A 56181-nucleotide genomic window follows, 5' to 3' on the forward strand; every position below is an offset into this window, starting at 1 on the left:
GAGGTCTCGTACCGCGGCAACAGCGGCAAGTTGTTCAAGCGCGATTTTGCCGGTGAAATGCTCGATCGCTATGACGACCTGCAACTGGTCGACTACGGTTTTGCCTACCACCGCGATCCACAATTCCCGGTGGACGACATCACCTGGTTTGTCCTGGAAAAACGCCGTTGAACAACGTCGCCATCATCCCGGCCCGCGGTGGCAGCAAACGCATACCGCGCAAGAACCTCAAGCCGTTCGCCGGTGTGCCGATGATTGCCCGCTCGATTCGTGTGGCCCTGGAGTCCGGGTTGTTTTCCCGGGTGGTGGTCAGCACCGACGACGAGGAAATCGCCGGGCTGGCGCGCGACTGTGGCGCCCAGGTGCCCTTCATGCGCCCGGCGGAACTGGCCGACGATTTCACGGGCACCGCCGCGGTGATTGCCCATGCGTTGCAAGTATTGAGCGAACAGGGTGACGAGTTCGATCACGCCTGTTGCATCTACGCGACTGCGCCGTTGTTGCAGGCGCGATTTCTCGACCAGGGGCTGAACCTGCTCAAGCAGCATCCCCACAAGGCGTTCGCCTTTTCGGTGTGCGACTTCGGTTTTCCGGTTCAGCGGGCCCTGACCCTTGATGCTCACGGCGCACTGACGGCGCTCTACCCGCAGTACCGCGATACCCGTTCCCAGGACCTGTCAGTCGCCTATCAGGATGCCGGGCAGTTCTACTGGGGCCGCAGCGATGCGTGGCGGCGTGGCGAGGTGCTGTATTCGCCGTCCAGCCTGCCGGTCATCCTGCCGCGGCATCTGGTGCAGGACATCGACACACCGCAGGACTGGAAGCGCGCAGAGTACCTGTATGCCGCGCTCAAGGCCGGGGGTGAGCTGCAATGAGGGTGCTGATTCGCTCTGACGCTTCGCCGACCATCGGCAGCGGCCACATCGCGCGCTGCCTGTGCCTGGCCCGCGTGTTGCGCAGGCAGGGCAGTCACGTGGCTTTCGCCTGTCGCCTGCTGCCGGGGCATCGGCTGGAAGCATTGCGCGCCGAAGGTTTCGAAACCTTTGAACTGCCCGAGCGCTACAACGACGAAGACCCCCGGCAGGCCATCGAATCCATGCTGCCATGGCAGGCGGACATCGCCGCGCTGGAGCCGTTGCTGGACCCGCAGCCGGCGTTTGACTGGATCATTGTCGACCACTACGGCCTCGATCATCACTGGCAGACGGCCGCCCGGCGCTTTGCGCCACGGATCGCCGTGGTGGACGACCTCGCCACGCGCACCTACAGCGCCGATTTGCTGCTCAACCAGAATCTCTCGGGTACGCCAGAGGCTTATACATCGCTGCTGGCGCCGGGCTGCCGGACGTTGTTCGGTCCGCGGTTCGCCATGTTGCGCGACGAATTCTGTTGCCCGGCCATTGAAATCAAGCCCCGGGCCCAGCGTGTGCTGGTGAATTTCGGCGGTTTCGACGCGGCCATGCAGACTCATCACGCCATGCTGGCGATGGCCGACTTTACCGACCTGGAAGTCGATTTTGTCGCCGGTGCCGGCAACCCCGCCTGGGCGCAGATGCAGGCGTTGGCCGCCAGTCGCCCGCATTGGCGCCTGCACAGTTTTGTCAGCGACTTTTATCGAATGATGACCGAAGCCGACCTGTTTGTCGGCGCCGGTGGCGGTACCAGTTGGGAGCGCGCAGCCATGGGGCTGCCGACGATTTGCATTGCCGTGTCGAACAACCAGCAGGCCAACGGCGAGGTCATGGCGACCTCGGGCGCCCATGTGTACATGGGGGCCCGCGAGCACGTCAGTGTCGAGCAACTGCGCCAGGCCATCGGCTTTGTCGCGGGTAACCAGGGTTTGCGCCAGTGCCTGGCCCGGCAGTCGCGCCAGCTTGTCGATGGCCGGGGTGCGCTGCGGGTGGCGGCTGCGCTGGCCGGTGCGGTGCTGAAGCTGCGTCCGGCGACCCCGGGCGATGCGCAGCTGTTGTTCGAGGGGCGCAATGCCCAGGCCGTGCGGCGCTGGTCGCTGGAGACCGGCGTGATCGAATGGCCCGCGCACCAGAACTGGCTGACCGCGAGCCTGAGCAATCCAAGGCGGCTGCTGTTGATCGCCGAGGCCGATGACGGTCCTGTCGGTGTGTTGCGTTATGACCTGCGCGGCTTTACCGCCGAGGTGTCGATTTACCTCTTCGAAGGCCGGTTCGGCCTGGGCTGGGGCAGGGCGCTGCTGGCCCGTGGAGAAGCCTTTGTGAGGGCCCGTTGGCCGCAACTGGAATCGCTCACCGCCCAGGTAATGCCGGCTAACCGGCCATCGCTGAAAGTCTTTGGTGAAGCCGGTTTTACCCAGAGTGACTGCGCGTTCACGCGCGTATTGAAGGATCCCGCAGATGAATAGCTTCAAGATTGGCGAGCGCCTGATCGGGGCCGATGCGCCGCCATTCATCATTGCCGAGATGAGCGGCAACCATAACCAGTCCCTGGAGGTGGCACTGCAAATCGTCGAGGCCGCCGCCAGGTCCGGTGCCCATGCGTTGAAGCTGCAGACCTACACGGCTGACACCATGACCCTGGACCTGGCCGAGGGCGAGTTTTTCATCAAGGATCCGAACAGCCTGTGGGCCGGTACTTCGTTGTACGCGCTGTACGAAAAGGCCCACACACCCTGGGAATGGCATGCGCCGATCTTCGCTCGCGCCAGGGAGCTGGGCTTGCTGGCGTTCTCCACGCCATTCGATGAGAGCGCCGTGGACTTCCTCGAAAGCCTCGACGTGCCGGCCTACAAGATCGCCAGTTTCGAAAACACCGACCTGCCGCTGATACGCCGGGTGGCCGCGACGGGCAAGCCGCTGATCATTTCCACCGGCATGGCCAGCATCGCCGAAATCGATGAAACCGTGCGCGCCGCCCGCGAGGCCGGCTGCAAGGACCTGGTGCTGCTCAAATGCACCAGCACTTATCCGGCGTCACCGGCGAACAGCAACCTGCGCACGATCCCTCATTTACGCGAGTTGTTCGATTGCCAGGTGGGGCTGTCCGATCACTCCATGGGCGTTGGTGTGTCCGTGGCGGCGGTGGCGCTGGGCGCAACGGTGGTGGAAAAGCATTTCACCCTCGACCGTGCGGCCGGAGGCGTCGATGCCGCTTTCTCGCTGGAACCCGCTGAGCTGGCCAGCCTGGTGATCGAGACCGAGCGCGCCTGGCAAGCCATGGGCCAGGTGCATTACGGCGTCACCGAGGCCGAACGGCCATCGCTGGTGTACCGTCGATCGTTGTATGTCACCCGGGACATGGCGGCCGGCGAGCCCTTCGACGGGACCAACACCAGAGCCATCCGTCCGGGGCTCGGGCTGGCGCCCAAGCATGCCCCAAACCTCCTGGGACGCCGTGCCAGGCAGGCCATCAAGCGTGGCACAGCGCTGGACTGGTCGTTGGTCGAGTGACCCATTGTCGGGCTGATTCGGCAAAATAGCGTGACCTGCGAGTCATAACGCGCATCTTCACTGTATTGTATTGGCCGGGAAGATGGCGCCTGACCCTTTATCGGGTTCAGTGATAGCCCTTTGCGCTTTCCGGTCGTCGCCCTGGCGCGACGCAAATCCAGGTTTGTCGGCGCCCCTCGATTCCTGCGAGTGGTGGTATTGGGCTGTTTATTATTGGGAAGCCGTAATGATTGGCATAAAAAGCATTGCGAGCTACGTTCCTGTAGCCGGCGTGGACAATTACGCACAAGGTGCAAAATTCGAGAAGGATGAAGAATTCATCCTGGGCAAGATCGGTTCGGCTTTCCTGCCGCGCAAGGGCGTTGATCAGGAAACTTCCGATCTGTGCGTAGAGGCGGCCAATGCGCTGTTTGCCAGTAACCCTGGTCTGAAACGTGAATCCATCGATGCGTTGATCGTCGTCACCCAGAACGGTGACGAAGAAGGCCTGCCGCACACCGCGGCCATCGTGCAGGACAAGCTCGGCCTGTCGACCAACGTCGCTGCGTTCGATATCTCACTGGGCTGTTCCGGTTACGTCTACGGCATCTATGCGATCAAGGGCTTCATGGAAGCCGCCGGCCTGAAGAACGGCCTGCTGATCACTGCCGACCCGTATTCGAAGATCGTCGACCCGGAAGATCGCAACACCACCATGCTGTTCGGCGATGCCGCTACCGCGACCTGGATGGGCGAAGACCCGACCTGGGCACTGGGCAAGGCCAAGTTCGGCACCGACGGTTCCGGGGCTCCGCACTTGAAAGTCACCGACGGCGTGTTTTTCATGAACGGCCGCCAGGTGTTCAACTTTGCACTGCTCAAGGTACCGGCGCATTTGCATGAGTTGCTCGGCGAATCGCAACTGAGCGCAGACGACATCGATGCGTTCTGCATTCACCAGGGCAGCGCGGCGATTGTCGATGCGGTCGCACGGCGCTTCGAGGAATGCCCGCAGAAGTTCATCAAGGATATGGTCGAGACCGGTAACACGGTGTCGTCGAGCATTCCATTGCTGCTGGAAAAGCATATTCTCGATTCCGAATGGAAGCGCGTTGCGCTCAGCGGTTTCGGAGTGGGGCTGTCATGGGGTTCGGCGATCATCTATCGTCCTTGAGTGAAAGTCTTTTAATAAAAAGGCCGGTACAAAAAAGCGCCCAAGGGTTAACCTTGAGCGCTTTTTTGCTTGTAAGGAATGCGAGGTAGCATGAGCGAATTTTTTGCAGACAATGCTCAGGTTATCCAGCGGCGCTGGCCGTCGCTGTATGCGCGATTGATAACGGAAGATCGTCTGGGTATCGAGGTCAACCTGATCGAAGGTCGGGACTCGACGTTGAGCGTGGGCGGCATCCAGCTCACCAGTCGTCATGATCGCCTGCACGAGGCGCACCTGCAGGCCGCCAGCCTCCCGCTCGATAAACCACAGCTGCACGTCTACGGTACCGGTTTCGGCGATTTGCCTTCGGTTCTGCTCGAGCGCGCGGGGCTTGAAAAGCTCTACGTCCATATTCTCAACGGCGCCCTGTTCGCGCTGGTGTTGCAACTGATCGACCAGCGCGAATGGCTGGGCGATCCGCGCGTGCAACTGCTGTATGCCGGCGATATGTCGGACATCTGCACGCCGTTTTTTGCGTTGCCGGCCGAAATGCTGCTGGCCGATGACTTCAGTGCGAAGATTCGTGATCGCCTGGTCAGCGAAGTGCACCTGAGTTTCAACAATCGTGATTTCGACCCGCAGTCGCCGGTCATTGTGCAGCGCTTGCACGATACCCTCGACGTGCTGCTGGCCGATGCTGATGTGGCGCAGCTGTTTGGCACCTGTCCCGAGCGTGAGATCTATGTGATCGGCACAGGGCCAAGCCTTGAAGGGAATTTCGAGCGCCTGGCCGCCGTGCGCAATCAAGCGTCGCGACCGCTGTTCATCAGTGTCGATACGGCCTACAGACCCCTTCGCGAGTACGGGATAAAACCTGACCTGGTCGTGAGCATCGATCAGCGCATCAGTGCGTTGCACTTGCCGGGCGAGGGCTCCGAAGGCATTCCGCTGGTGTACTTGCCGTTGAGCGATCCAGCCATGCTCAAGGCCTGGAAAGGCAAGCGTTACGGTGGTTACTCCGCCAGCCCGGTCTACGCCGCGTTGCGTGAGCAGCACCCGCGCGGACAACTCTACGTCAGCGGCAGCGTGATCCATCCTGCGGTCGATCTGGCAGTGAAGATGGGCGCGCAACGCATCACGCTGTTCGGTGCCGATTTCTCCTTCCCCATGAACAGGACCCATACCGGCTGGAGCGATGGTGACCTGGGGCCGCCAGTGAACCAGGCCAGGCACTGGGTGCACGATGGTCATGGGCAGAAGGTCAAGACGCAGCTCAATTTCCGCAGCTACCTGTGCGAGCTCGAGCGTTACATTGCCAGGCATCCCGAGGTGCTTTTTTTCAATAGCAGCCGGGCAGGGGCAATGATTGCCGGTACGCAATTCAACCAGGATTTCGTGCAATGAAGTTTCAAGCGAAGGGCATCGACGGCAGCCGGCAGTGCGCGGGATTGTTTCGCCTGGGGCGTGATGTCGAAGCGGCGTTGATCATGGTTGATCTGTTCGATGAGACGCAGCGCCTGTTTGCGCGGGCGCCCCAGGATGTCCAGCAGGCCTGGGCCTTGATGCTCAGGCAAATGCTCGAGTGCCAGGAGCGCCAGGACTGGCTGGGGCTCGCTGACTTCATGGAGTATGAGTTGGTCGATTTGCTGGAAAGCCTGCCCGCCTGAATGGGCGGCAACAGCTTTGGCCCGGGCCTTTGTGAGCCGGACAGTTTCATGGCGTCATTTTTTTACGGTTGAGGGGGCGCTAAGCCCTTGTTTTCTCGGGGGTGGCAGGGTGATGGCAATTTTTTTTAAAAAGCCCTCAAGCAACCTGCCAATCCGACGATAACTATTACGAAGGTTCTCTAGGCCATACCCGGCGGTTGCCAGGGCCGGAAGCCGCAGTACCCAACCAACGAGGAATTCGTCATGGCTTTAACCGTAAACACCAACACCACGTCGCTGGGCGTTCAGAAAAACCTGAACCGTGCTACCGACGCACTTTCGACCTCGATGCAGCGTCTGTCTTCCGGCCTGAAAATCAACAGCGCCAAGGATGACGCCGCCGGCCTGCAGATCGCAACCCGCATGGCTGCACAGATCCGTGGTGGTACCCAGGCAATCCAGAACGCCAACGACGGTATCTCCGTTGCCCAGACCGCTGAAGGCGCTCTGCAGGCTTCGACCGACATTCTGCAGCGTATGCGTGAACTGGCTGTTAAAGCACGTAACGGTACCAACAGCACTGCTGACCAGACCGCTACCAACTCCGAATTCGCTCAGATGTCTGACGAGATCACTCGTATCTCTGCTTCGACCAACCTGAACGGCAAAAACCTGCTGGACGGTACGGCTGGCACCATGCAGCTGCAAGTTGGCGCCAACACTGGTTCGGCCAACCGCATCGACCTGGTACTGAGCTCCAAGTTCGACGCCGTTTCCCTGTCCGTAGGCAGCGGTACCGTTGTTCTGACCGGTGCAACTTCCGCCACCCTGTCGGCCAACATCGACAACGCGATCACCGCGATCGACGCTGCTCTGGCATCGATCAACGCCACCCGCGCAAACCTGGGTGCTTCGCAGAACCGTCTGACCAGCACCATCTCCAACCTGCAGAACATCGTGGAAAACACCACTGCTGCACAAGGCCGTGTTCAAGACACCGACTTCGCCCAGGAAACCGCGAACCTGACCAAGCAGCAAACCCTGCAACAGGCTTCTACCTCGGTTCTGGCTCAAGCCAACCAACTGCCTTCCGCTGTACTGAAGCTGCTTCAGTAATTTCGGAATGAGTTTGAGCGGGGGAGTGTGCTTGCACGCTCTCTCGCTTTTTTACGTTAAGAGGTGATGGGCATGGAGATGAGCGTAAAGCTTGGCGTGTCTTATCCGGCTCCCCAGCCAGCGAGCACCGTCACGGACAAGGCGCCGGAAAAGCCCAAGGCCGTCAGCGTGGCAGCGGAGGCGGAAAAGAAGCCGGACAAGGATGACACCCATCTGAAGCAGGCGGTGCAGCAGATCGAAAAGTTTGTACAGTCGATCAAGCGCAACCTGGAGTTCTCGATCGACGAGCAATCCGGAAAGGTCGTCGTCAAAGTGATCGCAAGCGAAACGGGCGAAGTCGTACGACAGATCCCCTCCGCAGAGGCCCTCAAGCTGGCAGAAAGCCTGAGCAATGCGAGCCACGTCTTGTTCGACGCCAAAGTCTGATAGCTGGCATGAATAGTGTTTGTACGTTCTTTGGACGCAGGTAAAGGTCAAAAGAGTGGCAGCAACCTGAAGGGAGACTAAAAATGGCAAGTCCAATTTTACCGGGTACGGGCTTAGGCTCTGGCCTGGATATCGGTGCGATCGTTACTGCGCTGGTCAACGCCGACAAATCGGCGAAACAGACGCAGATCGATACTCAGACCAAAACCAACACGCTGAGGATTTCCGGTGTCGGTTCCCTGAAAAGCGCACTGACGGCCTTTCAGACGGCGCTGACCAATCTCGGCAGCAAGACCAATCCTGCGTTTTCGGGCTTTAGCGCAACGTCGGGTACCCCGTCGATCCTCGGGGTGACTTCCGACAACACCGCCGTTGCCGGCTCCTACAGCATTGTTGTGAATAACCTGGCCACCAGCTCGAAAGTAGCCAGTGCTTCTTTTGCCGGCGGTGCTGCCAGTGCCATTCCGAGTGGTACTCTGAAAATCAGTCAGAATGGCACTGATTACGATGTCACGATTCCGGCCAATGCGACCTTGCAGAGCACCCGCGATGCCATCAACACCGCGCAGGCGAGCAATGGTATTTCCGCCAACATCGTGACCGACAGCACCGGTGCGTCGCGACTGGTGATCAGCTCCAGCAAGACCGGCGCGGGTTCCGACCTCAAGGTCAGCGGTATCACCGGCCTTGAAATCGACGGTACCGTGCCGATGGGCAGCAACCCTTCGGCTTCCAGTTCAGGGGCTGTCAACGGGATTGCGATGGATGCAGCGCTGACGATCGATGGCCTGGCGGTGACCAGCAAGAGCAATACCGTCACTGGCGCAGTCAGTGGCCTGACCCTGAACCTGACCTCCGCCAGCACCGGTACGCCGCCGGCTGCCGCGACCGTCACGGTTGCGACCAATACCACCGGTTTGCAGACATCGATCCAGTCGTTCGTTGACTCCTACAACACCCTGATGAACACCATCAATTCCCTGTCCAAGGCGACGGCGGATGCCGATGGCAAGCTGACGGTCCAGGCGGCGTTTACCGGTGACTCGATGCCTCGCGCACTGATTTCCGAGATTCGCGGCGTACTGACGGCTCCGGGGGCGGGCGGTCCATTGGCCGTGCTGTCGCAGCTCGGTGTGATGACGGACGAAAAAACCGGCAACCTGGCGTTCAACTCGACGACGTTCAACAAGGCGATGACCACTGGCGGCATGAGTGGCCAGGTGCAGCAGCTGTTCAACGGTACCACTGATACCAACGGCCTTCTGGCGCGCATGGGCGCTGCCATCAAGCCTTACGTATCGACGGGCGGGTTGCTGGATCAGCGCAATACCAACCTGCAGAGCCTCACCAAGAACCTGACGAACCAGCAGTTGGCGCTGGACTTGCGTGTCGCCAACATGACCAAGACGTTGACCGCCAAATACAACGCCATGGACCTTCTGGTCGGGCAAATGAAGGCGACGGCGACCAGCATCACCTCGTTCTTCACGACCTTGAACGCTCAGAAGTCCAGCAGCTAGTCATGAGCTGACGACAAAAACCCGGCTGCGCATTTTCGCGTGTGCCGGGTTTTTGTCTTTTGATCTAAAGTTTTTTGATGCGCAGACGATACACTGGTCATACGAGTCATTGTGGTAATGAGGTAGAACATGAATCCAATGTTAGCCCTTCGGCAGTATCAGAAAGTGGGCGCGCACGCCCAGACTTCCGAAGCGAGTCCGCATCGTTTGGTGCAAATGCTCATGGAAGGTGGCCTTGACCGCATCGCGCAGGCCAAGGGCGCCCTGGAGCGCAAGGACATTCCCGGCAAGTGTGTATCGATCAGCAAGGCGATCGGCATCATCGGTGGCTTGCGTGAAGGCCTGGATCTTGAAAATTGCGCCGAGACCGTGGGCGAACTCAACAGTCTCTACATCTACATGATGAAGCGTTTGGCCGAGGCAAACATCAGCAGTGACCCGAAGATTCTCGATGAGGTCGCGGGGTTGCTGCGCACGGTCAAGGAAGGCTGGGACGGCATTGCTCAGCCAGGGCCGCAGTTCTAGGGAGGTCGCCATGAGTCTTGTATTGCAGCGAATAGAACAAACTCGAGAAGCGCTGGTCGGTGCTTTGGCCGAGCGTGACTGGGAGGCTATCGGTCAATTGGACCTCGATTGCCGTTCCTGCATGGAAGACGTCTTGAGCGAGGCTTCGCTGGACGAGGAAGTGTTGCGTAGCAATCTTGAGGAGTTGCTGTATGTCTACAAGCAGCTGCTCGAGGTCGCGATGGGTGAGAGGCAGGCGATAGTCGATGAAATGTCTCAGATCCAGCAAGCGCGAAACGCGGCAAAGGTTTACCATCTGTTTGGTTAATTAATCCCCGGTTAATCCAGACATGTGCGCCATAAATTTGACTGTGCACGGTTTTTTGACTTAACTAGTGGCTGGTTCCAGATTTCAGTCGTCTTCAGGCATATCAGGCCTGCAAGCGTTTAGCTTGCCCCAGCATTTTGGGCATTGAGTTGACTAGGGAAGTTGCTATTGCATGTGGCGTGAAACCAAAATTCTGCTGATTGATGACGATAGCGTCCGCCGCCGCGACCTGGCGGTGATTTTAAATTTTCTCGGCGAAGAAAATTTACCCTGCGGTAGCCATGACTGGCAGCAGGCTGTCGGCTCTTTGTCGTCAAGTCGTGAAGTGATCTGTGTCCTCATCGGGACGGTCAATGCTCCTGGCGCACTTCTGGGCTTGCTAAAGACACTCTCGACCTGGGATGAGTTCCTTCCGGTTTTGTTAATGGGCGATAATTCTTCCATTGACCTGCCGGAAGACCAGCGTCGGCGAGTGCTTTCGACCCTCGAAATGCCGCCCAGCTACAGCAAGCTGCTCGATTCGCTGCACCGTGCCCAGGTCTATCGCGAGATGTACGACCAGGCTCGCGAGCGCGGTCGTCATCGCGAACCCAACCTGTTCCGCAGCCTTGTCGGCACCAGCCGGGCGATTCAACACGTCCGCCAGATGATGCAGCAAGTCGCCGATACCGATGCCAGCGTGTTGATCCTAGGTGAGTCCGGCACCGGCAAGGAAGTGGTTGCGCGCAACCTGCATTACCATTCCAAGCGCCGCGAAGCGCCGTTCGTACCGGTCAACTGCGGAGCGATCCCGGCCGAGTTGCTGGAAAGCGAATTGTTCGGCCACGAGAAGGGCGCCTTCACCGGGGCGATCACCAGTCGCGCCGGTCGATTCGAACTGGCCAACGGCGGCACCCTGTTCCTCGATGAAATCGGCGACATGCCGCTGCCGATGCAGGTCAAGCTGCTGCGCGTGTTGCAGGAGCGTACCTTCGAGCGCGTGGGCAGCAACAAGACCCAGAGCGTCGACGTGCGCATCATTGCCGCGACCCACAAGAATCTCGAAAGCATGATCGAGGTCGGCACCTTCCGCGAAGACCTGTACTACCGCCTGAATGTGTTCCCGATCGAGATGGCGCCGCTGCGCGAGCGCGTCGAGGACATTCCGCTGTTGATGAACGAACTGATCTCGCGCATGGAGCACGAGAAGCGTGGTTCGATCCGCTTCAACTCGGCGGCGATCATGTCGCTGTGCCGACACGGCTGGCCGGGCAACGTCCGCGAACTGGCCAACCTGGTCGAGCGCATGGCGATCATGCACCCGTACGGCGTGATCGGCGTGGTCGAGCTGCCGAAGAAATTCCGCTACGTCGACGATGAAGACGAGCAGATGGTCGACAGCCTGCGCACCGATCTGGAAGAGCGCGTGGCCATCAACGGTCATACCCAGGACTTCACTGCCAACGCCATGTTGCCGCCGGAAGGCCTGGACCTGAAGGACTACCTTGGTGGCCTGGAGCAAGGCCTGATTCAGCAGGCGCTCGATGATGCCAATGGCATCGTGGCGCGCGCGGCCGAGCGGCTGCGCATTCGTCGCACCACCCTGGTGGAAAAGATGCGCAAGTACGGCATGAGCCGTCGTGATGGCGACGAACAGGCGGATGATTGACGCCTGTTTTTCAATCCATTCATTTATAAGCAGTTTTTTTTAGGCACGGGTATTGCTACGTCCCTCGCAACGTTCCGTTTCACTGACGGTCAGCCAAGCGAGAGAGCACAATGCCCCAAGCCGCCCAGATGTCTCCTGTCCCTGATGCGAACGGACCGTCGTCCGTAGAGCAGGCGAGCCGGCTGGGTCTTGAGCAGGCATTCGCGCTGTTCAATCAGATGTCCAGCCAATTGACCGATTCCTACAGCATGCTCGAAGCCCGGGTAACCGAGCTCAAGGGTGAGTTGGCGGTGGTCAGTGCCCAGCGCATGCAGGAGCTGGCGGAAAAAGAACGCCTGGCCAACCGCCTGCAAAACCTTCTTGATCTGTTGCCAGGCGGTGTCATCGTCATTGACGCCCAAGGCATCGTGCGCGAAGCCAATCCGGCGGCGTGCGAGTTGCTGGGGCTGCCGCTGGAAGGTGAGTTGTGGCGTCACGTCATTGCCCGCAGTTTTGCCCCGCGCGAAGACGATGGTCATGAAGTTTCGCTCAAGGACGGTCGGCGCCTGTCCATCGCCACGCGCTCGCTGGATGCCGAGCCGGGGCAGTTGGTGTTGCTCAACGACCTGACTGAAACCCGCCATCTGCAGGACCAGTTGGCCCGTCATGAACGTCTGTCGTCGCTGGGGCGCATGGTCGCTTCACTGGCTCATCAGATCCGTACGCCGTTGTCCGCCGCGCTGCTGTACGCCAGCCATTTGACCGAGCAAGCGTTGCCGGTCGCTACCCAGCAGCGCTTTGCCGGACGCCTCAAGGAGCGTCTGCACGAGCTGGAGCACCAGGTGCGCGACATGCTGGTCTTCGCCCGTGGCGAGTTGCCGTTGACCGACCGCATGACGCCTGGCCAACTGATGCAGTCGTTGCAAGCGGCGGCGCTGACCCATGTGCAGGATCTGCCGATCCGCTGGCAGTGCGATAGTCATTCGGGGGAGTTGCTGTGCAATCGCGACACCCTGGTCGGTGCAATCCTCAACCTGATCGAGAACGCCATTCAGGCCAGTGCCGGACAGTTGCGCCTGAAGATTCACCTCTACACCCGCGGCAACAACCTGCGCCTGTGTGTCAGTGACAGTGGCTCGGGTATCGATGCCGCCGTTCTGGCGCGCTTGGGCGAACCCTTCTTTACCACCAAGACCACCGGCACAGGCCTTGGCCTGACCGTGGTCAAGGCCGTGGCGCGTGCTCATCAGGGAGAATTGCAGTTGCGTTCGCGGCTCGGTCGCGGCACCTGCGCGCAGGTGATCCTGCCGTTGTTCAGCAGCGCTCAGGGAGCGGAGTGAGACAAATGGATATCAAGGTTCTGTTGGTCGAGGATGACCGCGCGTTGCGCGAGGCGCTGGCGGACACGCTGTTGCTCGCGGGGCACGATTACAAGGCGGTGGCTTCGGCGGAAGAGGCCCTGGCTGCTGTCGAGGGCGAGGCCTTCAGTCTGGTGGTCAGCGACGTCAACATGCCGGGCATGGACGGCCATCAGTTGCTGGGCCTGTTGCGAGCGCGCCAGCCCCAATTGCCGGTGTTGCTGATGACGGCCCACGGTGCGGTCGAGCGGGCGGTCGATGCGATGCGCCAAGGGGCGGCGGATTACCTGGTCAAGCCATTCGAGCCCAAGGCGTTGCTCGATCTGGTCGGGCGTCATGCCTCAGGCAATATCGGCCTGGCCGAAGGCGAAGGGCCGATAGCCTTCGAGCCGGCGAGTGCGCAGTTGCTCGAACTGGCGGCGCGGGTCGCTCGCAGCGATTCCACCGTGCTGATTTCGGGTGAGTCGGGCACGGGCAAGGAAGTGCTGGCGCGCTACATCCATCAGCACTCTCATCGCGCCAGTCAGCCATTCATTGCGATCAACTGCGCAGCGATCCCGGACAACATGCTCGAAGCGACCTTGTTCGGTCACGAAAAGGGCTCCTTCACCGGCGCCATTGCCGCGCAGGCCGGCAAGTTCGAGCAGGCCGACGGCGGCACCATTTTGCTCGATGAAATTTCCGAGATGCCCCTGGGGCTCCAGGCCAAATTGCTGCGCGTGCTGCAAGAGCGTGAGGTCGAAAGGGTCGGGGCACGTAAGCCGATCACCCTGGATATTCGTGTGGTCGCGACCACCAACCGTGATCTGGCGGGTGAAGTGGCGGCAGGGCGCTTCCGTGAAGATCTGTACTATCGCCTGTCGGTGTTTCCCCTGGCCTGGCGTCCGCTGCGCGAGCGCACCGCCGACATCCTGCCGCTGGCCGAGCGTCTGCTGGCCAGGCACGTCAATAAAATGAAGCATTCGCCTGCCAGATTGTCCCCCGAAGCCCAGGCGTGCCTGATCGGTTATCCGTGGCCGGGCAACGTGCGCGAGCTGGACAACGCGATTCAGCGTGCGCTGATCCTGCAGCAGGGCGGCTTGATCCAGCCGCAGGATTTCTGCCTGGCCGGGCCGGTGGCTTGCGCACCGCTGCCTGCGTTGGCTGCAGCGCCGGCGCTTGTTCCGCCGGTCGAGTCCGAGTCGGCCGGTGCGCTGGGTGACGACCTGCGGCGCCGTGAGTTCCAGATGATCATCGATACCTTGCGTGCCGAACGCGGTCGTCGCAAAGAGGCCGCCGAGCGCCTGGGCATCAGCCCGCGAACCCTGCGCTACAAGCTGGCGCAGATGCGCGATGCGGGCATGGATGTGGAAGCCTTTTTATTCGCCACCTGATGCCTTCCCCCCTGTAGGAGCGAGCCTGCTCGCGATGAACCCGAGAACACCGCGGGGTGTCAGGTTCCCAGCGTTATCGTTGGCGAACATCGCGAGCAGGCTCGCTCCTACAGATGAGACACCGGGAAAGCTGGCACCCTTGTTGCTAACACCTCATTACCCGCCGAGTGAGCGTCAAAAAATTGCGGGCCGCCAACGAGAGTAGAACATGAGCCAAGGTATTGAATTCAATCGGTTGATGCTGGATATGCGCGCCATGCAAATGGATGCCATGTCTGCGCCGAAATCGACGGCCGTCCCTGAAGTGGCGGGCAGCAGTTTTTCCGACATGCTCGGCCAGGCCGTCAATAAAGTGAACGACACCCAACAGGCTTCCACTCAGTTGGCCAGCGCCTTCGAAATCGGCAAAAGCGGCGTCGACCTCACCGACGTGATGATTTCCTCGCAGAAGGCCAGCGTTTCATTCCAGGCATTGACCCAGGTGCGCAACAAGCTGGTTCAAGCCTACCAAGACATCATGCAGATGCCGGTTTAAGGACGAGATTGAGTCATGGCAGAAGCAGTCGCCGATAATGTTCCGGCCAAGGCCACCCCGGTAGACGGTAAACCGCCGTTGTTCGGGTTGTCCTTCCTGGAAAACCTCTCCGAGATGACCATGTTGCGTCAGGTGGGCCTGTTGGTCGGTCTGGCGGCGAGCGTGGCGATTGGTTTTGCCGTGGTGTTGTGGTCCCAGCAACCGGACTACCGGCCTCTGTACGGCAGCCTTGCCGGCATGGACGCCAAGCAGGTCATGGACACCCTGGCCGCCGCCGATATCGCTTACACCGTTGAGCCGAACTCCGGTGCCTTGCTGGTCAAGGCTGAAGATTTGTCCCGCGCGCGGCTCAAGCTCGCGGGCGCCGGCGTCACGCCCAGCGACGGCAACATCGGCTTTGAAATCCTCGACAAGGAACAGGGCCTGGGTACCAGCCAGTTCATGGAAGCCACCCGTTATCGTCGTGGCCTCGAAGGCGAACTGGCCCGGACCATTTCCAGCCTGAACAACGTCAAGGGCGCCCGCGTGCACCTGGCGATCCCGAAAAGTTCGGTGTTCGTGCGCGACGAGCGCAAGCCGAGCGCCTCGGTATTGGTTGAGCTCTATTCCGGTCGCTCCCTCGAGCCAGGCCAGGTCGTAGCCATCATCAATCTGGTGGCGACCAGCGTTCCCGAACTGAGCAAGTCGCAGATCACCGTCGTCGACCAGAAGGGCAACCTGCTCTCGGATCAGGCGGAAAACTCCGAACTGACCATGGCCGGCAAGCAGTTCGACTACAGCCGCCGCATGGAAAGCATGCTCACCCAGCGCGTGCACAACATTCTGCAGCCAGTGCTGGGCAACGACCGCTACAAAGCCGAAGTGTCCGCCGATGTGGACTTCAGTGCGGTCGAGTCGACTTCCGAGCAATTCAACCCGGATCAACCGGCGTTGCGCAGCGAGCAGTCGGTCAACGAACAACGTACCGCCAGCAACGGCCCGCAAGGTGTGCCGGGTGCCTTGAGCAACCAGCCGCCGTCGCCAGCCTCCGCGCCGCAAACCACCGGTGGCGCCACAGCCGCAGCCGGCATGGTGCAGCCAGGCCAGCCGCTGATCGATGCCAACGGCCAGCAAATCATGGACCCGGCCACCGGCCAGCCAATGCTCGCGCCGTATCCGGCGGACAAGCGTCAACAGTCCACCAAGAACTTCGAGCTCGACCGTTCCATCAGCCACACCAAGCAGCAGCAGGGCCGATTGAATCGCCTGTCGGTGTCGGTGGTGGTCGACGATCAGGTCAAGATCAACGCGGCCAACGGCGAAACCACCCGTGCGCCGTGGAGTGCCGATGAACTGGCGCGCTTCACTCGCCTGGTGCAGGACGCGGTCGGCTTCGACGCCAGCCGGGGTGACAGCGTCAGCGTGATCAACATGCCGTTCTCCGCCGAGCGCGGTGAAGTGATTGCCGATATTCCGTTCTACTCCCAGCCCTGGTTCTGGGACATCGTCAAGCAAGTGCTGGGTGTGTTGTTCATTCTGGTGCTGGTGTTCGGTGTGCTGCGTCCGGTGCTCAACAACATCACCGGTGGCGGCAAGGGCAAGCAGCTGGCCGGTATCGGCAGCGATGTCGAGCTGGGTGGCATGGGCGGTCTGGATGGCGAACTGGCCAACGACCGCGTCAGCCTCGGCGGCCCGCAAAGCATTCTGCTGCCGAGCCCGAGCGAAGGCTATGACGCTCAGTTGAACGCAATCAAGAGTCTGGTGGCAGAAGATCCGGGTCGTGTCGCCCAGGTCGTGAAAGAGTGGATTAACGCAGATGAGTGATAACCGAGCCGTTGCCGCCAAACTGTCCAAGGTCGACAAGGCCGCGATCCTGTTGCTGTCCCTGGGCTCCACCGATGCCGCGCAGGTGCTGCGTCACATGGGGCCCAAAGAGGTCCAGCGCGTGGGCGTGGCCATGGCCCAGATGGGGAATGTGCACCGCGAGCAGGTCGAGCAGGTGATGAGCGAGTTCGTCGATATCGTCGGCGACCAGACCAGCCTGGGCGTCGGCTCCGACGACTACGTGCGCAAGATGCTCACCCAGGCCCTGGGCGAGGACAAGGCCAACGGCCTGATCGACCGCATCCTGCTCGGTGGCAACACCAGCGGGCTCGACAGCCTGAAGTGGATGGAGCCGCGCGCCGTCGCCGACGTGATCCGTTACGAGCACCCGCAGATCCAGGCGATCGTGGTGGCGTACCTCGATCCGGACCAGGCCGGTGAAGTGCTCGGCAACTTCGACCACAAGGTGCGGCTGGACATCATCCTGCGCGTGTCTTCGTTGAACACCGTGCAACCGGCAGCCCTGAAAGAACTCAACCAGATTCTCGAGAAGCAGTTCTCCGGCAACTCGAATGCCTCGCGCACCACCCTGGGTGGCATCAAGCGCGCGGCGGACATCATGAACTTCCTCGACAGCTCGATCGAAGGCCAGCTCATGGATTCGATCCGCGAAGTCGACGAAGACCTGTCCGGTCAGATCGAAGACCTCATGTTCGTGTTCAACAACCTGGCCGATGTCGACGACCGCGGCATCCAGGCGCTGCTGCGTGAAGTGTCCTCCGATGTGCTGGTGCTGGCCCTCAAGGGGTCGGACGAAGGCGTCAAGGAGAAGATCTTCAAGAACATGTCCAAGCGTGCGGCCGAACTGTTGCGCGACGACCTGGAAGCCAAGGGCCCGGTGCGCGTCAGCGACGTCGAAACCGCGCAGAAGGAAATCCTCACCATCGCCCGCCGTATGGCCGAAGCCGGAGAAATCGTTCTCGGCGGCAAGGGCGGCGAGGAAATGATCTAACACCATGGTCAAGAATGATGATGCACCCACTGACCTGATCCGGGCCAGGGATGTCAGTGGCTTCGAGTCCTGGGCGCTGCCCAGCTTCGACCCGCCGGTACCCGAGCCGGAACCTGAGCCTGAACCCGAGCCGCCGGAAATGGAGGAAGTGCCGCTGGAGGAAGTCCAGCCACTGACCCTCGAAGAACTCGAAAGCATTCGCCAGGAAGCCTACAACGAAGGTTTCGCGGTGGGTGAGAAGGAAGGGTTCCACAGCACCACGCTCAAGGTCCGCCAGGAAGCCGAAGTGGTCCTGGCCGCCAAGATCGGGGCGCTGGAGCAATTGATGACGCACCTGTTCGAGCCCATCGCCGAGCAGGACACCCAGATCGAAAAGTCCCTGGTCGACCTGGTGCAACACATCACCGGGCAGGTGATCCAGCGCGAGCTGGCCATCGACTCGACGCAGATCGAACACGTCATGCGCGATGCCCTCAAGCTCCTGCCGTTGGGCGTGGGCAATGTGCGGCTGTACATCAATCCGCAGGACTTCGAGCAGGTCAAGGCCCTGCGCGAACGCCATGAAGAAACCTGGCGCATCGTCGAGGACGAAGCGTTGTTGCCTGGTGGTTGCCGGGTCGAGACAGAACACAGCCGCATTGACGCCACGGTCGAAACCCGCGTCGCGCGGGTGATGGACAAGCTGTTCGACCAGTTGCACGAGCAGGCCCTGCACCCGGCCGCGCCAGACCTGAGCCTGGACCTGCCGGTCGACAGCAAGCCTGCCGCCGCGCCAGAGCCGGATGCGCCCGATGCGCCTTGAGCGCACCAGCTTCGCCAAGCGCCTGGGCAGCTATGCCGAGGCCACTGAGCTTGCGGGCGCGCCGATCCTTGAAGGCCGCCTGCTGCGCATGGTCGGCCTGACCCTCGAAGCCGAAGGCCTGCGCGCCGCCATGGGCAGCCGCTGCATGGTGATCAACGACGACAGCTACCACCCGGTGCAGGTCGAAGCCGAGGTGATGGGTTTCTCCGGCAGCAAGGTTTTCCTGATGCCGGTCGGCAGTGTCGCCGGCATTGCGCCCGGTGCCCGCGTGGTGCCACTGGCCGATACCGGTCGCCTGCCCATGGGCATGAGCATGCTCGGGCGGGTTCTCGACGGTGCCGGTCGCGCGCTGGACGGCAAGGGCGGGATGAAAGCCGAAGACTGGGTGCCGATGGATGGCCCGACCATCAACCCGCTCAAGCGCGAACCGATCAGCGAACCGCTGGACGTGGGCATCCGTTGCATCAACGGCATGTTGACGGTCGGCCGTGGCCAGCGGCTCGGGCTGTTTGCCGGTACCGGTGTCGGTAAATCCGTGCTGTTGGGCATGATGACCCGCTTCACCGAAGCCGACATCATCGTCGTCGGGCTGATCGGTGAGCGGGGTCGTGAAGTTAAGGAGTTCATCGAGCACATCCTCGGTGAAGAAGGGCTCAAGCGCTCAGTGGTGGTGGCGTCCCCGGCGGACGATGCACCGTTGATGCGCTTGCGCGCGGCCATGTATTGCACGCGCATCGCCGAGTATTTCCGCGACAAGGGCAAGAACGTCCTGTTGCTGATGGATTCCCTCACGCGTTTCGCCCAGGCCCAGCGGGAGATCGCCCTGGCCATCGGCGAACCGCCGGCGACCAAGGGTTATCCGCCATCGGTGTTCGCCAAGCTGCCGAAACTGGTGGAGCGGGCCGGTAATGCGGAGAAGGGCGGTGGTTCAATCACCGCGTTCTACACCGTGTTGTCCGAAGGCGATGACCAGCAGGACCCGATTGCCGACTCGGCGCGGGGCGTGCTCGACGGACACATCGTGCTGTCCCGGCGTCTGGCCGAGGAAGGGCATTACCCGGCCATCGACATCGAGGCGTCCATCAGCCGGGTGATGCCGGCGGTGGTGTCGCCGGAACACATGGTTCGTGCGCAGTACTTCAAGCAATTGTGGTCGCGTTATCAACAGAGCCGCGACCTGATCAGCGTTGGCGCTTATGTCGCCGGCGGCGATCGCGAAACCGACCTGGCGATTTCCCTGCAACCGCAACTGGTCAAATACCTGCGCCAGGGCCTCAACGACAGCATCAGCCTGGGCGAAAGCGAAGCGTATCTCGCCTCGATCTTCGCGCCCGCGGCGGGCGGTTAAGCGCGCATGGCGCAGACTCGGGCAGGGCGGCTGGCGCCGGTGGTGGAAATGGCCGAAAAGGCCGAGAAAACCGCGGTCCAGCGCCTGGGGCACTTTCAAGGGCAGGTTCGCCTGGCGGAAAGCAAGCTTGCCGACCTCGAGGCCTTCCGCCTCGACTACCAGGAACAATGGATCGTACGCGGCAGCGGCGGCGTCTCGGGCCAATGGTTGCTGGGCTATCAGGGCTTCCTTGCGCAACTGGGCACGGCGATTGACCAGCAACGGCAAAGCCTGGCCTGGCATCAAAACAACCTGAACAAGGCCCGGGAAACCTGGCAGCAGGCCTTTGCCCGGGTCGAAGGCTTGCGCAAACTGGTGCAGCGCTATGCCGATGAAGCGCGGGCGCTCGAAGACCGGCGCGAACAGAAATTGCTGGATGAACTGTCCCAGCGCCTGCCGCGCGAGAATCCCTATTGAGTCAGGTCATGCGCGTTATCGTTCTTCGCGGGCAAGCCACGCTCCCACAGGTCGTGCAGTCTTCAGCCTTGCCGCAACCTGTAGCCGATGCTAAACCTTGTACAAGCAGGTTCCTCAATGACAAGGAAGCCATGACATGTCAGTCCTAACAGAAGTGTCCCAGGATGGGCAAAAGCTGACTATTTCGATCAAGGGCCGTTTCGATTTCGCCAAGCATCAGGAATTTCGCCAGTCCTACGAAGATAAACAGCTTTCGGCGGTTGTGGTCGACCTCAAAGAAGCCACTTACCTCGACAGTTCGGCCCTGGGCATGCTGCTTTTGCTGCGCGATCACGCCGGTGGCGACGACTCCGACATCCGCGTGGTCAACAGCAGTACCGACGTGCGCAAAATCCTCGCCATCTCCAACTTCGACAAGCTGTTCGACATCAGTTGATTGCCATGCAGCCCATGGAGCCGCTGACGATCCTGATTGCCGAGGACAGCGCCGCCGATCGCCTGCTGTTGTCCAGCATCCTGCGCCGCCAGGGGCATGAAGTGCTGACGGCGGCCAACGGTGCCGAGGCGGTCGAGGCGTTTGGCCGGCAACAACCGCACCTGGTGTTGATGGATGCAATGATGCCGGTCATGGACGGCTTCGAGGCGGCCCGGCAAATCAAGGCCCTGGCCGGGGAAACCCTGGTGCCGATCATCTTCCTCACCTCGTTGTCCGAAAGCGAGGCCCTGGCCCGTTGTCTGGAGGTCGGCGGTGACGACTTTCTGGCAAAACCCTATAACCAGGTGATTCTCGCGGCCAAGATCAAGGCGATGGATCGCTTGCGGCGCTTGCAGGACACCGTTCTGCAGCAGCGTGACCAGATCGCCCGGCATCACGAGTACCTGCTCAACGAGCAGCGCGTGGCCAAGGCCGTTTTCGACAAGGTGGCGCACTCCGGCTGCCTGAATGCCGCGCCGAACATCCGTTATCTGCAATCGCCCTATGCGCTGTTCAACGGCGACCTGTTGCTGGCCGCGTTCACGCCGGCCGGGGACATGCACGTACTGCTGGGCGATTTCACCGGTCACGGTCTGCCGGCGGCCGTGGGCGCCATGCCCCTGGCCGAAGTCTTTTACGGGATGACCGCCAAGGGCTATGGCCTGGCGGAAACCCTGCGTGAAATGAATGCCAAGCTCAAGCGCATCCTGCCGGTGGACATGTTTTGTTGCGCCACGTTGCTGTGCCTGAGTTTTCAGCGCCGTTCGGTGGAGGTCTGGAATGGCGGAATGCCGGACGGTTACCTGCATTGCATGGCCAGTGGCGAGCGAATCCCCTTGCCGGCGCGGCACCTGCCTCTGGGGGTGCTGAGCCCGGAATCCTTCGATGAGCGCACCGAAGTGTTTCCCATGGCGCTCGGGGACCGGGTGTTCCTCTTGTCCGATGGGGTGATCGACACCTGCGACGCCAATGAACAGTTGTTTGGCGTGCAACGATTGCAGCAGGTATTCGCCGCCAATCGTCAGGCGGATGCGCTGTTCGAAGAGATCGAGCAGGCGCTCCGCGATTTTGGCGGGGAAGCGCGCGACGATGTCAGCATGGTCGAAATCAGCCTGCTGGAGCCGGCGCAGATCACGCCGCCGGCATTGGTCTACTCCGACAGCGGCCAGTCGTGCCCGCTGGACTGGTCGGTGAGCTTCGAGTTTCGCGCGGCCACGCTCAAGCGGTTCAATCCGTTGCCATACCTGTTGCAGCTGCTGCTCGAGGTACATGGCCTTCGGGCTCAAAGCGGTGCGCTCTACAGTGTGCTGGCGGAGCTCTATTCCAATGCGCTGGAGCATGGCGTGCTGGGGCTGGACTCGAGCCTCAAGCGCAATGCCTCGGGATTCGCGCGGTATTATCAAGAGCGCAGTACCCGCCTCGGCGAGCTGCAGGAAGGCTATGTACGGGTACATTTGCAGGTGACGCCGACGGACGATGGCGGTTGCCTGACCATTCACGTCGAAGACAGCGGCAAGGGTTTCGATGTCGAGCGGGTGATGGCAAGACCTTTGGAAGACATCCGCCTGTCGGGACGCGGGGTCAGTCTGATCCGCCAGTTGGGGCGTAATGCCCGCTGGACCGACAATGGTCGAAGTGCACGCGTGGAGTTTATCTGGGAGGCTCTGGCATAATCCGCGCATTCTTGATCAAGGAGTGAGCAAGTGGACGAGACACATGTGGACCGCAACGTGCTGAGTGCATTGCAGGAAGTGATGGAGGAGAGTTATCCGGATCTGCTCGATATCTTTCTTGCGGACTCCGAAGAGCGCCTGAAAGTCCTGAGAACGGCTGACAGTGGCGACCGGCTCGTTGAAGCCGCCCACAGTTTCAAAGGCAGCAGCAGCAATATGGGTGCCGTCAGGCTGACCGAGCTGTGCCATCAACTTGAGCAGCAGGCCAGGACTCTGCCCGTCAACGACATTCAGGAACTGGTCCGCGAAATCGATCGCGAGTTTGCCTCTGTCCGGCCTCTGTACGAAGCCGAGCGACAGCGTTGCCCGGCAAAAATCTGAGCATGCCCTGCTTTTGGTCTCTATCGAGTGAAACTGGCTCGACCTTTGCAGTTATCTGACCCAACTGTACTTACGAGCCCTGTGCAGCGGAGACCGTTTCATGCCCGTTACCCCGAATATTCTGCTTCAGGCCTCCAGGCAGGCCCAGACTCAGGCCGCCTCCGCCAATCCTTCGGCGCCGGCCGCCGAGCCCGGGGACAAGGCCGCAAGCTTCGCTCGTGTCTACGCCAGTCAGGCTCAAAGCAAGCCCGATGCGGTGGCGGATGCCTCGGTCAAGCCAGGTCGCGACAAAACCTCGGACGTCGCCGCCAGGAAAGACGCAGGTGAAGACAAATCTGCCGCCGATGAGCCGGTGGTTGCCGATGGCGGCAAATCCTTGCCTGCCGACAAACCGGTGCAGGCTGACGACAAGAGCGCCGGCGATGATGGGTCAGATGCCGAACCGGCTCCGATCGTCGATGCCGCGCCGGTCGATCCGGCGCTGGATCCTGCGTTGCAGCCAACCACCCAGCCTGCGCCAGCAACGCCTGCCGTAGCCGATGCAGTGCAGCCAGCGGTTGAAGCCTCGCTTGCTGCGGCGGTCGCGCCTGCAAACGTTGCGGCGCCTACCGGCACTGACGGCGACTTCGACCCCGAGGCCGATCCGCTCGACGCCCTGCCGGCGTTACGCCTGGCGATGGAGCAGAGCGGGCACGTATCGGCTTCCAGCCAGGCGCAGCCAAAGGCAGCATCGACGCAGACACAAGCCCAGGCTGACGGTGAGCTGACGTCGGCGCAAAACTTTGCCGCCGGCATGGCGACCATGCTGGATGTCCAGGCGGACAAGGACAGCACTGCTCAGGGCGACGACAAGGCTTTCAGCGGCTTGATCGATGACGGCCTGAAGGACCTCAAGTCCGCCAGCAGCGACACCCGTGTCGATGATTTCGCCAACCGCCTGGCCGCGCTGACCCAGGCGGCCACGCCGAAGACCACCAATGCCTTGCCGGTGAACCAGCCGATCGCCATGCACCAGAACGGCTGGACCGAAGAGGTGGTGAACCGGGTCATGTACCTGTCCAGCGCCAACCTCAAGGCGGCGGACATCCAGTTGCAGCCCGCCGAGCTTGGACGCTTGGACATTCGGGTGAGCATGGTTCCCGATCAACAGACCCAGGTCACCTTCATGAGCGCGCATCCGGGCGTGCGTGAAGCGCTGGATGGCCAGGTTCATCGCTTGCGCGACATGTTCGCCCAGCAGGGTATGGGGCAGGTCGATGTCAACGTTTCGGACCAGTCCCGCGGTTCGCAAGACCAGGGGCAAAACCAACAGGCGCAAAGCGGTCGCAGCAATGCGAGCGGTGGCCGTCTCGACCCGGTCGGTGACGACGTTGCGCCAAGCGTCGCTGAAGTGGCCGCCAATACCACCAGCGTGATCGGCTCCAGTGTGGTCGATTACTACGCCTGACCAGAACACCCCCTCACCTGTAGGAGCTGGCTTGCCAGCGATGGCGGTCTGTCAGTGACATGGTTCTTGCTGACACAGCCGCTTCGCCAGCAAGCCGGCTCCTACAGATCGGCGCTGTCTCCAATACCTGCCAACCGTTCTGGCATAACACTTGCTCTTGCCTTGCCGTGCGACTGTGAAAACCCGATTAGTGACGGATTATTGGCATGGCGAAGAGCGACGCAGCAGTAAAAGAACCCGCAACCAAAGGCAAACTCAAGCTGATTGTCCTGATCGTGGTGGCCCTGCTGCTGGCGATCGGTGTCTCCGTGGGCGCGACCTGGTACTTCATGCACAGCGCCCAGGGCAAGCCTGCCGTCGCCGAGGAACAGGCCGCTCCGGTCGGTAAACAGCCAGCGATTTTCGAACCGATGGCACCGGCTTTCGTGGCCAACTTCAACCAGAACGGTCGCCAGCGCTACATGCAAGTGAGCATCACCATGCTCGCGCGCAACCAGGCGGACCTGGAGGCACTCAAGGTCCATATGCCGGTGATCCGCAACAACCTGGTCATGCTGTTCTCCGGGCAGGACTTCGCGACCCTCGCCTCGCCGGTCGGTCAGGAAATGCTGCGGCAGAAAGCCACCGCCAGCGTCCAGGAAGTGGCGCAGAAAGAGCTCGGCAAAGTGGTCATCGAACAGTTGCTTTTCACTAATTTCGTACTGCAGTAGGAACACGACATGGCCGTGCAGGACCTGCTGTCCCAGGATGAGATCGACGCGCTGTTGCATGGCGTCGACGATGGTCTGGTACAGACCGAAAACGCTGCCGAACCCGGCACCGTCAAAAGCTACGACCTGACCAGCCAGGATCGCATCGTGCGTGGACGCATGCCGACCCTGGAAATGATCAACGAGCGTTTCGCCCGCTACACCCGCATCAGCATGTTCAACATGCTGCGCCGCTCGGCGGACGTGGCGGTCGGTGGCGTGCAGGTGATGAAGTTCGGCGAATACGTGCACTCGCTGTACGTGCCGACCAGCCTCAACCTGGTCAAGATCAAACCGCTGCGCGGCACTGCGCTGTTCATCCTCGACGCCAAGCTGGTGTTCAAGCTGGTGGACAACTTCTTCGGCGGCGACGGCCGCCACGCCAAGATCGAAGGGCGTGAATTCACCCCGACCGAACTGCGTGTGGTGCGCATGGTGCTGGAGCAGGCGTTCGTCGACTTGAAAGAAGCCTGGCAGGCGATCATGGAAGTCAACTTCGAGTACATCAACTCGGAAGTGAACCCGGCCATGGCCAACATCGTCGGCCCGAGCGAAGCCATTGTGGTGTCGACCTTCCACATCGAACTCGATGGCGGTGGCGGCGACCTGCACGTGACCATGCCGTACTCGATGATCGAGCCGGTGCGCGAAATGCTCGACGCCGGCTTCCAGTCGGACCTCGACGACCAGGACGAGCGCTGGGTCAACGCCCTGCGCCAGGACGTGCTGGACGTCGATGTGCCGATCGGTGCGACCGTGGCCCGCCGGCAGTTGCGCCTGCGCGACATCCTGCACATGCAGCCGGGGGATGTGATCCCGGTCGACATGCCGGAAGAAATGATCATGCGCGCCAACGGCGTGCCGGCCTTCAAGGTCAAGATGGGCTCGCACAAGGGCAACCTGGCGTTGCAAGTGATCGAGCCGATCGAGCGCCGCTGACCGGCGCTCGTACCCGTTCGCAATTAACCGAATTCTGAATTTTTGCTCGCCGAGGACACCGACACTATGAGTACGCAAGACGATCAGGCTCTGGCCGATGAGTGGGCTGCGGCCCTGGAAGAAACCGGCGATGCCGGGCAGGCCGACATCGACGCCTTGCTGGCTGCCGATTCCGGCAACTCCGCGTCCAACCGCCTGCCGATGGAAGAGTTCGGCAGCGTGCCGAAAAACAACGATCCGGTGAGCCTCGAAGGCCCGAACCTGGACGTGATCCTTGATATCCCGGTGTCGATTTCCATGGAAGTGGGCAGCACCGACATCAACATCCGCAACCTGCTGCAACTCAACCAGGGTTCGGTGATCGAGCTCGATCGCCTGGCCGGCGAGCCGCTGGACGTGCTGGTCAACGGCACGCTCATCGCCCACGGCGAAGTGGTGGTGGTCAACGAGAAGTTTGGCATCCGCCTGACGGACGTGATCAGCCCGAGCGAACGCATCAAGAAGCTGCGCTGAGTGAAAAGGGTTCTCGGGTTTGTCCTGGCAATGCCGTTCAGCGTGCTGGCGGCTGAACCTGTCGCCACGGCGGCCACGGCTGCTGCGCCGGCGGTGAGCAGCGGGGTGGGCGGTCAGCTGACGCAACTGGTGTTCGGCTTGCTGCTGGTGCTGGGGCTGATCTTCCTCCTCGCCTGGTTGCTGCGCCGGGTCCAGCAGGCCGGTCCGGCGGGCAAGGGGCAGGTGATCGACATCGTCGGCTCCCGTGCGCTGGGGCCGCGTGACCGCCTGATGCTGGTGCAGGTCGGCAACGAGCAGATCCTGTTGGGCCTGAGCCCCGGCAGCATCACGGCGCTGCACGTCCTCAAGGAGCCGGTGCAAGTGCCGAGCGCCGAGAAGGCGACGCCGGAATTTGCCCAGCGCCTGCTGGAGATGCTGGGTAAAGATCACAAGGATAAGAAGTAATGGGTGCGCTACGCATCGTCTTGACGCTGGCCCTGATGCTGGCCGCGCCGTTGGCATTGGCCGCCGATCCGCTGTCGATCCCGGCCATCACCCTGGGCACCAATGCGCAGGGTGCGCAGGAATACTCGGTCAGCCTGCAGATCCTGCTGATCATGACCGCGCTGAGTTTCATCCCGGCGTTTGTCATGCTGATGACCAGCTTCACCCGGATCATCATTGTCTTCTCGATCCTTCGCCAGGCCCTGGGCCTGCAGCAGACACCGTCGAACCAGATCCTCACCGGCATGGCGCTGTTCCTGACCCTGTTCATCATGGCGCCGGTGTTCGACCGGGTGAACCAGGACGCCTTGCAGCCGTATCTGGCGGAAAAGCTCACGGCCCAGGACGCGGTGGCCAAGGCGCAGGTGCCGATCAAGGATTTCATGCTCGCCCAGACCCGCACCAGCGATCTGGAGCTGTTCATGCGCCTGTCCAAGCGCACTGACATCGCGACGCCGGATCAGGCGCCTTTGACCATCCTGGTGCCGGCCTTCGTGACCTCCGAGCTGAAAACCGCGTTCCAGATCGGTTTCATGATCTTCATTCCATTCCTGATCATCGACCTGGTCGTGGCCAGTGTGTTGATGGCCATGGGTATGATGATGCTCTCGCCGCTGATCATTTCCCTGCCGTTCAAGATCATGTTGTTCGTGCTGGTGGATGGCTGGGCGCTGATCATCGGTACGCTGGCGAGCAGCTTTGGAGGTGTGTCGCCATGACGCCGGAAGTTGCGGTCGATATTTTCCGTGAAGCGCTGTGGCTGACCACCATGATGGTGGCGGTGCTGGTGATTCCGAGTCTGCTGGTGGGCCTGCTGGTGGCGATGTTCCAGGCCGCCACCCAGATCAACGAACAGACCCTGAGCTTTTTGCCGCGCCTGCTGGTGATGCTGGTGACGCTGATCGTTGGCGGTCCATGGCTGGTGCAGACCTTCATGGAATATATCCTGCAGCTGTACGGCAGCATTCCCCAGGTCATCGGCTAAGCCATGTCACTGCTTGCGCTGACCGATACCCAGATCAGCACCTGGGTGGCGACATTCATGTTGCCGCTGTTTCGCGTCGGCTCCTTGCTGATGGTCATGCCGGTATTCGGCACGACCCTGCTGCCGCGGCGCATCCGCCTGTATTTCGCCCTGGCCATTACCGTGGTCATCGCGCCGGGCCTGCCACCGATGCCTCCGGTCAATCCGCTGGACTTGAGCGGGCTGCTGCTGATCGCCGAGCAAATCCTCATCGGCGCGGTGATGGGTTTTTCCCTGCAGCTGTTCTTCCAGGCCTTTGTGGTCGCCGGGCAGATCGTCGCGATCCAGATGGGCATGGGCTTCGCCTCGATGATCGACCCGGCCAACGGCGTATCGACGGCGGTGATCGGGCAATTCTTCACCATGCTGGTGACGCTGCTGTTCCTGTCCATGAACGGTCATCTGGTGGTGTTCGAGATCCTCACCGAGAGCTTCACCACGCTGCCGGTAGGCGGCGGCCTGATGGTCAATCACTACTGGGAGCTGGCCGGCAAGCTTGGCTGGGTGCTCGGTTCGGCGTTGTTGCTGGTGCTGCCGGCGATCACCGCGCTGCTGGTGGTCAACATCGCGTTTGGCGTCATGACCCGCGCGGCGCCGCAGTTGAACATTTTCTCGGTCGGCTTCCCGCTGATCCTGGTCCTGGGGCTGTTTATCGTCTGGGTCGGGCTGGCGGACATCCTCAATCAGTACCAACCGCTGGCCACCGAAGCCTTGCAGTTGTTGCGCGATATGGCACGGGCGAGCTGAGTCATGGCTGAGAGCGAAAGCGGTCAGGACAAAACAGAAGACCCCACGGAGAAGCGCAAGCAGGACTCCCGTGAAAAGGGTGAGGTAGCGCGCTCCAAGGAGCTCAACACCCTGGCGATCATGCTGGTCGGTGCCTCGGCGTTGTTGATTTTCGGCGGGGCCATGGCGCAGGACATGATGGAGCTGATGCGTCTCAACTTCTCGCTGCCGCGCGAAGTGATCCTGGATCAGCGCTCCATGGCCACCTACCTGATGCGTTCCGGGCAAATTGCCCTGTGGTCGATCCAGCCGGTGATGATCACCCTGGTGCTGGCCGCCATCATCGGTCCGATTTCCCTGGGCGGCTGGCTGTTCGCGGCGAGCTCCATGGCGCCCAAGTTCAGCCGCTTGAACCCCGGTCCCGGGCTCAAGCGCATGTTCTCGACCAAATCGCTGGTGGAGCTGATCAAGGCCCTGGCCAAATTCATCATCATCCTGTTCGTGGCGCTGGCGGTGTTGTCGTCGGACATCGACGACCTGCTGCGCATTGCCCATGAGCCCCTGGACATGGCAATCATCCATAGCCTGCAAGTGGTGGGCTGGAGCACCCTGTGGATGGCGTGCGGGTTGATCCTCATCGCCGTGGTGGACGTGCCGGTGCAACTCTGGGAAAGCCACAAGAAACTGCTGATGACCAAGCAGGAAGTGCGTGACGAGCACAAGGACCAGGATGGGCGGCCGGAGGTCAAGCAGCGGATTCGACAGCTGCAGCGCGAAATGTCCCAACGGCGGATGATGGCGGCGATTCCCGAGGCCGACGTGGTCATCACCAACCCGACGCACTACGCCGTGGCCCTCAAGTACGACCCGGAGAAGGGCAATGCGCCGGTGTTGCTGGCCAAGGGCAGCGACTTCCTGGCCCTGAAGATCCGCGAGATCGCGGCGGCCAACGAGATCCTGCTGCTGGAGTCGCCGGCGCTGGCGCGTTCGATCTACTACTCCACCGAACTGGAGCAGGAAATTCCCGGCGGGCTCTATCTGGCGGTTGCCCAGGTACTGGCTTACGTCTATCAGATCCGCCAGTACCGGGCGGGCAAGGGCAAACGGCCGGATCCGCTCAAGGATGACCTGCCGATTCCGCCGGATCTGCGCCGCGATTCCTGAGTTTTGCGCTGCTGCTGATGGCCCCTTCGCGGGCAAGCCCGCTCCCACAGGTTTGGCGATAACTTGTGGGAGCGTGGCTTGCCCGCGATGGCGTCAGCCCAGGCGATGCATATCCCCCTGAAAAAACACTCTATTTCTCCTGCCGCAAAAGTTGGAAAGCTTCTTGCAGTAGCCGCTCTGCGCCTGCTTCAGGCGTCAAAAGTTTGCTTTAAAGGAACGGGGAAAACCGGTGGATCGCTCTCAGTTAATCAACACAGCTCGCACAAACGTCGCCGACCTCAGTCGGGGCAATCTGGGCGTGCCGCTGTTGTTGCTGGTCATGCTGGCGATGATGATGTTGCCGGTGCCGCCGTTCCTGCTCGACGTGTTCTTCACCTTCAACATTGCCCTGTCCATCGTCGTGCTGCTGGTGTGCGTCTACGCCTTGCGCCCGCTGGATTTCGCGGTGTTCCCGACCATTCTGCTGGTGGCGACGCTGTTGCGCCTGGCGTTGAACGTGGCCTCCACGCGGGTGGTGATGCTTCACGGCCAGGACGGTCATGCGGCGGCCGGCAAGGTGATCCAGGCGTTCGGCGAGGTGGTGATCGGCGGTAACTACGTGGTCGGTATCGTGGTCTTCGCGATCCTGATGATCATCAACTTCGTCGTGGTGACCAAGGGTGCGGGGCGGATTTCCGAGGTGAGCGCGCGTTTCACCCTCGATGCGATGCCCGGCAAGCAAATGGCGATCGACGCCGACCTCAACGCCGGCCTGATCGATCAGGCCCAGGCCAAGGCGCGCCGCTCGGAAGTGGCCCAGGAGGCCGAGTTCTACGGCTCCATGGACGGTGCCAGCAAATTCGTCCGGGGTGACGCCATCGCCGGCCTGTTGATCCTGTTCATCAACCTGATCGGCGGCATGGCGGTCGGTATCTTCCAGCACGGCATGACCTTCGGCGACGCCGGCAAGGTGTATGCGCTGCTGACCATCGGTGACGGTTTGGTGGCGCAATTGCCATCACTGTTGTTATCGACAGCGGCGGCCATCATGGTGACCCGTGCTTCCGGTTCGGAAGACATGGGCAAGCAGATCAATCGGCAGATGTTCGCTTCGCCCAAGGCGCTGGCGGTGGCGGCAGGCCTGATGGCGGTCATGGGCCTGGTGCCCGGCATGCCGCACTTCTCGTTCCTCAGCATGGCGGCCATGGCGGCCGGTGGCGCCTACCTGTTCTGGAAGAAGCAGAACGTCGCCAAGGTGCAGGCCCTGCAAGAGGTCAAGCGCCAGCAGGAACTGCTGCCGTCGCCGGCCCGCGCCCAGGAAACCAAGGAGCTTGGCTGGGATGACGTGACGCCTATCGACATGATCGGCCTGGAAGTGGGTTATCGCCTGATTCCTTTGGTGGACCGCAACCAGGGCGGCCAGTTGCTGGCGCGGATCAAGGGGGTGCGCAAGAAGCTGTCCCAGGATCTGGGCTTCCTGATGCCGACCGTGCATATCCGCGACAACCTCGACCTGGCGCCCAGTGCCTATCGCCTGACCCTCATGGGGGTGATCCTGGCCGAAGCGGAGATTTACCCGGACCGCGAGCTGGCGATCAACCCGGGGCAGGTCTACGGCACGCTCAACGGCATTACCGCCAAAGATCCGGCTTTCGGCCTGGAGGCGGTCTGGATCGAAATCAGCCAGCGCGCCCAGGCGCAATCGCTCGGATATACCGTGGTCGATGCCAGTACAGTGGTGGCCACCCACTTGAACCAGATACTCTACAAGCATTCCAGTGAACTGATCGGTCACGAAGAAGTGCAGCAACTCATGCAATTGCTGGCCAAAAGCTCGCCAAAGCTGGCCGAGGAGCTGGTGCCGGGCGTGGTTTCGCTGTCGCAGCTGCTCAAGGTGCTGCAAGCGCTGTTGGCCGAACAGGTGCCTGTACGCGATATCCGCAGCATTGCCGAGGCGATCGCCAACAATGCCGCCAAGAGTCAAGATACCGCCGCGCTGGTGGCTGCCGTGCGGGTTGGCGTATCCCGTGCAATCGTCCAAAGCATTGTAGGCACTGAGTCGGAGCTGCCAGTTATCACGCTGGAGCCAAGGTTGGAACAGATATTGCTCAATAGTCTGCAGAAGGCAGGACAAGGCTCTGAAGAGGGCGTTCTGCTGGAGCCAAGCATGGCGGAGAAGCTGCAGCGCTCGCTGATCGACGCAGCGCAGCGCCAGGAGATGCAAGGTCAGCCGGTGATTCTGCTGGTGGCCGGTCCGGTTCGCGCGATGCTCTCGCGATTTGGCCGGCTCGCAGTCCCGGGTTTGCACGTGTTGGCTTACCAGGAAATCCCTGACAACAAGCAAGTGACCATCGTTGCGACAGTAGGGCCCAACGGCTGAGGTAGTGGTTTATGCAAGTTAAGCGTTTTTTCGCCGCCGATATGCGTCAGGCCATGAAGCTGGTTCGTGATGAGCTGGGCGCTGATGCCGCCATTATTGGCAACCGGCGCATTGCCGGTGGTGTCGAGCTGACGGCTGCGCTGGATTACAAGTTGTCGGCGCTGGCGCCGCGTGTTCCGAACATGGAGCTCGAAGACGAGCTGCGCAAGACTCAGTCGCGGATCGTCACCGCCCAGGCCGAATTGAGCCTGCGCAGCGATGGCGAGAGCGACAAGAGCACCAATCGCCAGTTGTTCGCCGGCTTGCCGCTGACCGCCGCCGAGCCGCTGATCGAACCGACGTACGCCGAACCCCGTCGCCCCGCACCGGCCGCTGCGCCGGCAGCCGGTGGCGTCGACCCGCGCGCGTTCGACTCGATGCGCTTCGAGCTCAACAGCCTGCGCGAACTCATGGAAGTACAACTCGGCTCCCTGGCCTGGAACCAGCTGCAAGGCAGCCGTCCCGACCAGGCCAACCTCTGGCGCCGCCTGCAACGCATCGGCCTGTCCGGCCCGCTGTCGCGCGACCTGCTGGCGCTGATCAGCGATATCGAAGAACCCCGTCAGGCCTGGCGCATGTTGCTGGCGCACCTGGCGCGGATGATCGCTACCCCGGAAATCGAGCCGCTGGAAGAGGGCGGTGTGATCGCCATGGTCGGCCCTGCCGGCATGGGCAAGACCACCACCCTGGCCAAGCTGGCTGCGCGTTACGTGCTCAAGTACGGCGCGAACAACATTGCCCTGGTGAGCATGGACAGCTTCCGCATCGGCGCCCAGGAGCAGCTCAAGACCCTGGGGCGCATCCTCAATGTGCCGGTGACCCACGTCGATCCGGGCCAGTCCCTGGTGCAGGCGCTGGAGCCACTGCTGCGCAAGCGTGTGGTGCTGATCGATACCGCCGGCCTGCAGGCCAGCGACCCGGCCCTGCGCATGCAGCTCGAAAGCCTGGCCGGTCGTGGCATCCGCTCGAAAAATTATCTGGTTCTGGCAACCACCAGCCAGAAACAGGTTCTAACGGCCGCTTATCATAGTTACAAGCGTTGCGGGCTCGCCGGCTGCATCCTGACTAAACTGGATGAAACGGCAAGCCTGGGCGAGGTGTTGAGCCTCGCCATCAGTCATGAGCTGCCGGTGGCGTACCTGACCGATGGTCCGCGGATTCCGGATGATCTTCATCTGCCGCGCCGTCATCAGTTGGTCAGTCGCGCTGTCAGCGTGCAAATGCAGGAAGAACCCAGCGAAGAAGCCATGGCTGACATGTTCGCTGATATCTACCACAGCCCGACCAAGCAGGTTGGCTGAGGTAATAATGAATCGTTTTTGTACCTACATCGATGGTCTGCCATGCATTGTTCCGTTTGCGAACGCGCAGCCAGTAATGTGGCCTCCGTCTATGCAAGACAAGGTAAAGAAATAACATGGGCAGCATGCATCCCGTACAGGTGATCGCGGTGACCGGCGGCAAAGGTGGCGTCGGGAAAACTAACGTGTCAGTGAACTTGTCCCTGGCTTTGGCTGAGCTTGGCCGGCGCGTCATGCTGCTGGACGCCGACCTGGGACTGGCGAACGTCGATGTTCTGCTGGGCCTGACACCCAAACGTACCCTGGCCGACGTAATCGAGGGCCGCTGCGAACTGCGCGATGTATTGCTGCAGGGGCCAGGCGGCATCCGTATCGTTCCGGCCGCCTCCGGCACTCAGAGCATGGTGCATCTGAGCCCCGCGCAACACGCTGGCCTGATCCAGGCCTTCAGTGATATCGGCGACAACCTCGACGTGCTGGTGATCGATACCGCCGCGGGCATCGGCGAGTCGGTCGTCAGCTTCGTTCGCGCCGCCCAGGAAGTGCTGCTGGTGGTGTGCGACGAGCCGACCTCGATTACCGATGCCTACGCCTTGATCAAGTTGCTCAATCGCGACTACGGCATGAACCGCTTCCGCGTCCTGGCCAACATGGCCCAGAGCCCGCAGGAAGGGCGCAACCTGTTCGCCAAGTTGACCAAGGTCACCGATCGCTTCCTCGACGTCGCCCTGCAATACGTCGGCGCGGTGCCCTACGACGAAAGCGTGCGCAAGGCTGTGCAGAAGCAGCGCGCCGTCTACGAGGCGTTCCCGCGCTCCAAGTGCTCGCTGGCGTTCAAGGCCATCGCGCAGAAGGTCGATACCTGGCCGCTGCCGGCCAACCCGCGTGGGCACCTGGAATTCTTCGTCGAGCGGCTCGTGCAGCAGACAGCAGGACCTGTGCTATGACAGCCAGCGGCTACAACCTCTACAAGAAGTCGGCACGCGATGCGCAGTACGAGCTGATCGAGCGTTACGCGCCGCTGGTTAAACGCATTGCTTACCACTTGCTGGCGCGCCTGCCGGCCAGTGTCCAGGTCGAAGACCTGATCCAGGCCGGGATGATCGGCCTGCTTGAAGTGTCGACCAAATATGACGCCAGCAAAGGCGCCAGTTTCGAGACGTACGCGGGCATTCGAATCCGCGGCGCCATGCTCGATGAAGTGCGCAAGGGGGACTGGGCGCCACGTTCGGTCCACCGTAATACGCGCATGGTCAGCGATGCCATCCGCTCGATTGAAGCGAAAACCGGCCGTGACGCTAAAGATCACGAGGTTGCGGCCGAACTCCAATTGAGTCTCGACGATTACTACGGAATTTTGAACGACACCCTGGGCAGCCGCTTATTCAGTTTCGACGATCTGTTGCAGGACGGCGAACACGAAGGGCTGCACGAGGATGGCGCGAGTGCTCATCTCGAGCCGTCACGCGATCTGGAAGATGAACGCTTCCAGGCTGCGCTGGCGGATGCGATTGCCAATTTGCCGGAGCGTGAGCGACTGGTGTTGGCGCTGTACTACGACGAAGAGTTGAACCTCAAGGAAATCGGTGAGGTCCTGGGGGTCAGCGAATCGCGGGTCAGCCAGTTACACAGCCAGTGCGCGGCCCGTTTGCGGGGGCGTTTGGGGGAGTGGCGAGCGCGCTGAAGGCAGTGTGGGGACACTGCGAACGAGGCTGGTGTGGTGTTGAACTGCCCCGGTCGCGATCTGTTGTGCTCCAGACAGTCATTGAGTGCTTTGCCGGATTGATTGAAATGGCGCGTCCAGGTGCTGGGCGCGTTTAAGACTGCTTGGAGGTCGAATTGGACAAGAACATGAAAATCCTCATCGTTGATGACTTCTCAACGATGCGGCGGATCATCAAGAACCTGCTGCGTGACCTTGGGTTCACCAACACCGTCGAGGCCGACGATGGCACTACCGCCATCCCGGTGCTCAACAGCGGAAGCATCGACTTTCTGGTAACGGACTGGAACATGCCTGGCATGACCGGTATCGATCTGCTGCGCCACGTGCGCGCCGATGAAAAGCTCAAGCACCTGCCGGTGCTGATGGTGACCGCTGAAGCCAAGCGTGAGCAGATCATCGAAGCGGCCCAGGCCGGCGTTAACGGCTATGTGGTCAAACCCTTCACGGCCCAGGCGTTGAAAGAAAAAATCGAGAAGATTTTCGAACGCATCGGTTGATGAGTGCGCCACGGGGGAGCTATGGGCAATAACGAATCTTCATTGGGCGACTTTGAGTCGACCCTGAAAAAACACGCCGTCGAATTGGTCGCGAGCCTTGAAAAAGGCAAGTTCGGCGACGCCGTGCAATTGATCCATGAGCTCAACCAGACCCGTGACCGCGGCCTGTATCAGGAGGTGGGCAAGCTCACCCGCGAGCTGCACAGCGCGATCGTCAATTTCCAGATTGACCCTCACATGCCGCAAGCCGAAGAAGTGTCGCAGATCACCGATGCCGCCGAGCGCCTGGGGTACGTTGTCAAGCTGACCGAAGCCGCGGCCAACCGCACCATGGACCTGGTGGAAAGTGCCACGCCGCTGGTCAACGGCCTGGCGGATGAAGCCCAGGCCTTGAGCGCGGACTGGGGGCGCTTCATGCGTCGTGAAGTCGGCGCCGAAGAGTTCCGCGAACTGGCCCGGCGGGTCGAGGGCTTCCTGGCGCGCAGCGGCACGGATAACCGCGCGGTGTCGGGCAACCTCAACGACATCCTGCTCGCCCAGGATTACCAGGACCTCACGGGGCAAGTGATCAAGCGCGTGACCCAACTGGTCACCGAAGTTGAAAGCAACCTGCTCAAGCTCGTGCTGATGGCCAGTCAGGTGGACCGCTTTGCGGGCATCGAACATGACCGTGAAGCGATGCTTGCTGAAAAAGATCCACAAAAACATCTCTCTCAGGGTGAAGGTCCGCAGATTCATGCCGATAAAAGAGAAGACGTTGTGTCCGGTCAGGACGATGTGGACGATTTGTTATCCAGCCTTGGATTCTAGCGTTTTGGAATTTCAGGTTTTTTGGGTTTTTAGACCTGTAGGAGCACCCCCTTAATGAGCTTCGGCGCCGATGAAGAGATCCTTCAGGATTTCCTGGTTGAGGCCGGCGAGATTCTAGAGCAACTGTCCGAGCAACTGGTCGAGCTGGAAAGCCGTCCGGATGATGCGGATCTGCTCAATGCAATTTTTCGCGGTTTTCACACTGTAAAAGGGGGCGCCGGCTTCCTCCAGCTCAACGAGCTGGTGGAGTGCTGCCACATCGCCGAGAACGTGTTCGACATCCTGCGCAAGGGCGAGCGTCGCGTCGATTCGGAACTGATGGACGTGGTTCTCGAAGCGCTGGACGCGGTGAACGGCATGTTCAGCGAAGTCCGCGAGCGCAGCCCGATCACGGCTGCAACGCCAGAATTGCTGGCGGCGCTGGCCCGTCTGGCCGAGCCGCAATCGGCTGACGAGGCGGTCTCTGCGCCGGTCGCCGAGGTGATCGAAGAACCGGTGGCCGAAACCGCTTCCGACGACATCACCGATACCGAATTCGAACAACTGCTGGACTCGCTCAATGCCGTCAAGGCACAGGCCGAGGCGCCGGCGGTTGCCCAAGCACCTGCAAGCGAGCCACCTGCCAGCGACGAAATCACCGATGCCGAGTTCGAGTCGTTGCTCGATCAGTTGCACGGTAAAGGCCAGTTTGCCATCGATGCGGTTGCGCCGGCTCCGGCTGCGCCACAAGCACCGAAAGCGGCGGGCGACAGTTCCGATATTACTGATGACGAATTTGAAGCACTGCTGGACCAGCTGCATGGCAAAGGCAACTTCGCCGTCGAGGCACTGGAGTCGGCCATCGCTTCGGTGCCTGCAGCCGCAGCACCCAGCGCGGCGGCGGCCGGCGGCGATCTGATTTCCGATCACGAGTTCGAAGCACTGCTCGACGAACTGCACGGCAAGGGCAAGTTCAGCGAAGTCGGCACCGCGGCGGTGGCCAACGGTTCGAACGCGACTACTGTTGCGGCAGCGCCAGCCAAGGCGGCGGCACCGAAACCGGTCGCCAAGGCCCCGGAGCCAAAAGCCCAGGCCCCGGCAGCCGCTGCTGCCCCGGCTGCGGCTCGCGCCCCGGCCGCGCCACCGGCGGAAAAACCGGCGAGCGAAGCCGAGACCACCGTACGTGTCGACACCGCACGTCTCGACGAGATCATGAACATGGTCGGCGAGTTGGTGCTGGTGCGTAACCGCCTGGTCCGCCTGGGCCTCAACAGCGGCGACGAAGCCATGTCCAAGGCCGTGTCGAACCTCGACGTAGTCACGGCCGACCTGCAGACCGCGGTCATGAAGACCCGGATGCAACCGATCAAGAAAGTCTTCGGGCGCTTCCCGCGCCTGGTTCGTGACCTGGCCCGCCAGCTCAAGAAAGAGATCAACCTGGAACTGGTCGGCGAAGAAACCGACCTCGACAAGAACCTCGTCGAGGCCCTGGCCGACCCGTTGGTCCACTTGGTGCGCAACGCGGTCGACCACGGCATCGAATCGCCGGAAGAACGCGAAGCCTCGGGCAAGGCTCGTGGCGGCAAGGTGATCCTGGCGGCCGAGCAGGAAGGCGATCACATCTTGCTGTCGATCTCCGACGACGGCAAAGGCATGGACCCGAATGTCCTGCGTTCGATCGCGGTGAAACGCGGTGTGATGGACAAGGATGCCGCCGACCGCCTGAGCGACACCGAATGCTACAACCTGATCTTCGCTCCGGGATTCTCGACCAAGACCGAGATCTCCGACGTATCCGGTCGCGGCGTGGGCATGGACGTGGTGAAAACCAAGATTTCCCAGCTCAACGGCTCGATCAACATCTACTCGGCCAAGGGCCAGGGTTCGAAGATCGTCATCAAGGTGCCGCTGACCCTGGCGATCATGCCGACGCTGATGGTCATGCTCGGCAACCAGGCGTTCGCGTTCCCGCTGGTGAACGTCAACGAGATCTTCCACCTCGACCTGTCGACCACCAACGTGGTGGACGGTCAGGAAGTGGTGATCGTGCGGGACAAGGCCCTGCCTTTGTTCTACCTCAAACGCTGGCTGGTCAGCTCCGCCGCTCACGAAGAGCAGCGCGAAGGCCATGTGGTGATCCTTTCGGTGGGCACCCAGCGGATCGGCTTTGTCGTCGATCAACTGGTGGGCCAGGAAGAAGTGGTCATCAAGCCGTTGGGCAAAATGCTCCAGGGAACGCCGGGCATGTCCGGCGCCACCATCACCGGTGACGGCCGCATCGCGCTGATTCTCGATGTACCGAGCATGCTCAAGCGTTACGCCACACGGCGTATTTGATTCTGGTGGAGCGGGGCGCCTGGCCTCGCTCCATCTAATGGAGTGTTTATGGCAGTCAAAGTCCTGGTGGTGGACGATTCGGGGTTTTTCCGCCGCCGCGTCTCGGAAATTCTTTCAGCGGATTCCAATATCCAGGTCGTCGGTACGGCGACCAACGGCAAAGAGGCGATCGATCAGGCACTGGCCCTCAAGCCAGACGTGATCACCATGGACTACGAGATGCCGATGATGGACGGCATCACCGCCGTGCGGCACATCATGCAGCGCTGCCCGACCCCGGTGTTGATGTTCTCCTCGCTCACCCACGAAGGCGCCCGGGTCACCCTCGATGCGCTGGATGCCGGCGCGGTGGACTTCCTGCCGAAGAATTTCGAAGACATCTCGCGCAACCCCGAGAAGGTCAAGCAACTGCTGTGCGAGAAGATTCTGAGCATCTCGCGCAGCAATCGTCGTGTCAGTCACTACAGCGCGCCGGCGCCTGTCGCTGCGCCAGCCCCGACACCTGCACCTGCACCTTCGAGCGTCGGCAGTTTTGCCAGCAGCGCGCCTGCGCGTCCGGCACCGGCACCGATCCCGGTGCGTACGCATGCGCATGCGGCCACTGCGTCGTCGCCCACGCCGAAACGCAAAAACTACAAGCTGGTGGCCATCGGCACGTCCACCGGCGGCCCGGTTGCGCTGCAACGGGTGTTGACCCAATTGCCGGCCAACTTCCCGGCACCGATCGTGCTGGTCCAGCACATGCCGGCGGCCTTCACCAAGGCCTTCGCCGAGCGTTTGGACAAGCTCTGCCGCATCAGCGTCAAGGAAGCCGAGGATGGCGACATCCTGCGTCCGGGCCTGGCTTTGCTGGCGCCGGGTGGCAAGCAGATGATGATCGACGGCCGCGGCGCGGTGAAAATCCTCCCGGGTGACGAGCGTCTGAACTACAAACCGTGCGTGGACATCACCTTCGGTTCGGCAGCCAAGTCCTACGGCGACAAAGTTCTGGCGGTCGTCCTGACCGGCATGGGCGCCGACGGCCGTGAGGGCGCGCGCCTGCTCAAGCAGGGCGGCAGTTCGATCTGGGCACAGGACGAAGCCAGTTGCGTGATCTATGGCATGCCGATGGCCATCGTCAAGGCTGAACTCGCCGACGCGGTGTACAGCCTCGACGACATTGGCAAGCACCTGGTCGAGGCCTGTCTCTGATGGATGTTCTAAGCCTGATCGGCATCATCATGGCCTTTGTCGCCATTATTGGCGGCAACTACCTTGAAGGCGGTCACCTCGGCGCCCTGGCCAACGGCCCGGCAGCGCTGATCGTGCTCGGCGGCACCATCGGTGCGGCGCTGCTGCAATCGCCGATGAGCGCCTTCAAGCGCGCCATGCAGATCCTTGCCTGGATCCTGTTCCCGCCACGCGTCGACCTGGCCGGCGGCATCGACCGCGTGGTCAACTGGAGCCTGACGGCGCGCAAGGAAGGCCTGCTGGGCCTGGAAGGCATCGCCGACGCCGAACCCGACAACTACGCGCGCAAAGGCCTGCAACTGCTGGTCGACGGCGCCGAGCCGGAAGCGATCCGGAGCATTCTGGAAGTGGATTTCTACACCCAGGAAAGCCGTGATATCGAAGCGGCCAAGGTCTTCGAAAGCATGGGCGGTTACGCGCCGACCATCGGCATCATCGGTGCGGTGATGGGCCTGATTCACGTCATGGGCAACCTGGGTGATCCGTCGCAACTGGGTAACGGCATCGCCGTGGCCTTCGTCGCCACCATCTACGGCGTGGCCAGTGCCAACCTGGTGCTGCTGCCGATTGCCGCCAAACTCAAAGCCATCGCGCTGCGCCAGTCGCGTTATCGCGAAATGTTGCTGGAAGGACTGCTGTCGATCGCCGAAGGTGAAAACCCTCGCTCCATCGAGTTGAAGCTCCAGGGCTTCATGGATTAAGGGAATAAACTCATGGCCCGTCGTCGACATCAGGAAGAGCATGTAAACCATGAACGTTGGCTGGTTTCCTATGCCGACTTCATCACCTTGCTGTTTGCTTTCTTCGTGGTGATGTACTCGATCTCGTCGATCAACGAAGGCAAGTACAAGGTCATCTCCGAAGCGCTGGTCGGGGTCTTTACCGACTCCGATCGTTCGCTCAAGCCGATCCCCATCGGTGACGAACGGCCGAAGACCGTGACCCCGGCCAAGCCGCTGGTCAAGGACAGCGACCAGGTCGATGCCGGTGTCTCCGGCGCCAGCGATCCGCTCAAAAGCATTGCCGACGACATCAGCGCGGCGTTCGGTGACCTGATCAGCTCCAACCAGATGACCGTGCGCGGCAACGAGTTGTGGGTCGAGATCGAGCTCAATTCCAGCCTGTTGTTCGGCAGCGGCGACGCCATGCCCAGCGACATCGCGTTCAACATCATCGACAAGGTCGCGGCGATCCTCAAGCCGTTCGACAACCCGATTCATGTCGAAGGTTTCACTGACGATCAACCGATCCGCACCGCGCAGTACCCGACCAACTGGGAGCTCTCTTCGGCCCGCTCGGCGAGCATCGTGCGCATGCTGGCGATGCAGGGGGTGAACCCCGGTCGCCTGGCTTCGGTGGGTTATGGCGAGTTCCAGCCGGTGGCCAACAATGCCACCGCTGAAGGCCGCGCACGCAACCGTCGGGTGGTGCTGGTGGTGTCGCGCAACCTCGATGTGCGCCGCAGCCTGACCGGCACCGGAACCGCCAATGCGCAACCGGATGCCGCCTTGAAGCGTGCTGGCACACAAACTGCACCGACCCCGGTCAAGTCGCCGGTACGAGAGAACGCCGTCAATTCTCCGTCGCCCGCATTAACACGTTGAGCTATTTCTCGGTCGATCCGTTCGGCCGGGAGGAACAATCCGAATGAGAGTCTGGGCAGTCGCCAATCAAAAGGGTGGTGTCGGTAAAACCACTTCCTCCATCGCTTTAGCCGGGTTACTGGCCGAGGCGGGCAAGCGCGTGGTCGTGGTCGACCTCGACCCCCACGGCTCCATGACCAGCTACTTCGGCTACGACCCCGATGCCCTGGAACACAGCAACTACGACCTGTTCCTGCACAAGGGCAACCTGCCCCAGGGTTTGCCGGGTCAACTGCTGCTGTCGACCAGTGACGAACGCATCTCCCTGTTGCCGTCCAGCACCGCGCTGGCCACCCTTGAGCGCCAGTCGCCGGGGCAGAGCGGTCTGGGCCTGGTGATTGCCAAGAGCCTGGCGCAACTGTGGCAGGACTTCGATTACGCGGTGATCGACAGCCCGCCATTGCTCGGCGTGCTGATGGTCAATGCCTTGGCGGCGAGCCAGCAACTGGTGATCCCGGTGCAGACCGAACACCTGGCGGTCAAGGGCCTGGAGCGCATGGTCAACACCCTGGCAATGATCAACCGCTCGCGCAAGCAGGCGCTCCCGTTCACCATCGTGCCGACGCTGTTTGACCGCCGCACCCAGGCCTCCCTCGGCACCTTGCGTGTACTGCGCGACAAATTCCCCGACGATATCTGGCAAGGCTATATCCCGGTGGACACGCGCCTGCGCGATGCCAGCCGCGCCGGGCTGACGCCTTCGCAGTTCGACGGCAAAAGCCGTGGCGTTCTCGCTTACCGTGCGTTGCTCAAGCACCTGTTAGCGGCACAACTCGTTCCGCAGGTGGCCTGACATGACCCCGATCCCTGTAGGAGCGAGCCTGCTCGCGATGAACCTGAGCGCACCACGGGGTGTCAGGTTTCCCGAGTCATCGTTGACGACCATCGCGAGCAGGCTCGCTCCTACAGGTGTGTGCGCATGAACCGGCCATTGAAGGTGACGTCGCGTCCACAACTGGCGCTGCAGTCGTATCTGGACAGCCTGCTGCAGGAAGTGACTGAAGAGTTGACGCTGCCCCTGGAGGCAGTGGCCGAGGAGATCGCCGCCGACACCGTGCTGGACGAGTTCCAGGCTGCCGTGCTCGAAGAACAGGCCCGGGATGCGCAGAAAACCGCGCCTGTGGTTGCGCCAGTCGCACCGGTGGCCAAGGTGCCGGTGGCCCTGGTCGAAGCGCCGGAACCCGTTCTGGCACCGGTATCGACCCTTGCGCCGCTGTTGCAAACCCTGAGCGCTCCCGTCATTGAAACGCCTGTGGCGCTGGAGACTCCGGTTATCGAGGAGCCTCAGGCGCTGGTGCCGCCAATCGTCGAAGTGCACCTGCCACCGAGCAACACGCCGCCTCCGGTCGACTCCGATGGTCGTCCGTCCTGGGCCGCCGAGCCTTTCGAATGCCTGCTGTTCGATGTCGCCGGCTTGACCCTGGCGGTGCCGCTGGTGTGCCTGGGGTCGATCTATTCCCTGGCCGGTCACGAGCTGACGCCGCTGTTCGGCCAGCCGGAATGGTTCCTCGGCATCCTGCCGAGCCAGGCGGGCAATCTGAAGGTTCTCGATACCGCGCGCTGGGTCATGCCCGACCGTTACCGCGACGATTTCAAGCAGGGCCTGCAATACGTGATTTCGGTGCAGGGCTACGAGTGGGGGCTGGCGGTGCATCAGGTCAGCCGCTCGTTGCGCCTGGACCCGAATGAAATCAAATGGAGAAGTCACCGGGGCCAGCGGCCATGGCTCGCCGGCACGGTGATCGAACACATGTGCGCCTTGCTCGATGTCGCCTCGTTGGCCGAGTTGATCGCCAGTGGTGGGGCAAAGCACATGTCCGGCAGCAAGCCGAACCAAAAACCGACAAACATCAGATAAACAACAGGCGACGCCACTCGATGGCGTTGCACGGAACACACACCGCCAGGGCGGTTTCTTGAGGGGTCAGGGTATGAATGACAAGGCAACGGCGGCAAAAGGTTCCGAAGATCCGATCCTGCAATGGGTCACCTTCAAGCTGGACAACGAGACCTACGGCATCAACGTGATGCGCGTTCAGGAAGTGTTGCGTTACACCGAAATCGCCCCGGTCCCGGGTGCCCCGAGCTACGTGCTGGGCATCATCAACCTGCGCGGCAACGTCGTCACCGTGATCGACACCCGCCAGCGCTTCGGCCTGATGAATGCCGAGATCAGCGACAACACCCGTATCGTCATCATCGAAGCCGACAAGCAGGTGGTCGGGATCATGGTCGACAGCGTGGCCGAAGTGGTTTACCTGCGTCAGTCGGAAATCGAAACCGCACCGAACGTGGGTAACGAAGAGTCCGCCAAGTTCATTCAAGGCGTATGCAACAAGAACAACGAATTGCTCATCCTGGTCGAGCTCGACAAGATGATGAGCGAAGAAGAATGGTCGGAACTGGAGAGTATCTGATTGATTCTCGAGGTTGCGGTCATTGTCCTGTTCCTGTTCTGGGCAGGCACGCTGGCAATGTTTCTGGGCTACATTCGCGCGCAGAAGCAGATCGCCGCGCAACAGGCCCAGGGTGATGCGCTGCGCGACCAGCGCATCAAGGACCTGGGCAAACGCGTTGACAACTACCAGAACGGCAACGTGCGCATGGGTGAAGACCTGCATGAGCTGCGCGCGATCGTCGCGCCGTTGCCGGACAAACTGGCGCAGCTGGAACAACGCGATCCGACCAGCCTGTCGTTTGCCCAGGCAGCGCGGCTGGTGGGCATGGGCGCCAGCGTCGACGAACTGACCCAGTCCTGCGGCTTGACCCAGGCTGAGGCGGAGTTGATGAGCAAGCTGCACAAGAACTGATTCTTGCGCTTGGCCTGCGATCCACTTCGCGGGCAAGCCCGCTCCCACACTGGATCAATGTCGTACACAAAATTTGTGCTCACAGAAAACCAAATGTGGCAGCAACTGTCTTGACCATGCCACTCGTCATCGCCATTCGGCACCTTCCCGCAACATGGCATTCAGCCTGATCAGCAAGACACAAATGCAGGCAAGAGCGCGACTTTCGCGCTCTTGCCTCGCTCCCGAAGTGCGTCATTGCCTGCTTCAAAAATCACACCGCACTCAGTGACCGCTCGTCTCAACTGGTATTTCTGACAGTAGTAAAGTGCGCTGGACGTAATAATACTCGAACATTATTTGGTGACGTTGGATTGGACTTTTCGTTCTAGTGCAAAGGGTTGGTTTTCTATCTGTCCGTGAATGATTACCGCTCTATTAATGGAGGACTCGTGTATGGAAACCAAGCTGGAGTATGGGGTTAAACTTTTTTTGCTGCGGCGTGCAAGAGCATTGGCGATACTGGTGCTCGCATTGAGTGGCACCGCTTTCGCAAGTGAGTCATTTAAGATAATTCCCTACGGTGGGTTGAATCCAGAACGTGCAGCTTGTTCTGGAAATCATCTTGTTAGTGTTGTCGCTCATATGGATGATGATCTGCTATTTGTTGAATCCGGCATATCAGAGGTCTTGGCTCAAGGTGGTTGTGTTACGGTTATTTTTATGGTTGGTGGGAGTTCTGGAGCGGGGTTTGAGTATGTGCTGAAACGAGAAAGAGCCTCCGAAAAAGCTTACGAAAGGATGCTGGGAGTCCGTACGGAATGGGCACCTTCTATAATTGAAGTCGGTCTCGTGAGCTTGAGAAGTGTAGTGGCTACTGCTAATTCAAGGTTAAGGTTGATTTTTTTAAGGGTGAAAGGTGGGCATGTCAGAGGTGGAGAAGTTCCTTTGGCAGATATGTTTGATTCTAACAGTCATGTGGTTAGCTGGTCGTATACAAATGATGTCTCGGGCCCAGCGAATATTTATACCAAGGCTACATTGGTTATGAACCTGGCGAAAATTATCGAGGGGTTGGGTGCAACGAAAGTGTATGCCTTGAATCCTGATACAACTCCCTATATTGAACACCCGGATCATATTTACTCAGCCCGATTTGCGCGTGCTGCTCTTCGTAATGTGAGTCGAGATATTCCGGTTGCCTATCATGAAACCTATCCATCCGCCGGCGGTGTTGCATCGCTATCTCCAGAGGCTACACAGCGTAAGCGCGATATCGCTGCTACCTATTTTCATTATGAAGGAGCGGAGCCGGTAAGCAGTGTCTTTAGTGAGGCTACGTGGAATGGGAATTGGGTGGCTCGCAGGAATTTTAAACTGAGCAACGCTCACGAATTAGTACCAGAGGTAAACATCCCGCTGGAGCCTTTGGTTAACTTTGAAACTCAGCAGTGTTTGACTTCTAATGGAGAGGGAACAGAACCAGTCCTGTATGGGTGTAAGAAAGACGATGCACAGCTTTGGTCGTTTGTGCCCTCGTCAATCAAAGTGGGAGAAATGGGGACTGCACTGTTAAAGAGTAAGTCGGGGCAGTGTGTTGCGATTGAAAATAATAGGTTAATCGAAAAGGGCTGCTCTGGAGGTGATGTCGCCCAGCAATGGACACCATGGGATTTCGGAAAAATATTTACGCCGCCGGTAGGCGCCGGTCGTTGCCTTGATGCATCGGCTGAATCATTAGTTAGCCATTGTGCACAGTTCAATGGTGCCGCGTTATGGACAAGGAAAATAATTAATGTCGATAGCGACACAAAAGTCGAAGTTGCATTGGTAGGCGATGTTGTTGGTGATGGAACAAGTAGTTTGGTGAAGGTGATCAGGCGTTCGGACGGCCCAGGGGTCGATGTATGGGTCTCTTCAACTAAAGATGGAATGGTTGAAAGTAAAGAGTGGTATGCAGGGCGAGTGGCTTTTGATGCGGAGTCTTTACAGTTTACGTGTGGGAATAATGAAATTTGTTATGATCAATCTCGTTATTTGCTGGCTGATTTTGATGGTGATGGCAAGGCTGATTTAATGGCAATTTCACCGGGAAAAGGCGGCGGAACTCTGTTCAGTCTGATGAAGAACCTTAACAATAATTTCGACCATCCTGAAGTATGGGCGACGTTAACTTCTCCATTTGATTATGAGCTTGCCCAGCAATACTTGGCGGGTGACTTTCGTGGTGTCGGCAAACAGGATGTGTTGATTGCGCATACCCGTGGCGATTCAGGTTTGAATTTTTGGGTGATGACGAATGAAGGAGGGGGGTTGAACGCTCCTTCCCTTTGGGCTCAAGCAGCAGGCCTTGGCAAGGCCGCGCATCTTTTTGTGGTTAATTCCGAGGGGGATGGTTTTTCAGATGTGCTTGCGGTTGACTTGGTTGATGAGCATTTGAGGATGTCAGTACTTAAAAGTACGAGAAGCGGGTTTGTTGTTGGCCCGCCAAGCAATTACATTGATTTTCTCTATGCTCGATCAAAAATCGTCACAGTTAACTCACCTGTTACTCATCTGACGGATGTTTGGGTTTTGCACGCAAGGGGCGACGGGGCTGCAACTAATTTTTGGAGGCTTGCCAATAATGGTGATGGATCATTTACGCCATCTGGATCTCCTGTCTACCAGGATGCTTCTCTAGCGTGGGCCGATATACAGCCCTATGCACGAACGTCAGGGACAGGTAGTCAAATTTTACTGGTCCATCGTGTTAATAACCCCGTTGGGGAATATTATTGGCGAGTGGGTCCTGTCGGCGTGAAAGCGCTTAATCTGAATGCTGCCGGAGTTCCATTGGATTTAATTAATTATGGTCAATTAGGCCTGTTTCAGTGGGCGAATCTGAAATGGCGGGCTCGTTTGAATTGAAAGAGGAACCGTGCGGATTTATATGAGCAGTGCAACATGGCGATGTGTAAAGTAGTTAGTAGTCATCGCCACGTTCCGTTATGTCTTTTTCCTGCAAGGGCATCTGCGGCCCTATCCCCTCCGGAAACTTCCCCTTCAAACTCCACGCAAACGCAATGATCTCGGCAATCGTCAGATAGAGCTCCTGGGGAATGCTGTCCCCCAGTTCCATCCTCGCCAACAACCTCACCAGTTCGGCGTTCTCATAGATCGGCACTTCGCAGTCGCGGGCGATGCGCAGGATTTCTTCCGCGAGCTCCTCGTCGCCCTTGGCGGTGAGAGTCGGGGCGTGGGTGCCGTCGTATTTGAGGGCGATGGCCTGGCGTGGGGTGTTGGGGTTTTTCATGCGGTTTCGTCGACCCAGCGTTGTTCGAGGCGGGTTTGTGGGCCTTGGGGTGGCGTGCCGAGGTGGCAATCGAGGTCGCCGACGTTGAGGCCGGCGCACAGCAGGCGATCACGCAGGCCGGCCAGGTTGCTTTCGATCAGGCTGGCGGTGTACGGCCTTTCGGCCCAGAGCTGGCCGGAAAGGCTGCCGGTGATCAGTTGCGCCTGGATTTGCAGCGGCCCCAAGGGCTCCATGGCGAAGGCCAGTTCCACTCGCCACAGCTGTTGCTTGGGTTCGCGTTCTTCGCGACGTTCCTTTGGCTGTTCTTTTTCGGGTGAGTCTTCACGCTGGAACTTGACCTGCAGCGGCACGATGTCTTGCATGTTGCGCATCGGGATTTCCATCTGCCAGGTGCTCATCAGCCGTCCGTCGGCGGTGACGCCGGTTTGCTCCAGGCTCGACAGCTGATGGCTTTGCAGGCGCGAAACCGCGGCGGCGGCCAGGCGCAGAAGGTGTTCGAGGTCGCCTTCACCGTCGGAGCTTTGCAGCAGGCGTTCGGGCAGCGGGAAGCCGCTCGGCGACGGTTTGGCACTGACCTGGCCGAGCATGCCCAGGGCATTGCGGACAAAATTCGGCATGGCCTGGGCCAGGGTATTGGCGGCGATGATCGCGCCGAGGCTGGTGTTGGCCGGCAAGCCCTGACTCAGTTGCGCGACCAGTTTGAGCAAATCGCCTTTCATGTCCGGCGTCAGCGTCGGGTTTTGCCCGCTCAACAGTTTGCTTTCGAGAAAAGCGCCGCTGCCGGCCAGCGCCAGCGCCAGGCCCTTGGCAGTGCTCAGTTGCTGGACATCCGGCAGGCCGGCGAGCAGGCGGGTGGCGGCGCTGCGCAGTTCGGTGGAGGTCTGGTCCGAGGCAGGAAGGTTCTGCAGTAGCTTGAGCAAGCCATCCAGCGAGCCCTGGCGGCTTTGCTGGTCGACCAGTTGCCGGGTCACCGCCAGTTGTTCCTGGCGGCTGCTCAGTGGCACGAATTTCAATGTCTGGCTGTCCTGCACCTGCGCACTCAGCAGGGTGCCGATGCGCAAGGGCTGCGAACTGTCGATGTTCAGGGTGCTGCCGCTCAGTGCGGTGTTGAGCAGGCTCACCATCGAGCGAAACACCATGGGCTGGCCCGGCACCTGCGGCAGCACTTGCGAGGTCAGCACCTTGCCCTGCAGCAGGGTGCCCACGGGCAATTGCGCGGTATCGATGCGGGTGAGGGTGGCAACACTGGAGGCAATGGCCTGTTGCACCGTCACGGCCAGGTTGCCGGCCGAGGGCTGGCTGACGAGCAGCGTCGTGCCCTGGGCGAGCGGTTGATTGCTGGTGGTCTGGACCGTGGTCTGGCGTCCGCTGTCGAGGGTGACCTTGAGCAGCATCTGGAAAGTCTGATCCGCCTGCTTGAGCGACAGCACTTCGGCCTGGGCGGTCTGACCGACGCTGATCAGACCCTCCACCGGCGTCAGCAACTTGAGCAACTCACCGCTGACCGCCGGCGCACGGGAGGTCGCCGGAAGGGTTTGCGGTAGCGGGAGGATGTTCATTTCGCCTGTCATACGCGGTCACAACCTGAGGAAAATGCACTCTTTAGAGTAGGATCTGGCATGTATAATGCCGCGCCGTTGTATCCAAAAATGGCGAAAACTTTGCAATTGTTTGACGCAGCTCTCTAGAACTAGACGTCATTGCATCTATGCTGCATCTCTTTAACGGCCGCGCCAGTGCCGACTTGAACCGTATAAGGCCCGTGAACCCTTGACCAGTCCTGTCCTGCAAACCGTTGCCCTTGCCTGTGAGCGAGACCTTCGGCTGCTCTTCGAAAATCTCGATTTGCGACTGGCCAGTGGCGAAATGGTACAAATCAGCGGCCCCAACGGCAGCGGCAAGACCAGCCTGTTGCGCCTGCTCTCGGGGCTGATGCAGCCGACCGCCGGTCAGGTGCTGCTCAACGGCCAGCCGCTGAACGAGCAACGCGGTGAGCTGGCGCGCAACCTGCTGTGGATCGGCCACGCGGCCGGGATCAAGGATTTGCTGACGCCGGAAGAGAACCTGAGCTGGCTGTGTGCCTTGCATCACCCGGCAAGCCATGAGGCGATCTGGCAGGCGCTGGCCGCGGTCGGGCTGCGTGGTTTCGAGGATGTTCCCTGTCATACGTTGTCCGCTGGTCAGCAGCGCCGCGTCGCGCTGGCGCGCCTGTACCTGGACAGCCCGCCGCTGTGGATCCTCGATGAACCCTTTACCGCCCTCGACAAGCAGGGCGTTGCGCAACTTGAAGAACACCTGGCCGGCCACTGCGAGCGCGGCGGCATGGTGGTGTTGACCACTCATCACACGCTGAGCCGGATGCCGGCCGGTTATCGCGACATCGATCTGGGGAGCTGGGCCGTATGAGTGTTTTCGGCCTGTTGGTCGCCCGTGAGGCCCGTCTGCTGTTCCGCCGTCCTGCGGAGCTGGCCAATCCGTTGGTTTTCTTCGCCATTGTGGTTTCGCTGTTCCCGCTGGCGGTCGGCCCCGAGTCTCAATTGTTGCAAACCTTGTCTCCGGGGCTGGTCTGGGTCGCGGCTCTTTTATCGGTTTTGCTCTCGCTGGACGGGCTTTTCCGCAGTGATTTCGAAGACGGATCCCTCGAACAGTGGGTCCTTTCGCCGCACCCCCTGGCTCTTCTGGTTTTGGCCAAGGTGCTGGCACACTGGGCTTTTTCCGGCCTGGCACTGGTTTTGCTCGCACCCTTGCTGGCGTTGATGCTCGGTTTGCCTGCCGCCTGTCTGCCGGTGTTGCTGCTTTCGCTGCTGCTCGGTACACCGGTACTGAGCCTGCTCGGTGCGGTGGGGGCGGCACTGACCGTGGGCCTGAAGCGCGGTGGCCTGTTACTGGCACTGCTGATTCTGCCGCTGTACATCCCGGTGTTGATCCTTGGCAGTGGCGCCTTGCAGGCTGCCTTGCAGGGCATGCCGGCGACCGGTTATCTGTTGTGGCTTGGTAGCCTGACCGCCCTGGCGATAACCCTGACACCCTTTGCAATAGCTGCTGGCCTGAAGATCAGCGTCGGCGAATAATGAGGTCTGATCAAATTTTGATCAGCAAAGACCCAAGCTCTTCACAGTAAAGAGCAACCGTGATGGAAACAGTATGAACTGGACGTGGTTTCACAAACTCGGCTCGCCCAAATGGTTTTACGGCATCAGCGGCAGAATGCTGCCCTGGTTGAGCGTCGCGGCGTTGCTGCTGATCAGCGTTGGCGTGGTCTGGGGCCTGGCCTTCGCGCCGCCGGACTATCAGCAGGGCAACAGCTTTCGCATCATCTATATCCACGTCCCGGCCGCCATGCTGGCGCAGTCCATCTACGTGATGCTGGCCGTGTGCGGCATCGTCGGTCTGGTATGGAAGATGAAACTGGCCGACGTCGCCCTGCAATGCGCGGCGCCCATCGGTGCCTGGATGACCGCCGTGGCGCTGGTCACCGGGGCGATCTGGGGCAAGCCGACCTGGGGCTCGTGGTGGGTCTGGGATGCACGCCTGACGTCGATGCTTATCCTGCTGTTCCTGTACTTCGGTCTCATTGCACTGGGCAACGCCATCAGCAATCGTGACAGCGCCGCCAAGGCCTGTGCGGTGCTGGCGATCGTCGGCGTGATCAACATCCCGATCATCAAGTACTCGGTGGAGTGGTGGAACACCCTGCACCAGGGCGCAACCTTCACCCTCACCGAAAAACCGGCGATGCCCGCCGAGATGTGGCTGCCATTGCTGCTGACAGCGTTGGGTTTCTACTGTTTCTTCGGCGCGGTGCTGTTGCTGCGCATGCGTCTTGAAGTGCTCAAGCGCGAAGCCCGGGCCAGTTGGGTGAAAGCGGAAGTGGAAAACAGCCTGGAGGTCGCTCGATGAGTTTTGCTTCATTCGGCGACTTCATCGCCATGGGTCATCATGGCCTGTATGTCTGGTCAGCCTATGGCATCTGCCTGGCGGTATTGGCCCTCAACGTGGCGGCGCCGATCCTGGCCCGCAAGCGGTATCTGCAACAAGAGGCGCGTCGTCTGCGCCGGGAGAACGGCAAGTGAATCCGCTGCGCAAAAAGCGTCTTATCATCATTCTTGCGATCCTGGTCGGGGTCGGCGCTGCCGTTGGCCTGGCCCTGAGCGCCCTGCAGCAGAACATCAACCTGTTTTACACACCAACGCAGATCGCCAATGGCGAAGCGCCGCAAGACACACGCATCCGTGCCGGTGGCATGGTCGAGGCCGGTTCCTTGCAGCGCTCCGGCGACTCGCTGGACGTGAAATTCGTCGTCACCGATTTCAACAAATCCGTGACCATCACTTATCGCGGCATCCTCCCGGACCTGTTCCGCGAAGGGCAGGGCATCGTCGCCCTGGGCAAGCTCAACGCCGATGGCGTGGTGGTGGCCGATGAAGTGCTGGCCAAGCACGACGAGAAATACATGCCGCCGGAAGTGACCAAGGCGCTGAAAGACAGCGGCCAGTCGGCACCCACTCCCGCGAAAGAGGGCTAACTGATGACAGCTGGAATCTTCATCCCCGAATTGGGCCACCTGGCCATGATCCTGGCGCTGTGTTTCGCGCTGGTCCAGGCCGTGGTGCCATTGGTCGGTGCCTGGCGCGGTGACCGCTTCTGGATGAGCCTGGCCCAGCCGGCCGCGTGGGGGCAGTTCGCGTTTTTGCTGTTCGCCTTCGGCTGCCTGACCTACGCCTTCATGGTCGATGACTTCTCCGTGGCCTATGTGGCCAACAACTCCAACAGTGCCTTGCCGTGGTACTACAAGTTCAGCGCGGTGTGGGGTGCCCACGAAGGGTCCCTGCTGTTGTGGGCCCTGATTCTCGGCGGCTGGACCTTCGCGGTGTCGGTATTTTCCCGGCAGTTGCCGCAGGTCATGCTGGCCCGCGTGCTGGCGGTGATGGGCATGATCAGCACCGGTTTCATGCTGTTCCTGATCATGACCTCCAACCCGTTCAAGCGCATCCTGCCGCAAATGCCCACGGACGGCGCCGACCTCAACCCGCTGCTGCAGGACATCGGCCTGATCGTGCACCCGCCGATGCTGTACATGGGCTACGTCGGTTTCTCGGTGGCCTTCGCCTTCGCCATCGCCGCGCTGATGGGCGGTCGCCTGGATGCCGCGTGGGCGCGCTGGTCGCGGCCGTGGACCATCGTGGCCTGGGCGTTCCTCGGTATCGGCATCACCCTCGGCTCGTGGTGGGCGTACTACGAACTCGGCTGGGGCGGCTGGTGGTTCTGGGACCCGGTGGAAAACGCCTCGTTCATGCCATGGCTGGTGGGCACCGCACTGATTCACTCGTTGGCGGTCACGGAAAAACGTGGCGTGTTCAAGAGCTGGACCGTATTGCTGGCCATCGCCGCATTCTCCTTGAGCCTGCTGGGGACCTTCCTCGTGCGTTCCGGCGTGCTGACCTCGGTGCATGCGTTTGCGTCCGATCCGGAGCGCGGCGTGTTCATCCTGATTTTCCTGCTGTTCGTGGTCGGCGGTTCATTGACGCTGTTCGCCCTGCGCGCGCCGGTGGTCAAGAGCCAGGTCGGCTTCAACCTCTGGTCCCGGGAAACCCTGCTGCTGGGCAACAACCTGGTGCTGGTGGTGGCCGCGTCGATGATCCTGCTCGGCACCCTGTATCCGCTGATTCTCGACGCCATGACCGGCGCCAAGCTGTCGGTCGGCCCGCCATACTTCAACGCGCTGTTCATTCCGTTGATGGGGTTGCTGATGGTGGTGATGGCGGTAGGCATGCTGGTGCGCTGGAAAGACACGCCGGTGAAATGGCTGGTGAGCATGCTCACTCCGGTGCTGCTGGGCAGTGCGGCCATGGCCGTGGTGGCGGGTGTCGCCTACGGTGATTTCAACTGGGCCGTACTGGCGACTTTCATGCTCGCCGCCTGGGTGTTGCTGGCCGGTGTGCGCGACATCTTCGACAAGACCCGCCACAAGGGCCTGATCAAAGGCTTGCCGACCCTGACCCGCAGCTACTGGGGCATGCAGGTCGCGCACCTGGGCATTGCCGTGTGTGCGCTGGGCGTCGTGCTGTCGAGCCAGAACAGTGCCGAGCGCGACCTGCGCCTGGCGCCGGGCGAGTCCATGGACCTGGCCGGCTACCACTTCATCTTCGAGGGCGCCAAACACTTCGAAGGCCCGAACTTCACGTCCGACAAGGGCACCGTGCGGGTGATCAAGGGCGGCAAGGAAGTCAGCGTGCTGCACCCGGAAAAACGCCTGTACACCGTGCAGAACTCGGTGATGACCGAAGCCGGCATCGACGCCGGGTTCACTCGCGATATCTACGTTGCCCTCGGCGAACCCCTGGGTGACGGCGCCTGGGCTGTGCGCGTGCATGTCAAACCGTTCGTGCGCTGGATCTGGTTCGGTGGTTTGCTGACTGGCTTCGGCGGCTTGCTGGCGGCGCTGGATCGGCGTTATCGGGTCAAGGTGAAATCCAAGGTGCGTGATGCACTGGGCATGTCGGGAGCCACTGCATGAAGCGTTGGTTGATGTTGTTGCCACTGGCGATTTTCCTGGTGGTCGCTGTATTTCTTTACCGTGGGCTGTACCTGGATCCGGCCGAGTTGCCTTCGGCGATGATCAACAAGCCGTTCCCGGAGTTTTCCCTGCCGTCGGTGCAGGGCGACAAGACCCTGACCCGCGCGGACATCCTCGGCAAACCGGCGCTGGTCAATGTCTGGGGCACCTGGTGCATTTCCTGCCGGGTCGAACACCCGGTGTTGAACAAGCTGGCCCAGCAGGGTGTGGTGATCTATGGCATCAACTACAAGGACGTCAACGCCGATGCCTTGAAGTGGCTGACGGACTTCCACAACCCGTATGCGCTGGACATTCGTGACGACGAAGGCTCGCTGGGTCTGAACCTCGGCGTGTACGGCGCACCGGAAACCTTCTTCGTCGATGCCAAGGGCATCATCCGCGACAAGTTCGTCGGCGTGATCGACGAGCAGGTCTGGCGGGAAAAACTGGCGGGCAAGTACCAGGCGCTGGTCGACGAGGCCAAGCCATGAAGCGCTGGTTTGCTGCCGTTGTGCTGGGCTTGAGCCTGGCCGGCGTGGCCCACGCGGCCATCGACACTTATGAATTCGCCAAGGAAGGCGACCGCGAGCGTTTTCGCGAGCTGACCAAGGAGCTGCGTTGCCCCAAGTGCCAGAATCAGGACATCGCCGATTCCAACGCACCGATTGCCGCCGACCTGCGCAAAGAGATTTTCCGCATGCTCGGCGAGGGCAAGGACAACCAGCAGATCATCGACTTCATGGTCGACCGCTATGGTGATTTCGTCCGCTACAAACCGGCCCTGAACGCCAAGACCGCCTTGCTCTGGTTCGGCCCCGCCGGCCTGTTGCTGGGCGGTGTCGTGATCATCGCGGTGATCGTCCGCCGTCGTCGCGTGCAACGCGCCGACACTCCGGGCTCGCTGTCTGCCGAGGAGCGCTCGCGCCTCGACCACCTGTTGGATAAAACCAAGAATGATTGATTTCTGGCTCGCTGCAGGTCTGCTGCTTCTGGTTGCCCTGAGTTTTCTGTTGATCCCTGTTCTGCGCAGCCGTCGCGCCCAGCGTGAAGAGGATCGTACCGCCCTGAACGTCGCGCTGTATCAGGAGCGCGTGGCCGAGTTGCAGACCCAGCAGGAAGAGGGCGTGCTCGATGGGGCGCAAATGGACGCCGGTCGCGCCGAAGCCGCCCGTGAATTGCTGGCGGACACCGAGGGCGTCGAAGCGCCACAGGCGTCGCGTCTGGGCAAACCCTTGCCATTGCTGGCGGCCGTGCTGGTGCCGGTGCTGGGCCTGGGGCTGTACCTGCATTACGGCGCCAGCGACAAGGTTGAGCTGACCCGCGAGTTCGCCCAGGCACCGCAGTCGATGGAAGAGATGACCAAGCGCCTGGAGCGCGCGGTGGCTGCACAACCGGATTCTGCCGAAGGCATGTACTTCCTCGGTCGCACCTACATGGCTCAGGACCGCCCGGCGGACGCGGCGAAGATGTTCGAGCGCACGGTGAACCTGGCCGGTCGTCAGCCCGAGCTGTTGGGGCAATGGGCCCAGGCCCAGTACTTCGCCGACGGCAAGAAGTGGTCGGACAAGGTCCAGGCCCTGACCGACGAAGCGCTCAAGGCTGATCCGAAGGAAGTCACCAGCCTCGGCCTGCTCG

General features: G+C 60.9%; 59 protein-coding genes (2 of these 59 cut by a window edge). 57 read left to right on the plus strand and 2 right to left on the minus strand.

Features of this window, described 5'->3' with window-relative positions; all coding sequences use genetic code 11:
• The 48 genes from AB4O16_RS24525 to AB4O16_RS24760 all read left to right on the plus strand — a co-directional run.
• Positions 1-171: the 3' end of a pseudaminic acid biosynthesis-associated methylase gene (locus tag AB4O16_RS24525; RefSeq protein ID WP_460156046.1), read on the plus strand. It extends 450 nt beyond the left edge of the window; only the last 171 of its 621 coding nucleotides appear in the window; its start codon lies beyond the left edge, outside the window; the stop codon is at positions 169-171.
• A complete protein-coding gene (gene pseF, locus AB4O16_RS24530; protein WP_460156047.1) occupies positions 168-875 on the plus strand; it encodes a pseudaminic acid cytidylyltransferase in 708 nt (235 codons plus the stop codon). Before AB4O16_RS24525 ends, pseF begins: the two co-directional genes overlap by 4 nt.
• A complete protein-coding gene (pseG, locus tag AB4O16_RS24535; RefSeq protein WP_460156048.1) occupies positions 872-2377 on the plus strand; it encodes a UDP-2,4-diacetamido-2,4,6-trideoxy-beta-L-altropyranose hydrolase in 1506 nt (501 codons plus the stop codon). The genes pseF and pseG overlap by 4 nt, the downstream gene beginning before the upstream one ends.
• Positions 2370-3422, plus strand: a complete 1053-nt coding sequence (gene pseI, locus AB4O16_RS24540) for a pseudaminic acid synthase (RefSeq protein WP_460156049.1) — start codon at positions 2370-2372, stop codon at positions 3420-3422. Before pseG ends, pseI begins: the two co-directional genes overlap by 8 nt.
• A gap of 226 nt (positions 3423-3648) precedes the next feature.
• The gene (locus tag AB4O16_RS24545; protein ID WP_150716515.1) at positions 3649-4575 is read left to right on the plus strand and encodes a ketoacyl-ACP synthase III; all 927 of its coding nucleotides are present in this window, start codon (positions 3649-3651) and stop codon (positions 4573-4575) included.
• Between the two features lie 90 nt (positions 4576-4665).
• The gene (locus AB4O16_RS24550) at positions 4666-5958 is read left to right on the plus strand and encodes a motility associated factor glycosyltransferase family protein (RefSeq protein WP_460156050.1); all 1293 of its coding nucleotides are present in this window, start codon (positions 4666-4668) and stop codon (positions 5956-5958) included.
• Positions 5955-6221 (plus strand): hypothetical protein, encoded by a 267-nt coding sequence (locus tag AB4O16_RS24555; protein WP_160388242.1) that lies wholly within the window; start codon positions 5955-5957, stop codon positions 6219-6221. The genes AB4O16_RS24550 and AB4O16_RS24555 overlap by 4 nt, the downstream gene beginning before the upstream one ends.
• A 243-nt stretch (positions 6222-6464) precedes the next feature.
• A complete protein-coding gene (locus tag AB4O16_RS24560; protein ID WP_015096259.1) occupies positions 6465-7316 on the plus strand; it encodes a flagellin domain-containing protein in 852 nt (283 codons plus the stop codon).
• Positions 7317-7388: 72 nt separating this feature from the next.
• Positions 7389-7742: a flagellar protein FlaG gene (locus AB4O16_RS24565; RefSeq protein ID WP_460156051.1), complete on the plus strand. Its 354-nt coding sequence runs from the start codon at positions 7389-7391 to the stop codon at positions 7740-7742.
• 83 nt (positions 7743-7825) lie between these two features.
• Positions 7826-9262 (plus strand): flagellar filament capping protein FliD, encoded by a 1437-nt coding sequence (fliD, locus tag AB4O16_RS24570; protein ID WP_160388243.1) that lies wholly within the window; start codon positions 7826-7828, stop codon positions 9260-9262.
• Between the two features lie 129 nt (positions 9263-9391).
• Positions 9392-9787, plus strand: a complete 396-nt coding sequence (gene fliS / locus AB4O16_RS24575; RefSeq protein WP_160388244.1) for a flagellar export chaperone FliS — start codon at positions 9392-9394, stop codon at positions 9785-9787.
• A 10-nt stretch (positions 9788-9797) separates the two neighbouring features.
• A complete protein-coding gene (locus tag AB4O16_RS24580; protein WP_015096255.1) occupies positions 9798-10094 on the plus strand; it encodes a hypothetical protein in 297 nt (98 codons plus the stop codon).
• A gap of 172 nt (positions 10095-10266) precedes the next feature.
• Positions 10267-11742 carry a sigma-54 dependent transcriptional regulator gene (locus AB4O16_RS24585; RefSeq protein WP_460156052.1) on the plus strand — a complete coding sequence of 492 codons (1476 nt, stop codon included), beginning with the start codon at positions 10267-10269 and terminating at the stop codon, positions 11740-11742.
• 110 nt (positions 11743-11852) lie between these two features.
• Complete coding sequence (locus AB4O16_RS24590; RefSeq protein WP_460156053.1) at positions 11853-13061, plus strand: sensor histidine kinase; 1209 nt, start codon at positions 11853-11855, stop codon at positions 13059-13061.
• Between the two features lie 5 nt (positions 13062-13066).
• A complete protein-coding gene (locus tag AB4O16_RS24595; protein WP_460156054.1) occupies positions 13067-14452 on the plus strand; it encodes a sigma-54-dependent transcriptional regulator in 1386 nt (461 codons plus the stop codon).
• Positions 14453-14660: 208 nt separating this feature from the next.
• On the plus strand, positions 14661-14987 hold the full coding sequence (gene fliE, locus AB4O16_RS24600; RefSeq protein ID WP_008021337.1) for a flagellar hook-basal body complex protein FliE: 327 nt from the start codon (positions 14661-14663) through the stop codon (positions 14985-14987).
• Between the two features lie 15 nt (positions 14988-15002).
• Complete coding sequence (gene fliF, locus AB4O16_RS24605; RefSeq protein ID WP_160388247.1) at positions 15003-16790, plus strand: flagellar basal-body MS-ring/collar protein FliF; 1788 nt, start codon at positions 15003-15005, stop codon at positions 16788-16790.
• Positions 16783-17802: a flagellar motor switch protein FliG gene (fliG, locus tag AB4O16_RS24610; protein WP_007983391.1), complete on the plus strand. Its 1020-nt coding sequence runs from the start codon at positions 16783-16785 to the stop codon at positions 17800-17802. Before fliF ends, fliG begins: the two co-directional genes overlap by 8 nt.
• Before the next feature lie 4 nt (positions 17803-17806).
• Positions 17807-18604, plus strand: coding sequence for a flagellar assembly protein FliH (gene fliH, locus AB4O16_RS24615; protein WP_460156055.1), 798 nt, complete (start codon positions 17807-17809; stop codon positions 18602-18604).
• Positions 18594-19952, plus strand: coding sequence for a flagellar protein export ATPase FliI (gene fliI, locus AB4O16_RS24620; RefSeq protein ID WP_046037767.1), 1359 nt, complete (start codon positions 18594-18596; stop codon positions 19950-19952). Before fliH ends, fliI begins: the two co-directional genes overlap by 11 nt.
• 6 nt (positions 19953-19958) lie before the next feature.
• A complete protein-coding gene (gene fliJ / locus AB4O16_RS24625; protein WP_110659559.1) occupies positions 19959-20408 on the plus strand; it encodes a flagellar export protein FliJ in 450 nt (149 codons plus the stop codon).
• Between the two features lie 136 nt (positions 20409-20544).
• Positions 20545-20844 (plus strand): STAS domain-containing protein, encoded by a 300-nt coding sequence (locus AB4O16_RS24630; RefSeq protein ID WP_150716501.1) that lies wholly within the window; start codon positions 20545-20547, stop codon positions 20842-20844.
• A gap of 5 nt (positions 20845-20849) precedes the next feature.
• Positions 20850-22556 carry an ATP-binding SpoIIE family protein phosphatase gene (locus tag AB4O16_RS24635; protein ID WP_460156056.1) on the plus strand — a complete coding sequence of 569 codons (1707 nt, stop codon included), beginning with the start codon at positions 20850-20852 and terminating at the stop codon, positions 22554-22556.
• 30 nt (positions 22557-22586) lie between these two features.
• Entirely contained in the window at positions 22587-22937 is a 351-nt protein-coding gene (locus tag AB4O16_RS24640) for an Hpt domain-containing protein (protein WP_460156057.1), read from the plus strand.
• A gap of 100 nt (positions 22938-23037) precedes the next feature.
• Positions 23038-24384, plus strand: a complete 1347-nt coding sequence (locus tag AB4O16_RS24645; RefSeq protein WP_460156058.1) for a flagellar hook-length control protein FliK — start codon at positions 23038-23040, stop codon at positions 24382-24384.
• Positions 24385-24590: 206 nt separating this feature from the next.
• The gene (gene fliL / locus AB4O16_RS24650) at positions 24591-25094 is read left to right on the plus strand and encodes a flagellar basal body-associated protein FliL (RefSeq protein WP_460156059.1); all 504 of its coding nucleotides are present in this window, start codon (positions 24591-24593) and stop codon (positions 25092-25094) included.
• A 9-nt stretch (positions 25095-25103) separates the two neighbouring features.
• A complete protein-coding gene (gene fliM, locus AB4O16_RS24655; protein ID WP_103394738.1) occupies positions 25104-26072 on the plus strand; it encodes a flagellar motor switch protein FliM in 969 nt (322 codons plus the stop codon).
• A 66-nt stretch (positions 26073-26138) separates the two neighbouring features.
• Positions 26139-26585, plus strand: a complete 447-nt coding sequence (gene fliN / locus AB4O16_RS24660; protein ID WP_095944071.1) for a flagellar motor switch protein FliN — start codon at positions 26139-26141, stop codon at positions 26583-26585.
• 30 nt (positions 26586-26615) lie between these two features.
• Positions 26616-27029, plus strand: a complete 414-nt coding sequence (gene fliO, locus AB4O16_RS24665; RefSeq protein WP_460158085.1) for a flagellar biosynthetic protein FliO — start codon at positions 26616-26618, stop codon at positions 27027-27029.
• The gene (fliP, locus tag AB4O16_RS24670) at positions 27029-27787 is read left to right on the plus strand and encodes a flagellar type III secretion system pore protein FliP (protein WP_150716495.1); all 759 of its coding nucleotides are present in this window, start codon (positions 27029-27031) and stop codon (positions 27785-27787) included. The genes fliO and fliP overlap by 1 nt, the downstream gene beginning before the upstream one ends.
• Positions 27784-28053, plus strand: coding sequence for a flagellar biosynthesis protein FliQ (gene fliQ / locus AB4O16_RS24675; protein ID WP_015096238.1), 270 nt, complete (start codon positions 27784-27786; stop codon positions 28051-28053). Before fliP ends, fliQ begins: the two co-directional genes overlap by 4 nt.
• 3 nt (positions 28054-28056) lie before the next feature.
• Positions 28057-28839 (plus strand): flagellar biosynthetic protein FliR, encoded by a 783-nt coding sequence (fliR, locus tag AB4O16_RS24680; RefSeq protein ID WP_150716493.1) that lies wholly within the window; start codon positions 28057-28059, stop codon positions 28837-28839.
• A 3-nt stretch (positions 28840-28842) separates the two neighbouring features.
• Positions 28843-29982, plus strand: coding sequence for a flagellar biosynthesis protein FlhB (gene flhB / locus AB4O16_RS24685; protein ID WP_160388254.1), 1140 nt, complete (start codon positions 28843-28845; stop codon positions 29980-29982).
• Between the two features lie 229 nt (positions 29983-30211).
• Positions 30212-32341 (plus strand): flagellar biosynthesis protein FlhA, encoded by a 2130-nt coding sequence (flhA, locus tag AB4O16_RS24690; protein WP_160388255.1) that lies wholly within the window; start codon positions 30212-30214, stop codon positions 32339-32341.
• Between the two features lie 11 nt (positions 32342-32352).
• Positions 32353-33681 carry a flagellar biosynthesis protein FlhF gene (flhF, locus tag AB4O16_RS24695; protein ID WP_460156060.1) on the plus strand — a complete coding sequence of 443 codons (1329 nt, stop codon included), beginning with the start codon at positions 32353-32355 and terminating at the stop codon, positions 33679-33681.
• Between the two features lie 116 nt (positions 33682-33797).
• Positions 33798-34628 carry a flagellar synthesis regulator FleN gene (fleN, locus tag AB4O16_RS24700; RefSeq protein WP_007975361.1) on the plus strand — a complete coding sequence of 277 codons (831 nt, stop codon included), beginning with the start codon at positions 33798-33800 and terminating at the stop codon, positions 34626-34628.
• On the plus strand, positions 34625-35365 hold the full coding sequence (gene fliA / locus AB4O16_RS24705) for an RNA polymerase sigma factor FliA (RefSeq protein ID WP_007894214.1): 741 nt from the start codon (positions 34625-34627) through the stop codon (positions 35363-35365). Before fleN ends, fliA begins: the two co-directional genes overlap by 4 nt.
• Before the next feature lie 167 nt (positions 35366-35532).
• Positions 35533-35904 (plus strand): chemotaxis response regulator CheY, encoded by a 372-nt coding sequence (locus AB4O16_RS24710; protein WP_003183998.1) that lies wholly within the window; start codon positions 35533-35535, stop codon positions 35902-35904.
• Between the two features lie 21 nt (positions 35905-35925).
• Positions 35926-36714 (plus strand): protein phosphatase CheZ, encoded by a 789-nt coding sequence (locus AB4O16_RS24715; protein WP_460156061.1) that lies wholly within the window; start codon positions 35926-35928, stop codon positions 36712-36714.
• Between the two features lie 54 nt (positions 36715-36768).
• Positions 36769-39030, plus strand: coding sequence for a chemotaxis protein CheA (locus AB4O16_RS24720; protein WP_460156062.1), 2262 nt, complete (start codon positions 36769-36771; stop codon positions 39028-39030).
• Between the two features lie 48 nt (positions 39031-39078).
• A complete protein-coding gene (locus AB4O16_RS24725) occupies positions 39079-40221 on the plus strand; it encodes a protein-glutamate methylesterase/protein-glutamine glutaminase (protein WP_460156063.1) in 1143 nt (380 codons plus the stop codon).
• Positions 40221-40961 carry a flagellar motor protein gene (locus AB4O16_RS24730; RefSeq protein WP_007980738.1) on the plus strand — a complete coding sequence of 247 codons (741 nt, stop codon included), beginning with the start codon at positions 40221-40223 and terminating at the stop codon, positions 40959-40961. The genes AB4O16_RS24725 and AB4O16_RS24730 overlap by 1 nt, the downstream gene beginning before the upstream one ends.
• A 12-nt stretch (positions 40962-40973) precedes the next feature.
• Complete coding sequence (gene motD, locus AB4O16_RS24735; protein ID WP_150716486.1) at positions 40974-41864, plus strand: flagellar motor protein MotD; 891 nt, start codon at positions 40974-40976, stop codon at positions 41862-41864.
• 43 nt (positions 41865-41907) lie between these two features.
• Complete coding sequence (locus tag AB4O16_RS24740) at positions 41908-42696, plus strand: ParA family protein (protein WP_460156064.1); 789 nt, start codon at positions 41908-41910, stop codon at positions 42694-42696.
• 126 nt (positions 42697-42822) lie between these two features.
• On the plus strand, positions 42823-43761 hold the full coding sequence (locus tag AB4O16_RS24745) for a CheW domain-containing protein (RefSeq protein WP_460156065.1): 939 nt from the start codon (positions 42823-42825) through the stop codon (positions 43759-43761).
• A gap of 73 nt (positions 43762-43834) precedes the next feature.
• Positions 43835-44320: a chemotaxis protein CheW gene (locus AB4O16_RS24750; protein ID WP_007980742.1), complete on the plus strand. Its 486-nt coding sequence runs from the start codon at positions 43835-43837 to the stop codon at positions 44318-44320.
• Positions 44321-44713, plus strand: coding sequence for a DUF2802 domain-containing protein (locus AB4O16_RS24755; protein ID WP_160388261.1), 393 nt, complete (start codon positions 44321-44323; stop codon positions 44711-44713).
• Between the two features lie 435 nt (positions 44714-45148).
• Entirely contained in the window at positions 45149-47602 is a 2454-nt protein-coding gene (locus AB4O16_RS24760) for an RICIN domain-containing protein (protein WP_460156066.1), read from the plus strand.
• A 55-nt stretch (positions 47603-47657) separates the two neighbouring features.
• Here AB4O16_RS24760 and AB4O16_RS24765 read toward each other — a convergent pair whose 3' ends face one another.
• Positions 47658-47987: an EscU/YscU/HrcU family type III secretion system export apparatus switch protein gene (locus tag AB4O16_RS24765; RefSeq protein WP_460156067.1), complete on the minus strand. Its 330-nt coding sequence runs from the start codon at positions 47985-47987 to the stop codon at positions 47658-47660.
• The gene (gene fliK, locus AB4O16_RS24770) at positions 47984-49558 is read right to left on the minus strand and encodes a flagellar hook-length control protein FliK (protein WP_460156068.1); all 1575 of its coding nucleotides are present in this window, start codon (positions 49556-49558) and stop codon (positions 47984-47986) included. Before fliK ends, AB4O16_RS24765 begins: the two co-directional genes overlap by 4 nt.
• A 199-nt stretch (positions 49559-49757) precedes the next feature.
• On the opposite strand from fliK, the gene ccmA reads away from it, so the two are divergent.
• The 9 genes from ccmA to ccmI form a co-directional block, all read left to right on the plus strand.
• The gene (gene ccmA, locus AB4O16_RS24775) at positions 49758-50393 is read left to right on the plus strand and encodes a cytochrome c biogenesis heme-transporting ATPase CcmA (protein ID WP_160388265.1); all 636 of its coding nucleotides are present in this window, start codon (positions 49758-49760) and stop codon (positions 50391-50393) included.
• Positions 50390-51058: a heme exporter protein CcmB gene (ccmB, locus tag AB4O16_RS24780; RefSeq protein ID WP_007980754.1), complete on the plus strand. Its 669-nt coding sequence runs from the start codon at positions 50390-50392 to the stop codon at positions 51056-51058. The genes ccmA and ccmB overlap by 4 nt, the downstream gene beginning before the upstream one ends.
• 73 nt (positions 51059-51131) lie before the next feature.
• Entirely contained in the window at positions 51132-51887 is a 756-nt protein-coding gene (locus tag AB4O16_RS24785; protein ID WP_150716474.1) for a heme ABC transporter permease, read from the plus strand.
• Entirely contained in the window at positions 51884-52060 is a 177-nt protein-coding gene (gene ccmD, locus AB4O16_RS24790; protein WP_007980758.1) for a heme exporter protein CcmD, read from the plus strand. The genes AB4O16_RS24785 and ccmD overlap by 4 nt, the downstream gene beginning before the upstream one ends.
• Positions 52057-52512: a cytochrome c maturation protein CcmE gene (gene ccmE / locus AB4O16_RS24795; RefSeq protein ID WP_008052305.1), complete on the plus strand. Its 456-nt coding sequence runs from the start codon at positions 52057-52059 to the stop codon at positions 52510-52512. Before ccmD ends, ccmE begins: the two co-directional genes overlap by 4 nt.
• Before the next feature lie 3 nt (positions 52513-52515).
• On the plus strand, positions 52516-54504 hold the full coding sequence (locus tag AB4O16_RS24800; RefSeq protein WP_460156069.1) for a heme lyase CcmF/NrfE family subunit: 1989 nt from the start codon (positions 52516-52518) through the stop codon (positions 54502-54504).
• The gene (locus AB4O16_RS24805; RefSeq protein WP_160388267.1) at positions 54501-55037 is read left to right on the plus strand and encodes a DsbE family thiol:disulfide interchange protein; all 537 of its coding nucleotides are present in this window, start codon (positions 54501-54503) and stop codon (positions 55035-55037) included. Before AB4O16_RS24800 ends, AB4O16_RS24805 begins: the two co-directional genes overlap by 4 nt.
• Positions 55034-55507: a cytochrome c-type biogenesis protein gene (locus AB4O16_RS24810; RefSeq protein WP_160388268.1), complete on the plus strand. Its 474-nt coding sequence runs from the start codon at positions 55034-55036 to the stop codon at positions 55505-55507. The genes AB4O16_RS24805 and AB4O16_RS24810 overlap by 4 nt, the downstream gene beginning before the upstream one ends.
• A protein-coding gene (ccmI, locus tag AB4O16_RS24815; RefSeq protein WP_160388269.1) for a c-type cytochrome biogenesis protein CcmI crosses the window boundary here: on the plus strand, positions 55500-56181 show its 5' portion. The gene runs 521 nt beyond the window's last position; 682 of the gene's 1203 nt are visible here — the first part of the coding sequence; its start codon is at positions 55500-55502; its stop codon lies off the right edge, out of view. The genes AB4O16_RS24810 and ccmI overlap by 8 nt, the downstream gene beginning before the upstream one ends.

This window comes from Pseudomonas sp. S2_H10, assembly GCF_054668285.1.

Coding starts and splice junctions, on each gene's coding strand:
- pseG (WP_460156048.1), top strand. CDS start 872: ATGAGGGTGCTGATTCGCTCTGACGCTTCGCCGACCATCGGCAGCGGC.
- pseI (WP_460156049.1), top strand. CDS start 2,370: ATGAATAGCTTCAAGATTGGCGAGCGCCTGATCGGGGCCGATGCGCCG.
- AB4O16_RS24545 (WP_150716515.1), top strand. CDS start 3,649: ATGATTGGCATAAAAAGCATTGCGAGCTACGTTCCTGTAGCCGGCGTG.
- AB4O16_RS24550 (WP_460156050.1), top strand. CDS start 4,666: ATGAGCGAATTTTTTGCAGACAATGCTCAGGTTATCCAGCGGCGCTGG.
- AB4O16_RS24555 (WP_160388242.1), top strand. CDS start 5,955: ATGAAGTTTCAAGCGAAGGGCATCGACGGCAGCCGGCAGTGCGCGGGA.
- AB4O16_RS24560 (WP_015096259.1), top strand. CDS start 6,465: ATGGCTTTAACCGTAAACACCAACACCACGTCGCTGGGCGTTCAGAAA.
- AB4O16_RS24565 (WP_460156051.1), top strand. CDS start 7,389: ATGGAGATGAGCGTAAAGCTTGGCGTGTCTTATCCGGCTCCCCAGCCA.
- fliD (WP_160388243.1), top strand. CDS start 7,826: ATGGCAAGTCCAATTTTACCGGGTACGGGCTTAGGCTCTGGCCTGGAT.
- fliS (WP_160388244.1), top strand. CDS start 9,392: ATGAATCCAATGTTAGCCCTTCGGCAGTATCAGAAAGTGGGCGCGCAC.
- AB4O16_RS24580 (WP_015096255.1), top strand. CDS start 9,798: ATGAGTCTTGTATTGCAGCGAATAGAACAAACTCGAGAAGCGCTGGTC.
- AB4O16_RS24585 (WP_460156052.1), top strand. CDS start 10,267: ATGTGGCGTGAAACCAAAATTCTGCTGATTGATGACGATAGCGTCCGC.
- AB4O16_RS24590 (WP_460156053.1), top strand. CDS start 11,853: ATGCCCCAAGCCGCCCAGATGTCTCCTGTCCCTGATGCGAACGGACCG.
- AB4O16_RS24595 (WP_460156054.1), top strand. CDS start 13,067: ATGGATATCAAGGTTCTGTTGGTCGAGGATGACCGCGCGTTGCGCGAG.
- fliE (WP_008021337.1), top strand. CDS start 14,661: ATGAGCCAAGGTATTGAATTCAATCGGTTGATGCTGGATATGCGCGCC.
- fliF (WP_160388247.1), top strand. CDS start 15,003: ATGGCAGAAGCAGTCGCCGATAATGTTCCGGCCAAGGCCACCCCGGTA.
- fliG (WP_007983391.1), top strand. CDS start 16,783: ATGAGTGATAACCGAGCCGTTGCCGCCAAACTGTCCAAGGTCGACAAG.
- fliH (WP_460156055.1), top strand. CDS start 17,807: ATGGTCAAGAATGATGATGCACCCACTGACCTGATCCGGGCCAGGGAT.
- fliI (WP_046037767.1), top strand. CDS start 18,594: ATGCGCCTTGAGCGCACCAGCTTCGCCAAGCGCCTGGGCAGCTATGCC.
- fliJ (WP_110659559.1), top strand. CDS start 19,959: ATGGCGCAGACTCGGGCAGGGCGGCTGGCGCCGGTGGTGGAAATGGCC.
- AB4O16_RS24630 (WP_150716501.1), top strand. CDS start 20,545: ATGTCAGTCCTAACAGAAGTGTCCCAGGATGGGCAAAAGCTGACTATT.
- AB4O16_RS24635 (WP_460156056.1), top strand. CDS start 20,850: ATGCAGCCCATGGAGCCGCTGACGATCCTGATTGCCGAGGACAGCGCC.
- AB4O16_RS24645 (WP_460156058.1), top strand. CDS start 23,038: ATGCCCGTTACCCCGAATATTCTGCTTCAGGCCTCCAGGCAGGCCCAG.
- fliL (WP_460156059.1), top strand. CDS start 24,591: ATGGCGAAGAGCGACGCAGCAGTAAAAGAACCCGCAACCAAAGGCAAA.
- fliM (WP_103394738.1), top strand. CDS start 25,104: ATGGCCGTGCAGGACCTGCTGTCCCAGGATGAGATCGACGCGCTGTTG.
- fliN (WP_095944071.1), top strand. CDS start 26,139: ATGAGTACGCAAGACGATCAGGCTCTGGCCGATGAGTGGGCTGCGGCC.
- fliO (WP_460158085.1), top strand. CDS start 26,616: ATGCCGTTCAGCGTGCTGGCGGCTGAACCTGTCGCCACGGCGGCCACG.
- fliP (WP_150716495.1), top strand. CDS start 27,029: ATGGGTGCGCTACGCATCGTCTTGACGCTGGCCCTGATGCTGGCCGCG.
- fliQ (WP_015096238.1), top strand. CDS start 27,784: ATGACGCCGGAAGTTGCGGTCGATATTTTCCGTGAAGCGCTGTGGCTG.
- fliR (WP_150716493.1), top strand. CDS start 28,057: ATGTCACTGCTTGCGCTGACCGATACCCAGATCAGCACCTGGGTGGCG.
- flhB (WP_160388254.1), top strand. CDS start 28,843: ATGGCTGAGAGCGAAAGCGGTCAGGACAAAACAGAAGACCCCACGGAG.
- flhF (WP_460156060.1), top strand. CDS start 32,353: ATGCAAGTTAAGCGTTTTTTCGCCGCCGATATGCGTCAGGCCATGAAG.
- fleN (WP_007975361.1), top strand. CDS start 33,798: ATGGGCAGCATGCATCCCGTACAGGTGATCGCGGTGACCGGCGGCAAA.
- fliA (WP_007894214.1), top strand. CDS start 34,625: ATGACAGCCAGCGGCTACAACCTCTACAAGAAGTCGGCACGCGATGCG.
- AB4O16_RS24710 (WP_003183998.1), top strand. CDS start 35,533: ATGAAAATCCTCATCGTTGATGACTTCTCAACGATGCGGCGGATCATC.
- AB4O16_RS24715 (WP_460156061.1), top strand. CDS start 35,926: ATGGGCAATAACGAATCTTCATTGGGCGACTTTGAGTCGACCCTGAAA.
- AB4O16_RS24720 (WP_460156062.1), top strand. CDS start 36,769: ATGAGCTTCGGCGCCGATGAAGAGATCCTTCAGGATTTCCTGGTTGAG.
- AB4O16_RS24725 (WP_460156063.1), top strand. CDS start 39,079: ATGGCAGTCAAAGTCCTGGTGGTGGACGATTCGGGGTTTTTCCGCCGC.
- AB4O16_RS24730 (WP_007980738.1), top strand. CDS start 40,221: ATGGATGTTCTAAGCCTGATCGGCATCATCATGGCCTTTGTCGCCATT.
- motD (WP_150716486.1), top strand. CDS start 40,974: ATGGCCCGTCGTCGACATCAGGAAGAGCATGTAAACCATGAACGTTGG.
- AB4O16_RS24740 (WP_460156064.1), top strand. CDS start 41,908: ATGAGAGTCTGGGCAGTCGCCAATCAAAAGGGTGGTGTCGGTAAAACC.
- AB4O16_RS24745 (WP_460156065.1), top strand. CDS start 42,823: ATGAACCGGCCATTGAAGGTGACGTCGCGTCCACAACTGGCGCTGCAG.
- AB4O16_RS24750 (WP_007980742.1), top strand. CDS start 43,835: ATGAATGACAAGGCAACGGCGGCAAAAGGTTCCGAAGATCCGATCCTG.
- AB4O16_RS24760 (WP_460156066.1), top strand. CDS start 45,149: ATGGAAACCAAGCTGGAGTATGGGGTTAAACTTTTTTTGCTGCGGCGT.
- AB4O16_RS24765 (WP_460156067.1), bottom strand. CDS start 47,987: ATGAAAAACCCCAACACCCCACGCCAGGCCATCGCCCTCAAATACGAC.
- fliK (WP_460156068.1), bottom strand. CDS start 49,558: ATGACAGGCGAAATGAACATCCTCCCGCTACCGCAAACCCTTCCGGCG.
- ccmB (WP_007980754.1), top strand. CDS start 50,390: ATGAGTGTTTTCGGCCTGTTGGTCGCCCGTGAGGCCCGTCTGCTGTTC.
- AB4O16_RS24785 (WP_150716474.1), top strand. CDS start 51,132: ATGAACTGGACGTGGTTTCACAAACTCGGCTCGCCCAAATGGTTTTAC.
- ccmD (WP_007980758.1), top strand. CDS start 51,884: ATGAGTTTTGCTTCATTCGGCGACTTCATCGCCATGGGTCATCATGGC.
- AB4O16_RS24800 (WP_460156069.1), top strand. CDS start 52,516: ATGACAGCTGGAATCTTCATCCCCGAATTGGGCCACCTGGCCATGATC.
- AB4O16_RS24805 (WP_160388267.1), top strand. CDS start 54,501: ATGAAGCGTTGGTTGATGTTGTTGCCACTGGCGATTTTCCTGGTGGTC.
- AB4O16_RS24810 (WP_160388268.1), top strand. CDS start 55,034: ATGAAGCGCTGGTTTGCTGCCGTTGTGCTGGGCTTGAGCCTGGCCGGC.